General features: G+C 63.2%; 59 protein-coding genes (2 of these 59 cut by a window edge). 31 read left to right on the top strand and 28 right to left on the bottom strand.

Features of this window, described 5'->3' with window-relative positions; genetic code table 11:
* The 3 genes in view from AC2FMM_RS13940 to AC2FMM_RS13930 are tightly spaced (at most 9 nt apart) and all read right to left on the bottom strand, a layout consistent with a single transcriptional unit that may run on beyond the window.
* Positions 1 to 572, bottom strand: partial view of a class II fructose-bisphosphate aldolase gene (locus AC2FMM_RS13940; RefSeq protein ID WP_496796875.1) — the 5' portion only. Its footprint begins 268 nt before the window's first position; the window shows 572 of its 840 coding nt (coding positions 1-572); the start codon lies at positions 570 to 572; its stop codon lies off the left edge, out of view.
* Positions 569 to 1,405, bottom strand: a complete 837-nt coding sequence (locus AC2FMM_RS13935) for a 5-deoxy-glucuronate isomerase (RefSeq protein WP_496796874.1) — start codon at positions 1,403 to 1,405, stop codon at positions 569 to 571. The genes AC2FMM_RS13940 and AC2FMM_RS13935 overlap by 4 nt, the downstream gene beginning before the upstream one ends.
* A 9-nt stretch (positions 1,406 to 1,414) precedes the next feature.
* Positions 1,415 to 2,419: a PfkB family carbohydrate kinase gene (locus AC2FMM_RS13930; protein ID WP_093963700.1), complete on the bottom strand. Its 1,005-nt coding sequence runs from the start codon at positions 2,417 to 2,419 to the stop codon at positions 1,415 to 1,417.
* A gap of 96 nt (positions 2,420 to 2,515) precedes the next feature.
* Here AC2FMM_RS13930 and AC2FMM_RS13925 point away from each other — a divergent pair, with 96 nt between their 5' ends.
* On the top strand, positions 2,516 to 3,619 hold the full coding sequence (locus AC2FMM_RS13925; RefSeq protein WP_496796873.1) for a Gfo/Idh/MocA family protein: 1,104 nt from the start codon (positions 2,516 to 2,518) through the stop codon (positions 3,617 to 3,619).
* A gap of 43 nt (positions 3,620 to 3,662) precedes the next feature.
* Positions 3,663 to 4,796, top strand: a complete 1,134-nt coding sequence (locus AC2FMM_RS13920) for a Gfo/Idh/MocA family protein (RefSeq protein ID WP_496712588.1) — start codon at positions 3,663 to 3,665, stop codon at positions 4,794 to 4,796.
* Here AC2FMM_RS13920 and AC2FMM_RS13915 read toward each other — a convergent pair whose 3' ends face one another.
* Together AC2FMM_RS13915 and AC2FMM_RS13910 are read right to left on the bottom strand one after the other, a co-directional pair.
* Positions 4,797 to 5,795 carry a LacI family DNA-binding transcriptional regulator gene (locus tag AC2FMM_RS13915; protein ID WP_496680586.1) on the bottom strand — a complete coding sequence of 333 codons (999 nt, stop codon included), beginning with the start codon at positions 5,793 to 5,795 and terminating at the stop codon, positions 4,797 to 4,799.
* A gap of 47 nt (positions 5,796 to 5,842) precedes the next feature.
* Entirely contained in the window at positions 5,843 to 6,010 is a 168-nt protein-coding gene (locus AC2FMM_RS13910; RefSeq protein ID WP_496796872.1) for a hypothetical protein, read from the bottom strand.
* Between the two features lie 31 nt (positions 6,011 to 6,041).
* On the opposite strand from AC2FMM_RS13910, the gene AC2FMM_RS13905 reads away from it, so the two are divergent.
* Together AC2FMM_RS13905 and amaB are read left to right on the top strand one after the other, a co-directional pair.
* A complete protein-coding gene (locus tag AC2FMM_RS13905) occupies positions 6,042 to 7,148 on the top strand; it encodes a saccharopine dehydrogenase family protein (RefSeq protein WP_496796871.1) in 1,107 nt (368 codons plus the stop codon).
* Positions 7,149 to 7,165: 17 nt separating this feature from the next.
* Positions 7,166 to 8,665, top strand: a complete 1,500-nt coding sequence (gene amaB / locus AC2FMM_RS13900; RefSeq protein ID WP_496796888.1) for an L-piperidine-6-carboxylate dehydrogenase — start codon at positions 7,166 to 7,168, stop codon at positions 8,663 to 8,665.
* Positions 8,666 to 8,699: 34 nt separating this feature from the next.
* Here the strand turns inward: amaB and AC2FMM_RS13895 are convergent, their stop codons facing one another.
* Positions 8,700 to 10,277 (bottom strand): DUF5928 domain-containing protein, encoded by a 1,578-nt coding sequence (locus tag AC2FMM_RS13895; RefSeq protein WP_496796870.1) that lies wholly within the window; start codon positions 10,275 to 10,277, stop codon positions 8,700 to 8,702.
* 142 nt (positions 10,278 to 10,419) lie between these two features.
* On the opposite strand from AC2FMM_RS13895, the gene AC2FMM_RS13890 reads away from it, so the two are divergent.
* Positions 10,420 to 11,238: a sulfotransferase family protein gene (locus tag AC2FMM_RS13890; protein ID WP_496680551.1), complete on the top strand. Its 819-nt coding sequence runs from the start codon at positions 10,420 to 10,422 to the stop codon at positions 11,236 to 11,238.
* A gap of 199 nt (positions 11,239 to 11,437) precedes the next feature.
* Here AC2FMM_RS13890 and ilvD read toward each other — a convergent pair whose 3' ends face one another.
* On the bottom strand, positions 11,438 to 13,270 hold the full coding sequence (gene ilvD / locus AC2FMM_RS13885) for a dihydroxy-acid dehydratase (RefSeq protein ID WP_496796869.1): 1,833 nt from the start codon (positions 13,268 to 13,270) through the stop codon (positions 11,438 to 11,440).
* A 105-nt stretch (positions 13,271 to 13,375) separates the two neighbouring features.
* Here ilvD and AC2FMM_RS13880 point away from each other — a divergent pair, with 105 nt between their 5' ends.
* The 4 genes from AC2FMM_RS13880 (at position 13,376) to AC2FMM_RS13865 (ending at position 16,350) form a co-directional block, all read left to right on the top strand.
* Complete coding sequence (locus tag AC2FMM_RS13880; protein WP_496796868.1) at positions 13,376 to 13,939, top strand: helix-turn-helix domain-containing protein; 564 nt, start codon at positions 13,376 to 13,378, stop codon at positions 13,937 to 13,939.
* Between the two features lie 22 nt (positions 13,940 to 13,961).
* Positions 13,962 to 14,231, top strand: coding sequence for a CBU_0592 family membrane protein (locus tag AC2FMM_RS13875; protein ID WP_496712595.1), 270 nt, complete (start codon positions 13,962 to 13,964; stop codon positions 14,229 to 14,231).
* Positions 14,232 to 14,311: 80 nt separating this feature from the next.
* Entirely contained in the window at positions 14,312 to 15,166 is an 855-nt protein-coding gene (gene sseA, locus AC2FMM_RS13870) for a 3-mercaptopyruvate sulfurtransferase (protein ID WP_496680546.1), read from the top strand.
* A complete protein-coding gene (locus AC2FMM_RS13865; RefSeq protein ID WP_496796867.1) occupies positions 15,166 to 16,350 on the top strand; it encodes an amino acid aminotransferase in 1,185 nt (394 codons plus the stop codon). Before sseA ends, AC2FMM_RS13865 begins: the two co-directional genes overlap by 1 nt.
* Before the next feature lie 69 nt (positions 16,351 to 16,419).
* Here AC2FMM_RS13865 and AC2FMM_RS13860 read toward each other — a convergent pair whose 3' ends face one another.
* On the bottom strand, positions 16,420 to 17,748 hold the full coding sequence (locus AC2FMM_RS13860; protein WP_496712598.1) for an ammonium transporter: 1,329 nt from the start codon (positions 17,746 to 17,748) through the stop codon (positions 16,420 to 16,422).
* 33 nt (positions 17,749 to 17,781) lie between these two features.
* Positions 17,782 to 18,120: a P-II family nitrogen regulator gene (locus tag AC2FMM_RS13855; protein WP_093963790.1), complete on the bottom strand. Its 339-nt coding sequence runs from the start codon at positions 18,118 to 18,120 to the stop codon at positions 17,782 to 17,784.
* Between the two features lie 255 nt (positions 18,121 to 18,375).
* Here AC2FMM_RS13855 and AC2FMM_RS13850 point away from each other — a divergent pair, with 255 nt between their 5' ends.
* Positions 18,376 to 20,550 (top strand): transglycosylase domain-containing protein, encoded by a 2,175-nt coding sequence (locus AC2FMM_RS13850; RefSeq protein ID WP_496796866.1) that lies wholly within the window; start codon positions 18,376 to 18,378, stop codon positions 20,548 to 20,550.
* 48 nt (positions 20,551 to 20,598) lie between these two features.
* Here the strand turns inward: AC2FMM_RS13850 and leuB are convergent, their stop codons facing one another.
* The 7 genes from leuB to AC2FMM_RS13815 form a co-directional block, all read right to left on the bottom strand.
* A complete protein-coding gene (gene leuB / locus AC2FMM_RS13845; protein ID WP_496796865.1) occupies positions 20,599 to 21,702 on the bottom strand; it encodes a 3-isopropylmalate dehydrogenase in 1,104 nt (367 codons plus the stop codon).
* A 130-nt stretch (positions 21,703 to 21,832) separates the two neighbouring features.
* A complete protein-coding gene (locus AC2FMM_RS13840) occupies positions 21,833 to 22,891 on the bottom strand; it encodes an endonuclease/exonuclease/phosphatase family protein (protein ID WP_496796864.1) in 1,059 nt (352 codons plus the stop codon).
* Positions 22,888 to 23,718: a hypothetical protein gene (locus AC2FMM_RS13835; protein WP_496794952.1), complete on the bottom strand. Its 831-nt coding sequence runs from the start codon at positions 23,716 to 23,718 to the stop codon at positions 22,888 to 22,890. The genes AC2FMM_RS13840 and AC2FMM_RS13835 overlap by 4 nt, the downstream gene beginning before the upstream one ends.
* A gap of 328 nt (positions 23,719 to 24,046) precedes the next feature.
* Positions 24,047 to 24,652 (bottom strand): 3-isopropylmalate dehydratase small subunit, encoded by a 606-nt coding sequence (leuD, locus tag AC2FMM_RS13830; protein WP_496680533.1) that lies wholly within the window; start codon positions 24,650 to 24,652, stop codon positions 24,047 to 24,049.
* A 43-nt stretch (positions 24,653 to 24,695) separates the two neighbouring features.
* On the bottom strand, positions 24,696 to 25,241 hold the full coding sequence (locus tag AC2FMM_RS13825) for an HdeD family acid-resistance protein (protein ID WP_496680532.1): 546 nt from the start codon (positions 25,239 to 25,241) through the stop codon (positions 24,696 to 24,698).
* Between the two features lie 38 nt (positions 25,242 to 25,279).
* A complete protein-coding gene (leuC, locus tag AC2FMM_RS13820; protein ID WP_496687458.1) occupies positions 25,280 to 26,683 on the bottom strand; it encodes a 3-isopropylmalate dehydratase large subunit in 1,404 nt (467 codons plus the stop codon).
* Positions 26,684 to 26,734: 51 nt separating this feature from the next.
* A complete protein-coding gene (locus AC2FMM_RS13815; protein WP_496687460.1) occupies positions 26,735 to 26,833 on the bottom strand; it encodes an isopropylmalate isomerase in 99 nt (32 codons plus the stop codon).
* Positions 26,834 to 26,942: 109 nt separating this feature from the next.
* Here AC2FMM_RS13815 and AC2FMM_RS13810 point away from each other — a divergent pair, with 109 nt between their 5' ends.
* From AC2FMM_RS13810 to AC2FMM_RS13795, 4 genes are all read left to right on the top strand, one after another.
* On the top strand, positions 26,943 to 28,304 hold the full coding sequence (locus AC2FMM_RS13810; protein WP_496796863.1) for a mechanosensitive ion channel family protein: 1,362 nt from the start codon (positions 26,943 to 26,945) through the stop codon (positions 28,302 to 28,304).
* A gap of 164 nt (positions 28,305 to 28,468) precedes the next feature.
* Positions 28,469 to 28,828 (top strand): ribosome silencing factor, encoded by a 360-nt coding sequence (gene rsfS / locus AC2FMM_RS13805; RefSeq protein WP_149775947.1) that lies wholly within the window; start codon positions 28,469 to 28,471, stop codon positions 28,826 to 28,828.
* A 44-nt stretch (positions 28,829 to 28,872) separates the two neighbouring features.
* Positions 28,873 to 29,343: a 23S rRNA (pseudouridine(1915)-N(3))-methyltransferase RlmH gene (gene rlmH, locus AC2FMM_RS13800; protein ID WP_496680528.1), complete on the top strand. Its 471-nt coding sequence runs from the start codon at positions 28,873 to 28,875 to the stop codon at positions 29,341 to 29,343.
* 5 nt (positions 29,344 to 29,348) lie between these two features.
* The gene (locus tag AC2FMM_RS13795) at positions 29,349 to 29,834 is read left to right on the top strand and encodes a flavodoxin family protein (RefSeq protein ID WP_496687465.1); all 486 of its coding nucleotides are present in this window, start codon (positions 29,349 to 29,351) and stop codon (positions 29,832 to 29,834) included.
* A gap of 3 nt (positions 29,835 to 29,837) precedes the next feature.
* Here the strand turns inward: AC2FMM_RS13795 and AC2FMM_RS13790 are convergent, their stop codons facing one another.
* On the bottom strand, positions 29,838 to 30,185 hold the full coding sequence (locus tag AC2FMM_RS13790) for a hypothetical protein (RefSeq protein ID WP_496796862.1): 348 nt from the start codon (positions 30,183 to 30,185) through the stop codon (positions 29,838 to 29,840).
* A gap of 35 nt (positions 30,186 to 30,220) precedes the next feature.
* Positions 30,221 to 30,931 (bottom strand): DUF599 domain-containing protein, encoded by a 711-nt coding sequence (locus tag AC2FMM_RS13785; protein ID WP_496680525.1) that lies wholly within the window; start codon positions 30,929 to 30,931, stop codon positions 30,221 to 30,223.
* Between the two features lie 81 nt (positions 30,932 to 31,012).
* Here AC2FMM_RS13785 and AC2FMM_RS13780 point away from each other — a divergent pair, with 81 nt between their 5' ends.
* The 6 genes from AC2FMM_RS13780 (at position 31,013) to AC2FMM_RS13755 (ending at position 37,230) form a co-directional block, all read left to right on the top strand.
* Positions 31,013 to 32,461, top strand: a complete 1,449-nt coding sequence (locus tag AC2FMM_RS13780; RefSeq protein ID WP_496796861.1) for an FAD-linked oxidase C-terminal domain-containing protein — start codon at positions 31,013 to 31,015, stop codon at positions 32,459 to 32,461.
* A gap of 25 nt (positions 32,462 to 32,486) precedes the next feature.
* Complete coding sequence (locus AC2FMM_RS13775; protein WP_496796860.1) at positions 32,487 to 33,587, top strand: FAD-binding protein; 1,101 nt, start codon at positions 32,487 to 32,489, stop codon at positions 33,585 to 33,587.
* A 4-nt stretch (positions 33,588 to 33,591) separates the two neighbouring features.
* Entirely contained in the window at positions 33,592 to 34,914 is a 1,323-nt protein-coding gene (gene glcF, locus AC2FMM_RS13770) for a glycolate oxidase subunit GlcF (protein WP_496680521.1), read from the top strand.
* Positions 34,915 to 35,034: 120 nt separating this feature from the next.
* Complete coding sequence (locus AC2FMM_RS13765) at positions 35,035 to 35,826, top strand: trypsin-like serine peptidase (RefSeq protein ID WP_496796859.1); 792 nt, start codon at positions 35,035 to 35,037, stop codon at positions 35,824 to 35,826.
* Positions 35,823 to 36,641 carry a trypsin-like serine peptidase gene (locus AC2FMM_RS13760; protein WP_496796858.1) on the top strand — a complete coding sequence of 273 codons (819 nt, stop codon included), beginning with the start codon at positions 35,823 to 35,825 and terminating at the stop codon, positions 36,639 to 36,641. The genes AC2FMM_RS13765 and AC2FMM_RS13760 overlap by 4 nt, the downstream gene beginning before the upstream one ends.
* Positions 36,642 to 36,762: 121 nt before the next feature.
* Positions 36,763 to 37,230, top strand: coding sequence for an Hsp20 family protein (locus AC2FMM_RS13755; RefSeq protein WP_005979400.1), 468 nt, complete (start codon positions 36,763 to 36,765; stop codon positions 37,228 to 37,230).
* A 137-nt stretch (positions 37,231 to 37,367) separates the two neighbouring features.
* On the opposite strand, the gene AC2FMM_RS13750 is transcribed toward AC2FMM_RS13755, so the two are convergent.
* Positions 37,368 to 38,843, bottom strand: coding sequence for an NAD-dependent succinate-semialdehyde dehydrogenase (locus AC2FMM_RS13750; RefSeq protein ID WP_496796887.1), 1,476 nt, complete (start codon positions 38,841 to 38,843; stop codon positions 37,368 to 37,370).
* Positions 38,844 to 39,083: 240 nt separating this feature from the next.
* Here AC2FMM_RS13750 and AC2FMM_RS13745 point away from each other — a divergent pair, with 240 nt between their 5' ends.
* The gene (locus tag AC2FMM_RS13745; RefSeq protein WP_496680516.1) at positions 39,084 to 39,350 is read left to right on the top strand and encodes a hypothetical protein; all 267 of its coding nucleotides are present in this window, start codon (positions 39,084 to 39,086) and stop codon (positions 39,348 to 39,350) included.
* 10 nt (positions 39,351 to 39,360) lie between these two features.
* The gene (locus tag AC2FMM_RS13740) at positions 39,361 to 40,005 is read left to right on the top strand and encodes a DUF1523 family protein (protein ID WP_496712725.1); all 645 of its coding nucleotides are present in this window, start codon (positions 39,361 to 39,363) and stop codon (positions 40,003 to 40,005) included.
* 48 nt (positions 40,006 to 40,053) lie between these two features.
* Here the strand turns inward: AC2FMM_RS13740 and AC2FMM_RS13735 are convergent, their stop codons facing one another.
* From AC2FMM_RS13735 to AC2FMM_RS13710, 6 genes are all read right to left on the bottom strand, one after another.
* Positions 40,054 to 41,148, bottom strand: coding sequence for a flagellar basal body P-ring protein FlgI (locus tag AC2FMM_RS13735; RefSeq protein ID WP_496712727.1), 1,095 nt, complete (start codon positions 41,146 to 41,148; stop codon positions 40,054 to 40,056).
* Positions 41,145 to 42,152, bottom strand: a complete 1,008-nt coding sequence (locus AC2FMM_RS13730) for a flagellin (RefSeq protein WP_496796857.1) — start codon at positions 42,150 to 42,152, stop codon at positions 41,145 to 41,147. Before AC2FMM_RS13730 ends, AC2FMM_RS13735 begins: the two co-directional genes overlap by 4 nt.
* 2 nt (positions 42,153 to 42,154) lie before the next feature.
* Entirely contained in the window at positions 42,155 to 43,606 is a 1,452-nt protein-coding gene (flgK, locus tag AC2FMM_RS13725) for a flagellar hook-associated protein FlgK (protein WP_496796856.1), read from the bottom strand.
* 32 nt (positions 43,607 to 43,638) lie between these two features.
* Positions 43,639 to 44,934 carry a flagellar hook protein FlgE gene (locus AC2FMM_RS13720; protein ID WP_496796855.1) on the bottom strand — a complete coding sequence of 432 codons (1,296 nt, stop codon included), beginning with the start codon at positions 44,932 to 44,934 and terminating at the stop codon, positions 43,639 to 43,641.
* A gap of 97 nt (positions 44,935 to 45,031) precedes the next feature.
* Positions 45,032 to 45,871, bottom strand: coding sequence for a flagellar motor protein MotB (locus AC2FMM_RS13715; protein WP_496796854.1), 840 nt, complete (start codon positions 45,869 to 45,871; stop codon positions 45,032 to 45,034).
* An 85-nt stretch (positions 45,872 to 45,956) separates the two neighbouring features.
* Positions 45,957 to 47,300 carry a FliI/YscN family ATPase gene (locus AC2FMM_RS13710; protein ID WP_496712732.1) on the bottom strand — a complete coding sequence of 448 codons (1,344 nt, stop codon included), beginning with the start codon at positions 47,298 to 47,300 and terminating at the stop codon, positions 45,957 to 45,959.
* 87 nt (positions 47,301 to 47,387) lie between these two features.
* On the opposite strand from AC2FMM_RS13710, the gene AC2FMM_RS13705 reads away from it, so the two are divergent.
* Genes AC2FMM_RS13705 through AC2FMM_RS13665 form a run of 9 tightly spaced genes read left to right on the top strand, consistent with a single transcriptional unit; the run spans position 47,388 to position 51,972 of the window.
* Positions 47,388 to 47,777, top strand: a complete 390-nt coding sequence (locus AC2FMM_RS13705) for a FlgB family protein (protein WP_496680501.1) — start codon at positions 47,388 to 47,390, stop codon at positions 47,775 to 47,777.
* A 10-nt stretch (positions 47,778 to 47,787) separates the two neighbouring features.
* Positions 47,788 to 48,174, top strand: coding sequence for a flagellar basal body rod protein FlgC (gene flgC / locus AC2FMM_RS13700; RefSeq protein ID WP_496680499.1), 387 nt, complete (start codon positions 47,788 to 47,790; stop codon positions 48,172 to 48,174).
* Between the two features lie 12 nt (positions 48,175 to 48,186).
* A complete protein-coding gene (gene fliE / locus AC2FMM_RS13695; protein ID WP_149775969.1) occupies positions 48,187 to 48,477 on the top strand; it encodes a flagellar hook-basal body complex protein FliE in 291 nt (96 codons plus the stop codon).
* Positions 48,478 to 48,480: 3 nt separating this feature from the next.
* Positions 48,481 to 48,753, top strand: a complete 273-nt coding sequence (locus AC2FMM_RS13690; protein ID WP_149775970.1) for a flagellar biosynthetic protein FliQ — start codon at positions 48,481 to 48,483, stop codon at positions 48,751 to 48,753.
* Positions 48,753 to 49,463, top strand: coding sequence for a flagellar hook-basal body complex protein (locus AC2FMM_RS13685; protein WP_496796853.1), 711 nt, complete (start codon positions 48,753 to 48,755; stop codon positions 49,461 to 49,463). The genes AC2FMM_RS13690 and AC2FMM_RS13685 overlap by 1 nt, the downstream gene beginning before the upstream one ends.
* Before the next feature lie 24 nt (positions 49,464 to 49,487).
* A complete protein-coding gene (flgG, locus tag AC2FMM_RS13680) occupies positions 49,488 to 50,273 on the top strand; it encodes a flagellar basal-body rod protein FlgG (RefSeq protein WP_496687499.1) in 786 nt (261 codons plus the stop codon).
* Positions 50,273 to 50,689: a flagellar basal body P-ring formation chaperone FlgA gene (flgA, locus tag AC2FMM_RS13675; RefSeq protein WP_496741403.1), complete on the top strand. Its 417-nt coding sequence runs from the start codon at positions 50,273 to 50,275 to the stop codon at positions 50,687 to 50,689. Before flgG ends, flgA begins: the two co-directional genes overlap by 1 nt.
* 2 nt (positions 50,690 to 50,691) lie before the next feature.
* Entirely contained in the window at positions 50,692 to 51,417 is a 726-nt protein-coding gene (gene flgH, locus AC2FMM_RS13670; protein WP_496680493.1) for a flagellar basal body L-ring protein FlgH, read from the top strand.
* Between the two features lie 12 nt (positions 51,418 to 51,429).
* Entirely contained in the window at positions 51,430 to 51,972 is a 543-nt protein-coding gene (locus tag AC2FMM_RS13665) for a flagellar basal body-associated FliL family protein (RefSeq protein WP_496796852.1), read from the top strand.
* Positions 51,973 to 52,002: 30 nt separating this feature from the next.
* Here AC2FMM_RS13665 and AC2FMM_RS13660 read toward each other — a convergent pair whose 3' ends face one another.
* The 3 genes in view from AC2FMM_RS13660 to AC2FMM_RS13650 are tightly spaced (at most 32 nt apart) and all read right to left on the bottom strand, a layout consistent with a single transcriptional unit that may run on beyond the window.
* Positions 52,003 to 52,350 (bottom strand): hypothetical protein, encoded by a 348-nt coding sequence (locus AC2FMM_RS13660; RefSeq protein ID WP_496796851.1) that lies wholly within the window; start codon positions 52,348 to 52,350, stop codon positions 52,003 to 52,005.
* A gap of 32 nt (positions 52,351 to 52,382) precedes the next feature.
* On the bottom strand, positions 52,383 to 53,468 hold the full coding sequence (gene flhB / locus AC2FMM_RS13655) for a flagellar type III secretion system protein FlhB (RefSeq protein WP_496796850.1): 1,086 nt from the start codon (positions 53,466 to 53,468) through the stop codon (positions 52,383 to 52,385).
* Positions 53,465 to 54,224: the 3' portion of a flagellar biosynthetic protein FliR gene (locus AC2FMM_RS13650; protein WP_496796849.1), read on the bottom strand. The gene runs 14 nt beyond the window's last position; only the last 760 of its 774 coding nucleotides appear in the window; the start codon falls outside the window, past its right edge — the gene reads right to left on this strand; it ends in the stop codon at positions 53,465 to 53,467. The genes flhB and AC2FMM_RS13650 overlap by 4 nt, the downstream gene beginning before the upstream one ends.

Genomic DNA, 54,224 nt, shown 5'->3' with positions numbered 1-54,224 from the left:
ATCCGGCGGATGCGGTCCTCGTCCAGCCCGCCTTCCTTGTTCTGCTGCAGGTGGACGTTTCCGACCGAGATCGCCATCGCATCCACGCCGGTCTGGGCGGCGAAGGTGGCTGCCTCGTCTGGGTCGGTCCCGGCCGAGCCTTCGCCGCCGGAATAGCCGACGAATCCGATCTCGCCCTCGCACGAGATACCCGCGGCGCGGGCCATTTCGGCAATCGCGGCGGTCTCGTCGATATTCTGCTGCAGCGGCTTACGCGATCCGTCGAACATCAGTGAGGTGAACCCGCTGTCCAGCGCGATCTTGCAATCCTCGAACGTATAGCCGTGATCCAGATGCGCCACGACGGGTACCGAGGCGTTTTCGGCCAGATACCGGAACATCTTGCCCAGGATCGGCAGCGGTGTGTGCTCGCGGCAGCTGGGTCCGGCCTGCAGGATCACCGGGGCGTTCTCGGCCTCGGCCGCGGCGACATAGGCGCGCATATCCTCCCAGCCCAGCGTCACCAGGCCGCCGACGGCATAGCCCTGTTCATAGGCGGGTTGCAGGACGTTTTTGAGCGTAACGAGGGTCATTTGAACTTGGCGATCATGTCTTTGATGCCCGGGATCGTCTCGATCTGATAGGCATGGGTGGGTTGGAAATACTGTACCAGCGACCGCTGGGTCAGCCCGCCGAGGATGGTGAAGTAATACATCTCGTATCCCGGCAGCACGCAGCAGGGGTGATAGCCCTTGTCGATGCAGATCGTCGAGCCATCGACGATGTGATAGGCATCGCCCGGCGCGTTGTCCTCGCGCTGCAACATCTGCAGCCCCGAGCCCCAGTTGGGTTTGAAGCGGAAATTGTAGGTTTCGTCATGCCGGGTCTCGTCTGGCAGGCGGTTGGTGTCGTGCTTGTGGCTGGGAAAGCCCGACCAGCCGCCCTGACCCACGGTGAAAAGCTCGCTCACCAGCAGGCGGCCGACCTTGTCATGCTGCTTCTGGCCCAGAATATGCTTGATCTTGCGATGGGTCTTGGTGTCGTCGCTGCCATATTGCACCAGGTCATGCTCGCGCACGTCGAACGGGTCCAACACCTTGTCATACTTTGCGCCGGCCACGAACACCTCGGCCGTGTCCGAGACGCAGACCATCTGCGCCCTGGCCCCCGACGGGACATAGGCGCCCTCGGGCTCGCCATCCCAGACATCCTCGCCCCGGTTGCCCAGATGGGCAAAGCGCACGCCCTCGACATCCACGTCAACGCTGCCGGTGGCGGGCACGATGCAGGTCTCGTGCCCCGGGACCTGGTATTCGAAGGCTTCGCCGCGCTTCAACTTGACGATGTTGAAATAGTTCAGCGGCACGGTCGGGTCATCGACATCGACGATGGGTTTGTTCTGGTTGTCGAACGGGGGGATGTGCATCGGGCTCTCCTATCCGGCCGCGGTGGGGCCGGGGTGGGACGCCAGGAAAGCGTCCAGATCTTCGGTGGTTGGCATGGCGGGCGCGCAGCCCGGTTTGGACACGACGATCGAGGCGCAGGCCGATCCGCGCAACACCGCCTGTTCCAGCGAATGGCCCGCGGCGATCGAGGCCAGCAGCCCGGCCATGAAACTGTCGCCCGCGCCGTTGGGTTTGACGGCGGTGACCGGGTAGATGCCGGTGTGGATCTCTTGCCCATCGGTCAGGGTGACGGCGCCCTTTTCGCCCATCTTGTAGATGACGATGCGGCCGGGTTTTTCGGCCAGATCGCAGGCTTTATGGAAGCCTTTCTCGATCCCGCCGGCCATGAAGCCGAATTCTTCGTCATTGCCGACGATCATGTCGCTGGCCTCGCCCGCGCGCGACAGCACGTCGGCCGCGACCTGCGCCGAGGGCCAGCTGTAGGGCCGGTAGTCGATGTCGAAGATCACCGGCAGACCGGCCTTGCGCGCATTGTCGAAGGCGCGGAAGGTGGCGCTGCGCGACGGTTCGGCGGCAAACACGGTTCCGGCCGAGATCGCCGCGCTGAAGCGGCCATAGTCGACACGGTCCATGTCGTCTTCGGTGACCTGAAAATCGACGGCGCCGTTGCGGTAGATGACGTTCTGAAAGTCCTCGATGCAGCTTTCATAGACCGCCAAGGACATGCGGTATTCACCGCCGACGACGCGAATGAAAGAGGTGTCGACACCATAGTGATGCAACTTGTTGAGGCAGAACCGCCCTACCGCGTCATCCGAGACGGAAGTGATCAGCGACGCCTGGCTGCCCAGCTTGACCAGACCCGCGCAGATATTCGCGGACGAACCGCCCAAGTCCGCGCGGAACATGTCGGCACGTTCGCTTTTGACACCGACCGGATCGGCGAACATGTCCATGCCAGCGCGCCCGAAAACGGCAAACCGGTTTCCTTTGATGCCGTCGATCAAGTGACTCAAACTGTTCCTCCCAGGCATTTTGATCCCATCGATCCGATGGACCTTGCATTGGATCGATTCTCACGATACTGATTTTGCAACCGGTTGCAATCAGTATGTTCGGAGCCGCCCAAAATGCCAGAAATCGGAATTGGAATCGTCGGAGGCGGCTATATGGGCAAGGCTCATTCGGTGGCCATGTCCGCCGTGGGCGCCGTGTTCGACACCGCGCTCAAACCGCGGCTCGAGATGATCTGCGCCTCAAGCCCCGATAGCGCCGAACGCTACCGCGCCGCCTACGGGTTCCGCCGTGCCACAGCCGACTGGCAGGCCTTGGTCAAAGATCCGGCGGTCGAGGCCGTCGTGATCGCATCGCCCCAATCCACGCACCGGCAGATCGCCGAGGCAGCGCTGGTACTGGGCAAGCCGGTGCTGTGCGAAAAACCGCTGGGCGCGTCGCTTGAGGACAGCCGCGCCATGGTGGCGGCGGCCGAGGCCTCGGGCACCGTCAACATGGTCGGGTTCAACTATATCCGCACCCCGGCCAGCCAGTTCGCTCGCCAGCTGATCGCCGACGGCGCGATTGGCGACATCACATGGTTCCGCGGTGAACATACCGAGGATTTCTATGCCGACCCCGAGGCCCCGGCGACCTGGCGCACGACCGGTATGGCCAACGGCACCATCGGTGATCTGGCGCCGCACATGGTCAATGGCGCGCTGGCTCTGGTTGGGCCGATCGCGCAGGTTATGGCCGATGTGGAAACCGTTCACCACACCCGCCCGGGCGGCGCGGTGACCAATGACGATCAAGCCCAGATGATGTGCCGGTTTGAAAACGGCGTCATGGGGAACCTTTATTTCAGCCGCATCGCGACCGGCCGCAAGATGGGTTATGCCTACGAGATCTCGGGCACCAAGGGCGCGATCCGTTTTGACCAGGAGGATCAGAACGCCCTGTGGCTCTATCGCCGCGAAGGCCCCGAGGCCCAGCGCGGTTTCACCAAGATCCTGACCGGTCCGGCGCATCCCGATTATGAGCCCTTTTGCCAGGGTCCCGGCCACGGCACCGGATATCAGGATCAGATCATCATCGAGGCCAAGGATTTTCTGACCGCCATTCACTCCGGCCGGAACATCTGGCCGACCTTCCGGGACGGGCACGAGGTCAACCGGGTGTTGGCCGCAGCTCTGGCCTCAGCCGACAGTCGCGGCTGGCAGGACGTCAGCGCGTTCTAGGCCCGACACGTTTTCCAACATCGTTCGCAGAGAGACCAAGACCATGGCAAAGTTGAAATGGGGCATGATCGGGGGCGGAGAAGGCAGCCAGATCGGGCCCGCCCACCGTCTGGGCGCACAGGCCGACGGCCTGTTCGAATTCGCCGCCGGCGCGCTGGACCACCGGCCCGAAGAGGGACGCGCCTATGCGCAGCGGCTGGGTGTGCCCGCCGACCGGGCCTATGGCGACTGGCAGGAAATGCTGGCCGGCGAAAAGGACCGGCCCGACCGGATCGACCTTGTGACCATCGCCACCCCGAACGCGACCCATTTCGAGATCGCCAAAGCGTATCTCGAGGCCGGGTTCAACGTCCTGTGCGAAAAGCCGATGACCATGACCGTGGAAGAGGGCGAGGAGATCGTGCGCGTGGCCCGGGCTTCGGGCAAGATCTGTGCGGTCAACTACTGCTATTCGGCCTATCCGATGGTGCGACAGGCCCGCGCCATGGTCCGCGCCGGAGAGATCGGCAAGGTGCGCCTGGTCGTCACCAATTTCAGCCACGGCCATCATGGGGATGCCACCGACGCGGACAATCCGCGCGTGCGCTGGCGCTATGATCCGGCCATGGCGGGCGTGTCGGGGCAATTCGCCGATTGCGGTATCCACGCGCTGCACATGGCCAGCTTCATCTGCGATGACGAGGTCGCGACGCTGTCGGCCGACATGGCCTCGACCATTCCCAGCCGTCAGTTGGAAGACGACGCCATGGTCAATTTTCGGATGGAGGGCGGCACCGTGGGCCGGTTGTGGACCTCGTCCGTGGCGATCGGGCGGCAGCACGGGTTCGATATCCAGGTCTTCGGCGAAACCGGTGGGTTGCGCTGGGCGTCCGAACATCCCAACCAGCTGTTCTACACACCGGTCGGTGGACGCACGCAGATCATCGAAAAGGGCGAGGGCGGCCTGCATGAAGACGCGATGCGCCTGTCGCGCGTGGCGATTGCCCATCCCGAGGGCTTTCCGCTGGCCGTGGCCAATATCTATTGCGATCTGGCCGACGCGATCCGGGGTGAGCCGCGGGACGGGCTGCCCGATGCCGCCGATGGCGTCCGCTCGATTGCCGCGGTGCACGCAGCGGTGGCCTCGGCCCGGGCGGAGGGCGCCTGGCAGGACGCGCGCCCGCCGATGTTCCGCTGATCAGGGGCGGGGCCGCAACGTGCCCCGCTCGATCACCCGGCAGGGGAAGATCCGGGCTTCGGGGTAGCGATCGGGCGTCTTCAGCATCTCTTCGACCAGATCGACCGACGCGGTGATGATCTGCTTGATCGGCTGATGGATGGTCGTCAGGTTGATGTATTCCCAGCGCGACATCTCCATGTCGTTCAGGCCGATGATCCCGATATCGGTGCCGGGTTTCAGCCCGTGGTCGGCCAGCGCCGACAGCGCCCCGATCGACAGGATGTCGTCGCCGCAGAAATAGGCCTGCGCCGGCTCACCCGCCAGCAGGCGCAGCATCTCGGCCCGGCCGGACTCGAAGGAATAAGCCCCGGCGAAAGAGTGGCTGACCGGAATCTGCGGATGGTTGGCCATTTCCTCGATGAAGCCCCGTTGCCGGTCCAGCGCCGAGGTCGCATCGACTGGCCCGCCCAGGTAGCCCACGCTGGCATAGCCCCGCGCGACCAACTCGCGCGCGGCCATGCGTCCGCATTCCACATTGTCGATGCCCACCACATGCACCTCGGGCGAGGTCGCCGAGCGCCCGAAGGTGTGCACCACCGGCACCCCTGCATCGTGGAACGCCTTGGCAAAGCTGGGTGGCAGGGTCGACGAGGCGACGATTACCGCATCCACTGAATATTGCCGCAGCATGCGCACGGAATTGGCGGGCTCGGTCTCGTCGGTCAGGTTCACGATCAGGGGGCGCAGCCCGCGTTCCTGCAGGGCGCGGGTGAACTGGTCGAAAACCTCAAGGAATATCGGGTTGTGGAAGTTGTTCGAGATCAGGCCGATCAGCTTGGTCCGCCCCGTCGTCAGCGACGAGGCCAGCGCGTTGGGGCTGTAGCCCAGTTCCTTGGCGGCCTTTTCCACTTTGGCGCGGGTCTTGGCCGAGACCGAGGCGCCCGGCGTGAAGGTGCGCGACACAGCCGACCGCGACACCCCGGCCAAGGCCGCAACTTCCTTCAGCGTAACGCCCAACTGCTTGCTCTCCTCTATGCGGTCGATTGGATCTGTTGAATGTCGCATCATTGCAAAAATGGTGCAATCGGTTGCAAAGCATTTCCTCCCCTGACTTCAGGTTCCGAAGCGCTGCGGATCTCGATCTGACATTTTGATTCAATTACCGTCAGTATGACGGAAAAGCTGTCCGTTTCGTCAACTCGATTGCTGTGCTCGGACGGCGGCGCGGTCATACTGGAACCAGAGCAGAGGAGGAGGCGCGCAATGAGTTGGAACATCTGCGTCGTCGGGGCCGGGAAGATCGGACAGATGATCGCCGCCCTGTTGAAGAAATCGCACAACTACACTGTAACCGTGGCCGATCATGACCTGACGGCCCTGTCGGCGTTGAACAGGCAGGGCATCACCACCCGCCAGATCGACGCGGGCGACGAAGCCGGGCTGGCACAGGGGGTTGCAGGGTTCGATGCGGTGATCTCGGCCGCACCGTTTTTCCTGACGCCTGCCATCGCCAAGGCAGCCAAGGCCGCGGGTGCGCATTATTTCGACCTGACCGAGGATGTCGCCGCCACGAACGCCGTGCGCGAACTGGCCCGCGACAGCGGCACCGCCTTCATGCCGCAATGCGGGTTGGCACCGGGTTTCGTCGGCATTGCGGGGGCCTCTCTTGCGGCCGGGTTCGACACGCTGGACAGCCTGCACATGCGGGTGGGCGCGCTGCCGCTCTATCCGACCAATGCGCTGAAATACAATCTGACCTGGTCCACCGACGGGCTGATCAACGAATACTGCAACCCTTGCGACGCCATCGTGAATGGCGAGCGGGTCAAGACCGCGCCGCTCGAGGATTACGAGATCATTGGCCATGACGGTGTGGAATACGAATGCTTCAACACCTCGGGCGGCCTGGGCACCTTGCCCGAGACGCTGGCCGGCAAGGCGCGGGCGGTGTCCTATCGCTCGATCCGCTATCCCGGCCATCGCGACATCCTGAAGCTGCTGTTGACCGACCTGGGCCTCGGCCAGCGCCGCGACCTGTTGAAGGACATCTTTGAAACTGCGCTGCCGCGCACCGATCAGGACGTGGTTCTGGTCTATTGCACGGCCAAGGGCATGATCGACGGGGCGCTGCGCGAGAAATCCCTGATCAACAAATCCTTTGCCCGCACCATCGACGGCCAGGTCTGGAGTGCGATCCAGATCACCACCGCCGCCGGCGTTCTGGGCGTTGTCGACCTGATGCGAACCGGCGCGCTGCCCACCCGGGGTTTCGTCCGGCAAGAGCAGGTCAGGCTGGATGATTTCCTGAATACCGAATTCGGCCAGCTCTACCGCGCTGGCGAAGTGACACCCCAGAACAAGGCGGCCTGAACATGAAAGACGTAGTCATGACTGCAGAACACACACTCGAAAAACTGGGCCTGACGGCGGCCGAGCTGACCGGCGGCACGCTGGAGGTCCGCTCGCCCATCGACGGCCGCGTGCTGGCGCGGGTGCATGAAACGCCTGTTGCCGACATGGACGCGGTCTTTGCCCGCGCCACGGCGGCCTTCAAGGCTTGGCGCACCGTGCCCGCCCCGCGCCGGGGCGAGCTGATCCGCCTGCTGGGCGAGGAATTGCGCGCGGCCAAGGAGGACCTGGGCGCGCTGGTCAGCTGGGAGGCCGGCAAGATCACCTCGGAAGGTCTGGGCGAAGTGCAGGAGATGATCGACATCTGCGACTTTGCCGTGGGCCTGTCGCGGCAGCTGTATGGCCTGACCATCGCCTCGGAACGCCCCGGCCACCGGATGATGGAGACCTGGCACCCGGCCGGGCCGGTCGGCGTGATCTCGGCCTTCAACTTCCCGGTCGCGGTCTGGTCGTGGAACGCGGCGCTGGCGTTGGTCTGCGGCGATCCGGTGATCTGGAAACCGTCCGAGAAAACGCCCCTGACCGCGATGGCCTGTCAGAAGATCTTTGAAAAGGCCGTGGCCCGGTTCGGCGACGCGCCCGAGGGGCTGCTGCAACTGCTGATCGGCGGTGCCGATCTGGGCAAGGCGCTTGTGGCCAGCGAGACGGTGCCGATCATTTCGGCCACCGGCTCGACCCGGATGGGCCGCGCGGTCGCGCCGGTCGTGGCGCAGCGGTTCGGCAAGTGCATCCTGGAACTGGGCGGTAACAACGCCATGATCGTGGGCCCCTCGGCCGACCTGGAAATGGCGGTGCGGGCCATCGTGTTCTCGGCCGTGGGCACCGCGGGTCAGCGCTGTACCTCGCTGCGGCGGCTGATCGTGCACAACTCGATCCGTGCCGATCTGGTTGCGCGGCTGAAAAAAGCCTATGCCGGTCTGCCCATCGGTGATCCGCTGGCCGAAGGCACGCTGGTCGGGCCGCTGGTGGATGAGGCCTCGGGGCAGGCGATGGAGGCCGCGCTGAAGGCGGCCGAGGCCGAGGGCGGCACCGTCTTCGGCGGCAAGCGCGTCACCGACGGTGTGCCCGAGGGCGGTGTCTACATACAGCCCGCGATCGCCGAAATGCCGGGCCAGACCGAGATCGTGAAGACCGAAACCTTTGCGCCGATCCTCTATGTCATGGGCTATGACGGTTTCGACGAGGCGCTCGAGATGCAGAACGACGTGCCGCAAGGCCTGTCGTCTTGCGTGTTCACGCTGAACATGCGCGAGGCGGAGCAGTTCCTGTCGCCTGCCGGGTCCGATTGCGGCATCGCCAACGTGAATATCGGCCCCTCGGGCGCCGAGATCGGTGGCGCGTTCGGCGGTGAGAAGGAAACCGGTGGCGGACGCGAAAGCGGCTCGGACGCCTGGAAGGGCTATATGCGGCGGCAGACGAACACGATCAATTATTCGGCCGAGCTGCCCCTGGCGCAGGGCGTCAAGTTCGACATCTGACCGCCCGGTCCGGCGGCCCGGTGCGGCCGGGCCGTCAATCGGCGAACAGGTAGTCCAGCCGCAGAATGGATTGCGCGGTTTCTTCTGGCACCCCCAGAAACTTCGAGATCGCGGCGATGTTTTCCGCCGGATCTCCGGTTTCGCGCAGCCGGTGGAATCGGTCCAGCCCGGCGCTGCGCAATTGTTCGGATTCATAGGCTAGATCGCTGCGGATCGTGGGCAGCAGACGCTGGACCGTGGCGGCGGGTGAGTTCTGCCCGGCCAGCCCGACCCGGTGGGCATGCCCCACCAGGTAGTCGTCGGAATAGGTGCATTGCACCTCCAGAACATGGGTGCGGGCACGGTCCGAACAGAAATCCTGCACGATATCCAGGCTGGCCGGGTCCAGGCAGATGACCAGCTTGTCGGTGTCGAAATGATCGAACAGCAGCCGCATCACCGCGCGGCGATGGCGTGACCGCTTGACCAGCGTCGTCTCGATCCCGCCCAGATCGGGCAGGGGGGCGGCTTCTTCGTTGAACAGGTATTCGATGCAGGGCAGGTTGGTTTCAGAGGCGATCTGGTCGATCAGCCGTTTGGCCACGTGCCATTTCTTGCACACTACAAGATACAGGTCGCGATCGGGGCCGATCGTGTTGGCGACCTCCCAGAAGCGGGGGGCGAAACGGCGGCCCACACGGCCGCGGCCCGTCAGGAAACCATGCAGGTTGCGGCCCTCGTTCGAGATCTGGAACGCGACCCCTTCGCTGGCATAGAGCGCCCCCAACTTCTGTTTCAGCTGATGTGCCTCGGGGCTGATCTTGCGCGCGAACAGGTAATCCTGGCTCAGCAGCATGTCGTAGTGATCGTTGTAGAAGGTCACCGGCATGCCATAGTCGGAAAACATCAGGAACGTGAGTGTGCGGTTCTCGATCTCCGAGCGCGGGATCAGGTGCCGCACGAGGGTCTGAAAGAAGGTCTCGTCCGGAATCCAGGTCGTCGCGAAGAACCGGACCACGTCCCGGCGCTGGCGCAGAAACGCGAGGATCGCCTCGATCGTGCGGCGGCGCAGGCACCACCACTGGCTGCCGATCATGATCTGGAGATCCTCCGGGATCTCGCGAGTCAGCCCCAGGCGCTTCTGGACCTCGTAGGCGGCGTAGAACAGTTTGCTCTGGGTGCGTTCGTTGAAATAGTGGCGATAGATCAGCCGGTCTTCCTTCATGCCGGTCTTGATCCAGTCGCTGGCGAAGAAATCGTGGCTTTCGATGAAGTCCTTGTCGTTTTCATCCAGAAAGCGATGGGCGTATTCCGCAGTCTTGATCGCCATGCAGTCGCCCGACAGCATGTAGAAATGGGTGGCGCGGGGGAAGGCCTCGACCGCGGCCAGCACCGCATGCAGAGAAGCCTGCACCAACGACCATTCGCCCCAGCCGCATTTGATCCGTTTTTTGGCGAAGGCGACGTTGGGGCTGTTCTTCAATGCGTCCCGGATGCGGCTGAAATCGGCCGCCGAGGCGCTGGCGTCGAAATGAATCGCGATGTAGTCGCCGACCGCCGTCAGGCGTTGGGCCTGCGCGATGATCGCGTCGGGGTCTTTGTGACACAGCAGAACATAGGCGATTCTGGCCATTGGCGTGGTTGTTTTCCGTTACTGCCCGGTTCCGACCGTGATACTGAGGATGAACGATTGAATAAACAGAATATTTTTGCTTGTCTGGCGCCAAAAGCTGGCTCATCACCCTGAGACTCGGCTGGCAGAGGAGGCATGGCAGATGGGATTTCCCGGCACATGGATGACCGAGAGCGAAAGCATGGTCTATCGCGTGGTGCCCAAATGCGCCTGCTCGACCATCGGGCAGATCATGTATTACTCCGATCATGGCCGGTTCTTTGATGGCGATATCCACGACGCCAAAGACGGGATGCACAAATGGGCGTTTGACCACAGCCAGGATGTGATCTCGGCCAATGTGCGCGGGCACAAGTCCTTCGCCTTTACCTGCGTGCGCAACCCCTATACGCGGATCCTCAGTTCGTTCTTCGACAAGATCTGCGGCATTCAGCGCAACGGGAAACGGTACCGGGGCAATCTGGTGCCGACGCTGATCTACAATTACGGGATCGAGGTCGGGGGCGAAGACGGCAAGGGCGAATTCGACCAGATCGCCAGCTTCCGCCGGTTTCTTCTGTTTGCCCGCGACACGATCCGTTGGCGCCGGCCGATGGACCCGGACATCCACTGGTCGGCCATGTCGGGGCATGTCTCGACCTTCATCGTGAATGGCGGGCGCTATGACCGGATATTCTGGACCGAGAAGTTCAACGAGGGCATGCAGGGCGTGCTGGATCAGATCGAAACGCCCCACCCTGTGACTCTGTCCGAAATCCCGCGCTTCAATGAGTCCGAAGGCCACGGCCCCAAACGCGCGCATCCGGTCGAGGACTATTTCGACGACCTGTCGATGCATCTGGTCTACGAGATCTACAAGCAGGATTTTGAACTGTTCAAATACGATTTCGAAAATCCGGCCAACAAGATGCCGACGGGTGAAATCGATCTGGATGAGATTCACGCCAAGCTGGGTGATTGATCCCATAGGCAGGGGTGCTCCCACCCATCCTCGATGTCTCTGGCGAGACACCTCCTCTGGTTGGGCCGGGCGCCGCGCACAGCGCGGCGCCCGGCCCAAGGCTGACGGAGGCAGCGGCGCAGCCGATGGGTCCTGTCAGACGCGGGAGCCCTTTGGATTCAGGCAACGGACCGGCCCGCATAGCACGGGCCGGCAGGATTCAGACCTGGCGCACGGCGCCTTTTGCGGCGCTGGTGGCCAGCTTCGCATAGGCCTTCAACGCCGTGGACACCTTGCGTTTGCGCGGCTGGGCCGGCTCCCAGCCTTTCGCGTCCTGCGCCTTGCGGCGTTCGGCCAGTTCCTCGTCGGATACGGCCAGGTGGATCGAGCGGTTGGGGATGTCGATCTCGATCGTGTCCCCGTTCTGCACCAGACCGATCTCGCCGCCTTCGGCCGCCTCGGGCGAGACGTGGCCGATCGACAGGCCCGAGGTGCCGCCCGAGAAGCGACCGTCGGTCAGCAGCGCGCAGGCTTTGCCCAGGCCCTTGGATTTCAGGTACGAGGTCGGGTACAGCATCTCCTGCATGCCCGGCCCGCCGCGGGGGCCTTCATACCGGATCACGACCACGTCGCCTTCCTTGACCTTGCCGGTCAGGATGTCGTTCACCGCCTGGTCCTGGCTTTCGCAGACATAGGCGGTGCCGGTGAATTTCAGGATGTTCTCATCCACACCTGCGGTCTTCACGATGCAGCCGTCGCGCGCGATGTTGCCGAACAGAACGGCCAGACCGCCATCCTGGCTGAACGCATGTTCCTTGGACCGAATCACGCCGTTGGCCCGGTCTGTGTCCAGTTCCTTGTAGCGGTTCGACTGGCTGAAGGCCTGTGTCGTGCGCACACCGCCCGGCGCGGCCTTGAACAACTCCTGCGCCTTGGGGTTGTTGGTCACCTTGATGTCCCAGTTGGCGATCGCCTCGGCCATTGTGGCCGAATGCACCGTGCAGCAGTCGTCATGCAGCAGACCAGCGCGGCTCAGCTCACCCAGGATCGAGAAGATGCCGCCCGCGCGGTGCACGTCCTCCATGTGGACGTTTTCAGTGTTGGGCGCGACCTTGCACAGGCAGGGAACCTTGCGGCTGAGGCGGTCCATGTCGGACATGGTGAAATCCACCTCGCCCTCATGCGCGATGGCCAGCAGGTGCAGCACCGTGTTGGTCGAGCCGCCCATGGCGATGTCCAGGCTCATGGCGTTTTCGAAGGCCTCGAAGGTCGCAATCTCGCGCGGGAGGAAGCCTTTTTCGTTCAACTCATAGTGACGCTTGGTGATCTCGACGATGCGACGCCCGGCTTCCAGGAACAGCGCCTTGCGGTCGGAATGGGTGGCCAGGGTCGAGCCATTGCCCGGCAGCGCCAGGCCCAGCGCCTCGGCCAGGCAGTTCATCGAGTTCGCGGTGAACATGCCCGAGCACGATCCGCAGGTGGGGCAGGCGTTTTCTTCGATATGTTTGACCTGCTCGTCGGTGTATTTGTCATCGGCGGCGGCGACCATGGCATCGACCAGGTCGATCTTCTTCACATCCAGATCAGCAATGTCGATCTTGCCGGCCTCCATCGGGCCGCCCGAGACAAAGATGGCCGGGATGTTCAGTCGCATCGCCGCCATCAGCATGCCCGGGGTGATCTTGTCGCAGTTCGAGATGCAGACCATCGCATCGGCGCAATGCGCGTTGACCATGTATTCGACGCTGTCGGCGATGATCTCGCGCGAGGGCAGCGAATACAGCATCCCGTCATGGCCCATGGCGATGCCGTCATCGACGGCGATGGTGTTGAACTCTTTGGCTACACCGCCGGCGGCCTCGACCTCGCGGGCGACCATCTGACCCAGATCCTTGAGGTGGACGTGCCCCGGCACGAATTGCGTGAACGAGTTGACGATGGCGATGATCGGCTTGCCGAAATCGTCGTCTCCCATCCCGGTGGCGCGCCACAGGCCGCGGGCACCGGCCATGTTGCGGCCATGGGTCGAAGTTCTGGATCGGTACATTGGCATGATGCTGTTTCCCTTTTGCCCGGTTGCAAAACCAGGGTTGCGTGCGTTATAGCGCACGTAGCACATGTGCGTTATAACGCACAAGGTAAATCGCGGGACGTGGCCATGGAATCGGACGACATCACCCTGAAACTCAGAGACGTCCGGACGGCATCGGGGCTGAGCCTGGCCAAAGCGGCCGAATTGACCGGGGTCAGCAAGGCCATGCTGGGCCAGATCGAACGCGGAGAATCAAGCCCCACCATCGCGACGCTGTGGAAGATCGCCAAGGGGTTCCAGATGCCGCTGAGCGCGCTGATCGGCACCAGCGCCCTGCGCGACCCGGCGGATGCGGCCCGGTTCCGCACCGTGACCTTTCCGGGCAGTCTGAAGGTCAAGATCGTCTTTCCCTTCGACCCGGTTCTGGGGGCAGAGACCTTTCACGTCGAACTGGACCGCAACCAATGCCACGAATCCCCCGCCCATGCCGCCGGCGTAACCGAGGAAGTCTTTTTACTGAGCGGCGCGCTCGAGGTGCTGCGGAACGGCGAATGGGTGCCGCTGAGTGCGGGCCAGGGGCTGCGCTTTCCGGCCGACCTGCCGCATGGCTATCGCGCCGGGCCCGAGGGCGCGGCGTTTCTGAACATGCATCACTACGGACATCGGCCCGCGACCGCTGCGGCCGGTTGATACGGCGGAAGGAGATGACCCGATGACGGAATTCCTGAACGGCCTGACGCTGGCCGATGGCATCGGGTCCTTCGGGGCGCTGATCGTGGTTGCGGCCTATTTCGCCACCCAGATGCGGATGATGAATTCCGACGATCTGGCCTTTCCGGTGGTCAACCTGGTAGGGTCGGTTTTGATCGTCTATTCGCTGCTGCAGAACTTCAACCTGGCCTCGATGCTGATCGAAAGCTTCTGGATCGCCATCAGCGTGATCGGCATCATCCAGCATTTCCGCCTGCGACGGGTGCGATAGGGCCGCAGGGACCCGATCCAGCCTTGAACCCGCACCCTTGCGCGTATAGGGAAATCCTTGCGCGTATAGGGGAGGCTTTGATGCTGGACGATCCAAAAACCCTGGTTTCCACCGAATGGCTGGCCGCCCACCTAAAGGACCCGGATCTGCGGATCCTCGACGCCTCGTGGTACCTGCCGCAGCAAGGGCGCGACGCCCGGGCCGAGTACGAGGCCGGACATATTCCCGGCGCACGGTTCTTCGACATCGACGAGATTTCGGACCACCGCTCGGACCTGCCGCACATGGCCCCTCCGGTCGAGAAATTCATGTCGCGCCTGCGGGCCATGGGCGTGGGCGACGGCCATCAGGTTGTGGTCTATGACGGCGCGGGCCTGTTTTCGGCGGCGCGGGTCTGGTGGCTGTTCCGCCTGATGGGGCAAGAGAACATCGCGGTTCTGGACGGTGGCCTGCCCAAATGGGTCGCCGAAGGGCGCGAGATCGAGGATCTGCCCCCCGTCATCCGTGACCGCCACATGACCGTGCGTGTGCAGAACCACCTGGTCCGCGACGTGACCCAGGTATCGGCCGCCGCCAAGCTGGCCGATCACGAAATCATCGACGCCCGCGCGGCCGACCGTTTCGCCGGAACCCAGCCCGAACCGCGCGAAGGTTTGCGGGCAGGGCACATCCCCGGCTCGCGCAACGTGCCCTTCGGACAGTTGCTGAACCCCGATGGCACCATGAAATCGCCCGAGGACTGCCGCGCGGTGTTCGAAGCCGCAGGCGTCGATCTGTCGAAACCTGCGATCACCACCTGCGGGTCGGGCGTGACCGCCGCGATCCTCAGCCTTGCGCTCGAGCGCATGGGCAAGAAAGACCATGCACTTTATGACGGCAGCTGGGCCGAATGGGGCGCCTTCCCGACCCTGCCCGTCGCAACCGGAGACTCCTGATGTTCGAGAACCTCAAGCCGCAGCCAGCCGACAAGATCCTGGCGCTGATGCAGATGTATCGCGATGACCCGCGCGAGCAGAAGATCGACCTGGGCGTCGGCGTCTACAAGAATGCCGAGGGCGTGACGCCCGTCATGCGCGCGGTCAAGGCCGCCGAGCATCGCATCTGGGAAGAACAGCAGACCAAGGCCTATACCGGGCTGGCCGGTGACCCGGCCTATGCCGATGCGATGATCGCGCTGATACTGGGCACCAGCGTGCCGCGCGCCAATATTGCCGCCGTGGCCACCCCGGGCGGCACCGGTGCCTGCCGGCAGGCATTCGAACTGATCCGCATGGCTAACCCCTCGGCCCGGGTGTTCGTGTCGAACCCGACCTGGCCCAATCACATCTCGATCCTGAACTATCTGGGCATCGAAACCGTCGCCTATCGCTATTTCGACGAGGAAACCCGCGGCGTCGATTTCGACGGCATGATCGAGGACCTCAAGACTGCCAAGGCGGGCGATGTGGTGCTGTTGCATGGTTGCTGTCACAACCCGACCGGCGCCAACCTGAACATGGTGCAGTGGCAAGAGGTGGTGAACCTGATCAACGACCGCGGCTTGGTGGCGATGATCGACATCGCCTATCAGGGCTTTGGCGACGGTCTGAACGAGGATGCGCAGGCGACCCGGCTGGTCGCTTCTTCGGTCAAGGAATGCCTGATCGCGGCGTCTTGCTCGAAGAATTTCGGTGTCTACCGCGAGCGCACCGGCCTGCTGATGGCTGTCAGCGCCGATGCGGGACAGACCGCGCTGAACCAGGGCACGCTGGCGTTTCTGAACCGCCAGAACTATTCGTTCCCGCCGGATCACGGCGCGCGCGTGGTGACCACGATCCTGATGGATGAGGGCCTGCGCGCTGATTGGATGGCCGAACTGGAAGAGGTGCGCCTGTCGATGCTGGGCCTGCGCCGCCAACTGGCGGATGAGCTGCAGCGGCTGAGCGGATCGGACCGGTTCGGCTTCCTGGCCCAGCATCGCGGCATGTTCTCGCGCCTTGGCGCCGCGCCCGAACTGGTCGAGAAGCTGCGGGACGAACACGGCATCTACATGGTCGGCGACAGCCGCATGAACATCGCCGGGTTGAACGAGGCCACCGTGCCGATCCTCGCCAAGGCCATCATCGACGTCGGCGTCTGAGCTCAGACATTTCTCAAAAAAGAAACCCGGGCACGAATGCCCGGGTTTTTTGTTTGGTTTGAAAAGGGCTCAGCCCTTCGAGAACTCGGGATAGGCTTCCATGCCCAGCTCGCCCATGTCGAGGCCGTTGATCTCTTCTTCCTCGCCGACCCGCAGGCCGACGGTGGCCTTGAGGATCGAGAACAGGATGAAGCTCACCACGAAGACAAAGATCCCGATGGCCGCAAAGCCGATGATCTGGGTCACGAAGGATGCGTCGCCATTGGTCCAGGCCACGATGAAGGTGCCCCAGAAGCCCGCGATCAGGTGAACCGGGATGGCGCCGACCACGTCGTCGATCTTCATCTTGTCCAACAGCGGCACGGTGTAGACCACGATCACGCCACCGATACCGCCGATGATCAGTGCCTGGAACAGCGACGGTGCCAGCGGTTCCGCGGTGATCGAGACCAGCCCGGCCAGCGCGCCGTTCAGCACCATGGTCAGGTCGACCTTGCCATACAACACCTGGGTCAGGATCAGGGCAGCGACGGCGCCGGCGGCTGCGGCCATGTTGGTGTTGGCGAAGATGCGGCTGATGTCAGCCATGTCGCCGATCGTGCCCATGGCCAGCTGCGAGCCGCCATTGAAACCGAACCAGCCCAGCCACAGGATGAACGTACCCAGGGTGGCAAGCGCCAGGTTCGACCCGGGGATCGGAACGACCTTTCCGTCCTTGCTGTACTTGCCGATCCGGGGACCCAACACGATCGCACCGGCCAGTGCGGCAAAGCCACCTGCGGCATGCACAAGGGTCGAGCCTGCGAAATCGCTGAAGCCCATTTCGGACAGCCAGCCGCCGCCCCACTGCCACGAGGCTTCGATCGGGTAGATGACACCGGTCAGGACGATCACGAAGATGAAGAAGGGCCACAGCTTGACCCGCTCGGCCATGGTGCCCGACACGATCGAGGCGGTGGTGGCGCAGAACATCAGCTGGAAGAAGAAGTCCGAACCGACCGACGCATAGGACAGATCGGTTTCGACGCCTTCAAGGCCGACCGGTTCCAACGAGGTGGGCGAGAAGGCACCCAGAATGCCGGTGATGGTCCAGCCGTCGCCCGGATACATCAGGTTGAAGCCGACCAGCCAGTACATGATGGCTGCAAAAGAAAACAGGCCAATGTTCTTGACCAACTGCATGGCCACGTTTTTGGAGCGCACCAGACCGGCCTCGAGCATGGCAAAGCCCGCGGCCATCCAGAACACTAGGAAGCCGCCCATCAGGAACAGCAGCGAAGTCAGGATATATTGCGTATGCTGCGCGGTTTCGCCGGTTGCGGCGGTCTCCTGCGCCAGGCCCATCTGCGGCAGCGCGACGATCGCGGCGGCAGGGATGAGTGATTTCATCAGGTTCATGTTCAGTCCTCGAATGATTGTCGGTGGCGGCGCTCAGAGCGCCTCTTCGTTGAGTTCCCCGGTCCGCACGCGCAGGGCCTGCTCGACATCGAGGACAAAAATCTTGCCGTCGCCGATCTTGCCGGTCTTGGCGGTTTTGGTGATGGTCTCGACGATCTGGTCTGTCATCGCGGCAGGCACCACGATTTCCAGCTTGATCTTGGGCACGAAGTTCACCGCGTATTCGGCACCCCGATAGATTTCGGTGTGACCGGATTGCGAGCCGAAGCCCTTGATCTCAGTCACCATCATGCCGCGCACGCCCGCCTCGGTCAGTGCCTCGCGCACCTCCTCGAGCTTGAACGGCTTGATTGTCGCAATGATCAGTTTCACGTCTTTCCCCTCTTCTGTTCCGGTGGGTCCGGCTTTGCACCTGCAGAAAAAGAGCCCGACATGGCCGCTCAAGGAACGATTTCGGCAAAAAGACGCTGGGGAAGAGGGTCAAAGTTGCACATTTTTTGCACAAAATATGTGAAGTGATCAAAAAACAGGCAAATTTGAGAGGGAAATTGCTGCTATTTCACACCTCTACATGGGCGCGACAGCACGGTATGGTGCCACAAAAGCAAAAACGGGCAGAGTTTGAGCATGACTGAGTCCAAGCGTCGAAAACCGCTGGTGGCGGACAAACGGTATCCGTCCGGAGGCCGCAAGACCGCGTCTACCAAGCGGTCGGCGAAACCGGCGGGCAAGAAGGCGACGGCGCGCAAGACCACAACGCGCAAAACCCGGCGCAAGCGTTCGGGTGGCGGGCAAGGCGGTTTCTTTCGCCGGCTGTTCCGATGGATCGGACGGCTGATCTGGGGCCTGACCTGGCGCGTGGGGGCGGTGGTGGCGCTGTTGATTGCGCTGGCGGTCGGCGTCGTCTACAGCACGTTGCCCGAGGTCGATGCCCTGCTGGACGGGCGCGCGCGTGGGTCGGTCACCCTGCTGGACCGCGACGGCAAGGTCTTCGCTTGGCGGGGTGATCAGTTCGGCGGCGTCATCACCGCCGATACCGTGTCACCCCATCTGAAGAACGCGGTCATCGCCACCGAGGACAAGCGGTTCTATCGTCACTTCGGCATCAGCCCGCGCGGCATCGCCAGCGCGGTTAGGATCAACCTGTCGGAAGGGCGCGGGCCGCTGTCGGGGCATGGTGGGTCCACCATCACCCAGCAAACGGCCAAGCTGCTGTGTCTGGGTGTCCCGTATGATCCGAGCCAGTGGGAGTCGGAAGCGGCGTATGAGGCTGACTGCCGCCAGGGGTCGCTGTGGCGCAAGGCTAAGGAAGCGATCTACGCGATGGCGATGGAGGTCAAGTATTCCAAGGACGAGATCCTGACCATCTATCTGAACCGGGCATTTCTTGGGGCCGGCGCACGCGGGTTCGAGGCGGCCAGCCAGCGCTATTTTGGCAAGTCCGCGGCCGAGGTCGACGCGGCCGAGGCGGCGATGCTGGCGGGGCTGTTGGTGGCGCCCACGCGCTATGCGCCCACCAACAACCTGCAGCGCTCGCAGGACCGGGCCAAGGTGGTGATCAGCCTGATGGAGGATCAGGGTTACCTGACCACGTCACAGGCAACCGCGGCGCGCAACAACCCGGCCGAGCTGTCCGAGGCCGCCGCCGCGCGCGCTGGCGGTTATTTTGCCGACTGGGTCATGGCCAGCGGCCCCGAGTTCTTTACCCGCAACACCACCGAGGACGTGGTGATCAAAACCACGCTGGACCAGCGGATCCAGCAGGCGGCCGAGGCGGCGCTGAAACAGGTGTTCGACGAAAAGGTCAGCGAAGGGTCGAAGGCGCAGGCCGCGATCGTGGTGATGTCGGCCGATGGTGCGGTCCGGGCCATGGTGGGCGGGCGCAAGACCAAGGTGTCGGGCGCGTTCAACCGCGCGACGCAGGCGCTGCGCCAGACCGGGTCCTCGTTCAAACCCTTCGTCTATGCCACCGCGCTGGAGCTTGGCTACTCACCGCTGGCCACGGTGGTGGACGAGCCCTATTGCATCGACATCCCGGGGTCCGGCCAGTGGTGCCCCAAGAACTATACCAACAAGTTCTACGGTCGCGTTACGCTGGCGGATGCGCTCAAGAACTCGCTGAACATTCCGGCCGTCAAGGTGGCCGAGGTGGCCGGGCTGGACAATGTGCGCACGGTGGCCAGTGGCTTCGGCATCCAAAGCGATCTGGCGGCGGGTCCTGCGCTGGCGCTGGGCGCGTCGGAAAGCACGCTGATCGAGATGACCGGCGCCTATGCGGGTATCCTGAACGGGGGCTCGGCGGTGGAACCCTATGGCCTGACCGAGCTGAAGCTGCTGGGCGATGACACGCCGGTGATGGTGACGACGACCGGGATCGGCGAACGGGTGATCCGCGACGAGGCCGCCAAACAGCTGATCTGGATGATGGAGCGGGTGGTGTCCGAAGGCACCGGTCAGCGGGCCAAGCTGCCCGGATGGCAGGTGGCGGGCAAAACGGGTACGACCCAGGCCGCGCGGGATGCGTGGTTCATCGGCTTCACTGCCGATTACGTGGCCGGCGTCTGGATGGGCTATGACGACAACACGCCCCTGAAAGGGGTCACCGGCGGCGGGCTGCCGGCCGAGATCTGGCGGGAAACCATGCTGCGCGTGACCGAGGGCATGACCCCCACGCCCCTGCCGATGCTGGCGCCGGCGGCTCCGGTTCAGACCACGCAGCAATCCCAGCCCCGCCGCAGACAGCAGGGCAGTTTCGCGCGGGCGGTCGACAATCTGTTGAAGGATATCTTCGGCGGCAACTAGGCCGCGGATGATCGGACGGGCGGCGCGCGGCGCCGCCCGGATCAAAGCTCAAAGGCTGGCCTCCAGCGCGGCGACGATCGCGTCGCCCATCTCGGTGGTCGACACCGGCTGCACGCCCTCTTCGGCCAGCAGATCGGCGGTACGGGCACCATCGGCCAGCACCTTCTCGATGGCGGCTTCCAGACGGTCGGCCTCGGCCCCCTGATCGAAGGAATAGCGCAGCGCCATGGCAAAGCTCAGGATGCAGGCGATCGGGTTGGCCTTGCCCTGCCCGGCAATGTCGGGGGCCGAGCCGTGGACGGGCTCGTACAACGCCTTGGGCCGGCCGTTGGCCATGGGCGCCCCCAGCGAGGCCGAAGGCAGCATGCCCAGCGACCCGGTCAGCATCGCCGCGCAGTCCGAAAGGATGTCGCCGAACAGGTTGTCGGTCAGGATCACGTCGAACTGCTTGGGCGCGCGCACCAGCTGCATGGCGCCGTTGTCGGCATACATGTGGCTCAGCTCGACCTCGGGGTAATCCTTGCCCACGCGGATCACCACCTCGCGCCACAGGATGCCCGATTCCATCACGTTGGCCTTTTCCATCGAGCACAGCTTCTTGTTGCGGCGCATCGCCAGCTCAAAAGCCGAACGCGCGACCCGCTCGATCTCGGATTCGGTGTAGCGCTGGGTGTTGATGCCCACGCGTTCATTGCCTTCCTCGAAGATGCCGCGCGGCTCGCCGAAATAGACGCCCGAGGTCAACTCGCGCACGATCATGATGTCGAGGCCGGCGACCACGTCCTTTTTCAGCGACGAGAAATCGGCCAGCGCTTCAAAGCACTGGGCCGGGCGCAGGTTCGAGTACAGGTCCATCTCCTTGCGCAGGCGCAGCAGGCCGCGCTCGGGCTTCACGCTGAAATCCAGATCGTCGTATTTCGGGCCGCCTACGGCGCCCAGCAGAACCGCGTCGACCTCTTGCGCCTTGGCCATCGTCTCATCCGCCAGAGGAACGCCGTGCTTGTCATAGGCGGCACCGCCGACCAGATCCTCGCTCACGTCGAATTTCAGATCGCGCCTGGCGCCGAACCAGTCGATGATCTTGCGCACTTCGGTCATCACTTCGGGGCCGATTCCGTCTCCGGGCAGGATGAGGAGCGAGGGGTTGGACATGAGCGGTCTCCTTGCGTTTTTCAGAACCGGGCCTAGCGTTTGCGGGGCATATGGTCAATGAGGCGTTCCGACCGTTTTGCCCGGGTATCACGCGTCATGCGGGCGCAGGTCGGCAAGGGTGGGCGGCACGTCAGTCGGTACCGGCCTGCCGGCCCTGCGCGCCCGATCCGGTCAGGTCGACCCAGACCAGCCGGTGCCGGCTTGCCGCTCGGGCCGCGGGATGGGGCTGACCGTCCGCTCCGGTCCAGAACACGCCGGCATCTTCGACCACCCAATCCGCCGATGGCAGCACATAGTCGACGCGGCGGTCTCCGACGGTTTTCCAGGTGACGGTGGTGTCTGCGCCGGTTGCATCTGTCGGTCGCGGATCCTGAACCAACGGGTTGGTCAGCAGGGCACGCAGGGCCTCGGTGTGGCCTTCTCCGCGCTCGGGGTCCAGATTGGCATCTCCGGCGATTACGAAGCGGCGGGTCGGCGCCGGCCCCAGATCGCCCCGCAGAAGAACGGACCAGAACCGGATTTCATCGCGGTTGCGCAGGCCGTTGCGGTCCTCGGGGCCGTCAAAGACAGGCGGGGTGGCGTGGAAGGTCAAGAGGGTCAACCGGCCCTGCGGCGTATCGATCGGAACGACCCAATGCGCGGTCGAGGAGAGCCGTTGGACCGACTGCGCCTGCTGCGAGGGAAACGGGGCGCCGTCCCGGCTGGGAAGCGTTGCGTCCGGCAGATCCTTCCACAGCAGGGCCGAGTAGTCTGCGATCTGACTTTCGATGATCGGATACCGGGACAGGACGGCAATTCCCCCATTGCCGGTGAAACGCCCCCAGCCCTGCGCGTCGCCCGGCCCGCCAAGCCTGCTGTCTCCGTCCAGGTCGAGGTTGGACATCAGCCCCGAATTGGGCTGACGGGCGAACCGATAGGGATAATCCAGACCCGCAGCCGCCAGCAGATCGGTCAGCGCCGACAGGGCCAGGTTGTCGTGGTCCCAGTCCACCCCCTGCAGGGCGACGATATCCGGCGCCGTGGCTAGCAAAACATCGACGACGGCGCGGACCTGCGGTGTCTCCTTGCGGATGTCTCGCAGCATCAACCCCGGCCCATCGCGCTGCAACTCGGTGTTGAAGCTGGCCACGCGCAGGGGGTCGGCCTGGGCCGCAAAAGGCAGCAGCGCCAGAACCAGAATGCGGATCATGCGGTCTGGGTGGCCTCGGAGGTGGAATAGGCGCGCCGCTTTTCGACGATCAGCCCGGCGATTCGCAGCGTGGCGATGCCGCGCATGATTATGCTGGCGGGCAGGAAGGCCCAAGCGCTCATGGTCCAGATCAGGGTCTGCGGGTTCGCTAGCGTCAGCGGATCGATGACATTGGTCAGCAGCTTGATCAGCGCAGGGATAAGGAACGGCAGCAGGATGCCGATCGAAATGTTCAGGCGCCCGTCGCGCTGCAGGCGGGTCACCACGTCTCCGCCCTTGGTCGGGTCGAACAGGGGCAGATTGGTCCAGACGTTGAAGGCCCCGTTCCCCGTGGGCCATCCCCGGACCTTGACCGCATAGACGAAGCTGGCGATCGTCACCAGCGCCGCGACATAGGCGACGCTTGCGGTGATGCGGACCAGTTCGGTCAGCATTGCGCTGGCCTCGGTCGGCAGCATCAGGACCACCAGGCGGACCGGTGAATAGGGAAAGTCGACGACATTGGCCACGGCCAGGCCCACGGAATAGGCGGCGCTGGTCAGATCCGTTGGCGTGTAGACGTTCTTGCAGATCAGGGTCAGGACCGACACCATCGACATCAGCCCGACGAACCTCAGCCGGTTGACGGGCGGCGCGTCGCGGAACTCGATGAAGCTGGGGAAGGCCGAGTTGTATTCGGCAAAGGTCAGGATGAATGCCAGGATGGCGACAAAGACGACAACTTCGGTACCGTTGGTGGCCGAGACCGGCAGATACAGCGCGGGGGTCAGCACCAGAAGCGCTACTAAAATCCCACGAACTGCCGCCCCTGTTGTGCGTGCAATCACTATCCGAACCCTTTCCAAACCGGACCCGTCGTTTCTTTGCCGACTCAATTCCAACTTGTGCCCGCCCATTCCCAAGTGGCGGATGCCGATTGGCGCCATCATCAGCGACAAGCGGCATTTTGCTCAAGCCGATGGGCAGGAAACAGGTGATTTCAGGCAAAATGATGGCGAAACTGGTGCGGCTTTGCATCAATTGCGCCGCAGAATCGTCGCTGGCTCGTCGGGTGCGACTACATGTTGTGGTTGCTTGGCCGTCAACCCCTAAGACGCGAACGGGGCCGCCGCGGCGACCCCGTCTGGTTGAGTATCGACAGATTCGCCGCCCGCGTCACGTCCAGGGGCGGGCCTGGCTGACCTGGGATTCAAACTGGTCGATGTGGTGCGCCTTCTCCATCGTCAGGCCGATATCGTCCAAGCCGTTCAGCAGGCAGTGCTTGCGGTGCGGGTCGATGTCGAAGGTGATCTCGACCCCGTCCGAGGTGACGATCTTCTGCTCTTCGAGGTCCACGGTCATGCGGGCGTTTTCGCCCTTGTGGGCATCTTCCATCAGGATGGCATGATGCTCGTCCTCGACCACGATCGGCAAGATGCCGTTCTTGAAGCAGTTGTTAAAGAAGATGTCGGCGAAGCTGGTCGAGATGATGACCTTGATGCCGAAATCCTTGATCGCCCAAGGCGCGTGTTCGCGCGACGAGCCGCAGCCGAAATTGTCGCCGGCCACCAGGATCTCGGCGTTGCGATAGGCGGGTTTGTTCAGAACGAACTCTTCGTTCTCTCGCCCGTCATCGTGATAGCGCATCTCGTCGAACAGCACGACGCCCAGGCCCGAACGTTTGATTGTTTTCAAGTGCACTTTGGGGATGATCATATCGGTGTCGATATTGATCAGGGGCATGGGGGCGGCCACGCCGTGGACTTTTTCAAACTTTTCCATGTTCACACTCCTGCGGGAGAGGCCCGGCCCCATGCCCCGCGTTTCAAGCTTGTTTCGCTTCCGTCGTTTCGTTGCCGGCGTTCTTGACGAAGAACGCCATGAAGATCAGGCCGAACCCGTTGAACAGCATCTCGATGCCCAAAAGGATTCCCAGCAGGCTGAGCGCCAGTCCGACCGAGGCATTGGCCATGATGTAGGCGGCCAGCGCCAGGGACAGCAGGCCGGAAATGAGCGTGGGCCAGAAATACTGCGTGCCGCGCATCTGGAACGACAGGATGATCCGGGCGAGACCGCCGGCGATGAACAGGATCATCACCACCGTGGCCAGCGTCAGCACGCCCTGCAGCGGATGGGCCAGGAAGGACCAGCCCAGAAATAGCATCACGGCGCCCATGATGAAGGCCAGGATCTTGTTTCCGGTGCCTTCCACCGAGAACCCGCCCACGACCTGGAGCACGCCCGAGATCAGCAGCAGTGCGCCGGTGACCACGGTCACCGCCACCGATGCCACGATGGGCGCACCCAGAACGAATATGCCGAACACAATCGACAGCAGCCCCATCAGGAGCCATTTGACCCAATCACTCATTTCATTCTCTCCCTCAAAAAATCAATGATGAGGGAAGCTTACATCAATTCGCGCACATCTGTCAGCTTTCCAGTGATTGCTGCGGCGGCAGCCATGGCCGGGCTGAGAAGATGGGTGCGTCCGCCGCGGCCTTGACGGCCTTCGAAGTTGCGGTTCGAGGTTGCGGCGCAACGCTCACCCGGGCTCAGCTGGTCGGGGTTCATCGCCAGGCACATCGAGCAGCCCGCAAGGCGCCATTCAAAGCCGGCCTGTTTGAAGATCTCGGCAATGCCTTCCTCTTCGGCCTGCGCGCGGACGAGGCCCGAGCCGGGTACGACCATGGCGCGGATGCCGTCCTTGATCTTCTTGCCTTTCAGGATCTCGGCGGCGGCGCGCAGGTCTTCGATCCGGCCGTTGGTGCAGGAACCGATGAAGACCGTGTCGATCTCGATGTCGCTCAGCTTCTGGCCCGGCTTGAGGCCCATGTATTCGATCGAGCGGCGCGCGGCCTCGACCTTGCCGCCCTCGAAATCCTCGGGGTTGGGTACTGTGGCGGTGATCGGCAGAACGTCTTCGGGGCTGGTGCCCCAGGTGACCACGGGGGCGATGTCCTCGCCGCGAATGGTGACGACCTTGTCCCAATGGGCGTCGTCATCGGAATAGAGCGTCTTCCACCAGGCCAGAGCGGCCTCCCACTGCGCGCCCTTCGGGGCGTGCGGGCGGCCTTTGACGTATTCGAATGTCTTTTCGTCCGGCGCGATCAGGCCGGCCCGTGCGCCACCCTCGATTGCCATGTTGCAGACGGTCATACGGCCTTCCATCGACAGGTCGCGGATCGCCTCGCCGCAATATTCGATCACATAGCCGGTGCCGCCGGCGGTGCCGGTTTCGCCGATCACAGCCAGGGTGATGTCCTTGGCGGTCACGCCCGGCTGCAGTTTGCCGGTAATCTCGACCTTCATGTTCTTGGATTTCTTCTGGATCAGCGTCTGAGTGGCCAGAACATGCTCGACCTCGGACGTGCCGATGCCGTGGGCCAGCGCGCCGAACGCGCCGTGGGTGGCGGTGTGGCTGTCGCCGCAGACAACGGTCATGCCCGGCAGGGTCCAGCCCTGTTCGGGGCCCACGATGTGAACGATGCCCTGACGAATGTCATTCACCGGGTAGTAGTGAATGCCGAAATCGCGGGCGTTCTTGTCCAGCGCTTCGACCTGGATGCGCGATTCGGGGTTTTCGATCCCGTTCACGCGATCGGGTGTGGTGGGCACGTTATGGTCCGGCACGGCGATCGTTTTTTCCGGCGCACGCACCTTGCGGCCTGCCATGCGCAGGCCTTCGAAGGCCTGAGGGCTGGTCACTTCGTGCACCAGGTGGCGGTCGATATAAAGAAGGCAGGTACCATCGTCGGCTTCGTGCACGACATGGGCATCCCAGATCTTGTCATAGAGTGTTTTGGGGGACATCGGTCCTCTCCCGTCTGTATTGAGAAATGCTGGCGAGTGGCTGGGCGCCGATTATAGGCGGGCCAGAACCGTGCGGGCGGCCCCGAAGAACCGTTCACGCAGGCGCGCGCGGTCTTGCAGGTTGGGAGCAGGGGCCTGATTGAATCTCATGCGATCCAGATATATCGCGAGCGCCTGTCAATCAAGGTTCAATCCAGTGGCCGCCAATTGCCTTGCATACCGGCGCATAGCTGGTCAATCTGGCAGGCAGGAGGCGCGATTGGACAACGACTTGATCCCCCGCTCGATTTCCGAGCTGTTCGATACAATGGTCGAGGCATTCCTGCTTCAGTTCGGAGCACTGATCGAGCTGATCGTGACCCCGGGATGGCGTCAGTATCAATTGTTGATCGTGCTGCTTCTGGTGGCCGCATCCTTTGTTCTGAAGGCCGCCACACTTGGCAGATGGGAAACATGGGCAAGGGCGCGAAGCGGCTGGCCCAAATGGCGGCTACGGACTCTCGTCCAGTTCATGCGGCGCCTGACATTGGTCTATTTCGTGCTTCTGTCCTGGAGCGTCTACCTGGTGATGCAGCAGGTCACATGGCCGTCGCGAAGCTATATCATCGGCGTTCTGGCAACGCTGGCAACCGCGTGGCTGGTCATTGCGCTGCTGTCGCGTCTTGTACGCAACCGCACGATCCGGCGCATCTTTCGCTGGTCGATGTGGGTCTATGCTACGCTGGTGGCACTGAGCCTGACCGACGACGTGGCCGAGTTTCTGGACGGGGTCGCGATCACGATCGGAGAGATGCACATCTCGGTTCTCGGGATCCTCAAGGCAATCTTGCTGATTGGCACGTTGCTGGTTCTGGCTCGACTGGGCACCCGGGCGGCTGAACGGGGGCTGAAAAGCAACGACGACATCTCGCCCTCGATGCAGGTTCTGCTGGCCAAGGGCATCCAGGTGGCTCTGTACGGGCTGGTCTTTCTGGTCGGGATCCGCACGCTGGGCTTCGACCTGACCGGGATCGCGCTGCTGTCCGGCGCGGTGGGCGTGGGCATCGGTTTCGGCTTGCAGAAGGTGGTGTCGAACCTGATCTCGGGGATCATCATCCTGATGGACCGGTCGATCAAGCCGGGCGACGTGATCTCGCTGGGCGACACGTTCGGCTGGATCAACGCGCTGGGCGCTCGCTATGTCTCGGTCGTCACCCGCGACGGGCGCGAATACCTGATCCCGAACGAGGATCTGATTACCGGACAGGTGGTGAACTGGTCCCATTCCGACGAGTTCGTCCGGCTGGATCTGACCTTCGGCACCAGCTATGGCGACGATCCGCACACGGTGCGCGAGACCGCCGTGCGGACGGTGAAAACGGTCAAGCGCGTGCTGAGCGGTGGCAAGCACGAACCGGTCTGCCACATCACCGGATTCGGCGACAGCAGCGTCGACTACGTGTTGCGGTTCTGGATCCGCGACCCGACCGCCGGCCTGACCAACATCCGCGGCAATGTCTATCTGGCGTTGTGGGACGCGTTCAAGGCCGAGGGCATCTCGATCCCCTTCCCGCAGCGCGAGGTGCGCCTTCTGGGCCAGGGGCAGACCGGCGTGGTTGCGCAACAAATCGACACGGAGTGATCACGCCTGTACGCACACGGCCCGCGATTCATTGAATTGTTGCAATCGGCTTGCTACCTTATTACTACCCCGGCGCCGGGGTTTGGCGGCGCTTTATCAAGGAGGACCATGTCCTGTCTCTGCATACTCAGGCGGGTTTGCCCGCCGACGATGGGGCCACGGTGATGGCCCAGTCTCAGCCAATCAGCGAAAAGCTGCTTGAGCGCGTTCTTTCCTCTCTTTCCGACGACAAGGCCGAAGACGTCGTGCAGATCGATCTGCGCGGAAAATCCTCGGTTGCCGACTACATGGTCATCGCGTCGGGCCGGTCGACTCGACAGGTGTCGGCGATGTCGGAAAAGCTGACGGATCGCATCAAGCAGGAATTCGGGTTCACCTCGAAGGTCGAAGGCAAGGATGCCGGCGACTGGGTACTGATCGATACGGGCGATGTGATCGTCCATATCTTCCGCCCCGAAGTGCGCGAATTCTACCAGCTGGAAAAGATGTGGCTGCCTCAGGGCGGTAGCGCCTCGGCCAACTGAGGCGCCATCCCGACCCGTATTGAAGGGCCGGCGGCGAGAGCGACATGCGTATCAGCATTTGTGCGGTCGGGCGATTGCGCGCCGGACCGGAAAAAACCCTGCTTGACGACTATCTGACCCGTTTCGACCGGACCGGCCGCGGCCTGGGTTTGGGGCCTGCGCGCGTGATCGAGGTCGAAGACAAGAAGAACGCCGGTATGGGCGCCGAGGCCGCCTTGCTGCGCAAGGCGCTGCCCGGCGGGGCGGTGATCTGCACATTGGACGAGCGAGGAAAGGTGATGTCGTCACCCGATTTCGCGCAGAAGCTGGCCGGGTGGCGTGACATGGGCCGGCAGGATCTGGCCTTTGTCATCGGCGGCGCCGACGGGATCGACCCGGAGCTACGGGCCGAAGCCGATTTCTCGATCTCCTTCGGCGCGATGGTCTGGCCGCATATGCTGGTCCGGGTGATGCTGTCCGAACAACTCTATCGTGCCGCGACGATCCTGTCGGGCGGCCCGTATCATCGGGCCTGACCGCTGTGGCCCGTCTACTGATCGTCTACCATTCGCGCACCGGCGGCAGCCGACAGATGGCCGAGGCGGCCGCACAGGCGGCCAGCGCCGAGGCCGAGGTCAGCCTGAAGCCCGCCGCGCAGGCGGGGTCCGACGATCTGTTGGCGGCCGACGGATACGTCTTTTGCGCGCCCGAGAACCTGGCGGCGCTGTCAGGCGTCATGAAGGATTTCTTCGACCGCTGCTACTACCCGGTTCTGGGCAGGATCGAGGGGCGGCCCTATGCGCAGATGATCTGCGCCGGGTCCGACGGTCAGAACGCGGCGCGGCAACTGGCGCGCATCACCACCGGTTGGCGCCTGAAAGAGGTGCAGCCGCCCCTCATTGTCTGCACCCATGCCCAGACGCCCGAGGCGATATTGGCGGAAAAGACCATCCCCGAGGATGAACTGGACAAATGCCGCGAGATCGGCGCCGCGCTTGGCGCCGGGTTGTCGCTGGGCGTGTTCTGACGATTATTCCAACATCACAAGCGTGGTGTCCGCGTTCCAGCCATCGACACTGCACCGGGCCTGCACCTGAACCTGGCTCGCGCCTTCGGGGATCGCGACTCCGCCCAGCGACCGGGTAAAGGGCTGCTCGGTCTCGTGCGGGTGATGCAGCACTCGCATCCCCAACTCGGTCCCGTCCATTGCCAGAACGCGCCAGCCATCGGCATAGTGGTCCCACCCGGTATCGGGATGGCGGATAGTCACGTCGAATCGCCAGGTCTCGCCCGTGCGCGTCGCGGTGACATTTTCGACCGTCGGCGGGTCGGCGAGGGCCGGGGCGGCCAGAAACAGGCAGAGGATCAGGTGTCGCATCTCGCCAGTCTAGGGTCTGATCGGGCGGGGCGCGATCACGTCTGCGTGTCCGGCGGCAGGCTCAGCAGGATCGCGCGGGAATGCGAGGCAAACTCGCGCCGGTACAGGACTCCCAGCGTCAGAAGCGTGCCGATGATCAGCGCGATCGGGCCCAGGATCCAGGCCAGCGAAGCCAGCGCGAAATAGGTGGCGCGCAGGGCGCGGTTGAAGCTGCGCGCGGCGGTCACGCAGATCTCGGCCGCCTGCGCCGCGCGGGGATAGGCCTGCGGATCCTCGGGGTCGTTCGGCACCGCCGCCATCAGCACCGCGCAGTAGCCGAACAGCCGGTGCGCCCAGACGTATTTCAGAAAGGCATTCGACAAAAACAGCAGCACGGTCAGGATCTTGACCTCCCACACCATGGCCGGTGCGCTGCCTATCGCCAGATCCTTGGCGACGCCCGACAGCCGCTCGGTATTGCCCAGAAGGGCCAGCCCGCCCCCGATGGCGATCATTGTGGTCGAGGCAAAGAACGTGCTGCCCTGACGCATCGTGCCCACGACCTGGGCGTCGAACATGCGGGGCTGGCGGGTCACCATTTCGCGCATCCAGCAGCGGCGGAATTCGTCCATCATCACCGCGACCGAGCGTTTGCCGGGCGCGGGGTTCTCGATCCGCCAGCCGATCCATTGCCACGCGATCAGCAACAACAGGACGGCGGCATAGTCCAGGGGCGAAAACAGCAGGGCGCGGTCGGTCAATGTCATGGCGCGACAGTACGTCCGACGAAGGCAACTTGCCAGATGCGGAAATTGGTAATATTATTTTACCAAACTGGAGGACCCGCCATGGACATGCCAAAGCCCAACCTCGACGTTCTGGCCCGCAAGGCTAACGTGCTTGCCCGTCTGCGGCAGGTCCTGCCCGAAGACGCCATCATCGCGGACCCGGCCGAAACCCGCGCCTATGAGTGCGACGCCCTGACCGCCTACAAATGCGCGCCGATGATCGCGGTTCTGCCGTCCTCGACGCAGGAGGTCTCGGACATTCTGCGCATCTGCCATGACGAAGGCGTGCCGGTCGTGCCGCGCGGGGCCGGGACCTCGCTGGCCGGTGGGGCGCTGCCCACCGCCGATTGCGTGATCCTGGGCGTGGCCCGCATGAACGAGGTGCTCGAGGTCGACTATGACAACCGCTTCATCCGCGTGCAGACCGGCCGCACCAATCTGAGCGTCACCGGCGCGGTCGAAGAGGAGGATTTCTTCTATGCGCCCGATCCGTCGTCGCAGCTGGCCTGCGCCATCGCGGGTAATATCGCGATGAACTCGGGCGGCGCGCATTGCCTGAAATACGGCGTGACCACCAACAACCTGCTGGGCGTGACCATGGTCCTGATGGATGGCCGCGTGGTCGAGATCGGCGGCGCGCATCTGGATTGCGGCGGGCTGGACCTGTTGGGCGTGATCTGCGGCTCGGAAGGGCAGCTGGGGGTCGTCACCGAGGCGACGCTGCGCATCCTGCGCAAGCCCGAGGGCGCGTGCCCGGTCCTGATGGGTTTTGATGACAATGCGGTGGCGGGCGAATGCGTTTCGGACATTATCAAGTCGGGTATCCTGCCCGTGGCGATCGAGTTCATGGACCGGCTGTGCATCGAGGCCTGCGAGAACTTTGCCCATGCCGGCTATCCGAACTGCGAGGCGCTGCTGATCGTCGAGGTCGAAGGCTCGGACGCCGAGATTGACAGCCAGTTGGCCAAGATCATCGAGATCGCCAAACGCCACAACCCGGTCGAGCTGCGCGAAAGCCAGTCGGCCGAGGAAAGCGCCCGCATCTGGCTGGGCCGGAAATCGGCCTTTGGCGCGATGGGGCAGATCAACGACTATATGTGCCTGGACGGCACGATCCCGGTGTCGGCCCTGCCGGACGTGCTGCGCCGCATCGGTGAACTGAGCAATGAGTTTGGCCTACCCGTGGGCAATGTTTTCCATGCCGGCGACGGCAACATGCACCCGTTGATCCTGTTCGATGCGAACAAGCCCGGCGATCTGGAAAAATGCGAGGCCTTCGGGGCCGAGATCCTGAAACTGTGCGTGGATGCCGGCGGCTGCCTGACCGGCGAGCATGGGGTGGGCATCGAGAAGCGCGACCTGATGCATCATCAATACGCGCCTCAGGACCTTGAGGCGCAAATGGCCGTCAAGGACGTGTTCGACCCGAAATGGCTGCTGAACCCCGCCAAGGTGTTCCCGCTGGATGCCAGCGCGGCCCGACGCGTCGTGCCGATGGCGGCGGAATGAATACCAAGACAGAACGGACCCCGCAATGAGACCTGAATCAGAGTCTGAACTGGCCGAAATCGTGACCGGCCTGAACGAACCGATACGCGTTCTCGGTGGCGGCACGCGCGGTGTGACCAGCCCCGACCGGGTGCTGGGCACCGAGGGGCTGCGCGGGATCACCCTGTACGAGCCCGGGGCGCTGACGCTTGTGGCGAAGGCCGGAACGCCGCTGGCCGAGATCGAGGCGGCATTGGAGGCCGAAGGCCAGCAGCTGGCTTTCGAGCCGATGGACCATCGCGGCCTGCTGGGGTCCTCGGGCGCGCCCACGATCGGCGGTGTCGTGGCCGCCAACGTCTCGGGGTCGCGCCGGATCCAGGCCGGGGCTTGCCGCGATTTCCTGTTGGGCGTCCGCTTTGTCGACGGGCGAGGGCAGATCATCAAGAATGGCGGCCGGGTGATGAAGAACGTCACCGGCTATGACCTGGTCAAGCTGATGGCCGGGTCCTGGGGCACGCTGGGCGTGCTGACCGAGGTGTCGCTGAAGGTGCTGCCCAAACACGAGGCCAGCGCGACGCTGGCTGTACCCGCTAAGGACGCCGCGACTGCGGTTCGCATCCTGTCTGAGGCGCTGAAATCACCCTTTGAGGTCACCGGAGCAGCCTATGATCCGCAGCAGCAGCGCGCCTTGATCCGGATCGAGGGGTTTGCGGAATCGGTCTCGTATCGCACCGGGCGCCTGCAGGACCTGCTGGGCCAGTTCGGCGCGGTTGATTTGGTCGAGCCATCGGCTGAGCTGTGGCAGAGGATCCGCGATGCGGTCGATTTTGCCGACACGCCAGGCGATGTCTGGCGGATCTCGGTCAAACCCGGGGATGCGCCCGAAATCGCCGCGCGGGCCGAGGCCGACCGGACCTTGTTCGACTGGGGCGGGGGGCTGATCTGGGCGCTGGTGCCCGCAGGCACCGACCTGCGCGCGCGCATCGGCGCGTTTTCCGGCCACGCCACGCTGGTGCGGGCCGGGGCCGATACTTTTGCCCGGCTAGGCCGGTTTCAGCCGGAACCGCAGGGCATTGCGGCTCTGACACAGGGGATTCGACAGAAATTCGACCCGCGCGGCGTGTTCAACCCCGGGCTGATGGGATAGGGCGATGCAGACCACATTCACCGAAGACCAGTTGAAAGACCCCGGCACCCGTCGCGCAAACGAGATTTTGCGCAACTGCGTGCATTGCGGGTTCTGCACCGCCACCTGCCCGACCTATCAGGTGTTGGGCGACGAATTGGACAGCCCCCGCGGGCGCATCTACCTGATCAAGGACATGCTGGAAAACGAGCGTGTGCCGGATGAAAAGACCGTCAAGCATATCGATCGCTGCCTGTCCTGCCTGGCCTGCATGACGACCTGCCCGTCGGGCGTGCATTACATGCATCTGGTCGATCACGCCCGCGAATATATCGAAAACCGGTACAAGCGACCCTTCTCGGACCGGGCGTTGCGGTGGGTTCTGGCACGGATCCTGCCCTATCCGATGCGGTTTCGATGGGCGCTGATCGGGGCCAAGCTAGGGCGGCCGTTCCGCTTTCTGATGCCCGACGCGCGCCTGAAGGCGATGCTGGACATGGCGCCGAAACACATCCCGCCGGTCAGCCGCAATGACGACCCCCAAAGCTTTGCGCCCAAGGGGCAGGCGATCAAACGCGTGGCTCTGATGACGGGCTGTGCGCAAAAGGCGCTGAACACCGACATCAACGATGCCACGATCCGCCTGCTGACCCGGCTGGGCTGTGAGGTCGTTGTGGCCGAGGGTGCCGGCTGCTGCGGGGCGTTGACCCATCACATGGGCAAGACCCGCGAAAGCCATGACACCGCCGCCGCCAATATCCGCGCCTGGACGCGCGAGATGGATGGCAAGGGATTGGATGCGATCGTCATCAACACCTCGGGCTGCGGCACCACCGTCAAGGATTACGGGCACATGTTCCGCAACGACCCGCTGGCCGAGGACGCGGCGCGGGTGTCGGGCATTGCCATGGATGTCAGCGAAATCCTGATGCAGCTGGACTTGCCGCAGGGCGACGACAAGGGGCTGACGGTGGCCTATCACGCGGCCTGCTCGCTGCAACACGGGCAGCAGATCAAAACCTATCCCAAGGATCTGCTGAAAAAGGCGGGGTTCACGGTGGTCGAACCCGCCGACAGCCACCTGTGCTGTGGCAGCGCGGGCACCTACAACCTGATGCAGCCCGAGATCTCGGCCAAGCTGAAACAGCGCAAGGTGCGCACGTTGGAGGCCAAGAACCCCGATCTGATCGCGGCCGGGAACATCGGTTGCATGATGCAGATCGGGTCGGGCACCCGACTGCCCATCGTGCACACGGTCGAGCTGTTGGACTGGGCCACGGGCGGGCCTCGGCCTCCCGCGCTGAACCGGGCCGGACAGCCTGCGGATACGGTGCCGATCCTGCGGTGAGCGGGCCTGGTGCGTCGGCGCATCAGTCGATGGAGGAATCGCCGTGGCTCGGCCCTGCCCTATTTTCGCCAAACGCGGCGCGTACCACCATGGCCCGAAACCAAACAGCCGGAGAACCGCGTGCGCAGATGGATAAGGGCGATTGCGCTGTGTGTCTTGCCGATGGCGGCCATGGCGCAGGATACCGGGCTGCAAAGCCTCGAGACCTCGGAGGCGGGGCGCGACTGGATGGCGGTCGGGCGGCTGGACATCGACGGCACCGGGTTCTGCACCGGTGCGCTGATTTCCCCGACTCTTGTCCTGACTGCGGCGCATTGCCTGTTCGACAAGGCCACGCGCCAACGTATCGACCCGTCGCGAATCGAGTTTCTGGCCGGTTGGCGGCGGGGACGGGCCTCGGCCTATCGTGCGGCGCGGCAGGCGGTAATCCACCCCGATTATGACTATGACGGCAGGGCCACCGTCACCCGTGTGCGCCATGACATCGCGCTGATCGAGCTGTGGCAGCCCATCCGCAACACCGCTGTCATTCCGTTCGAGACCGGCTATCGCCCGTCGCGCGGCGAGGACGTCGGTGTCGTGTCCTATGCGCATGACCGGGCCGAGGCCCCCTCGCTGCAGGAGGTCTGCTCGGTCATGGCGCGGCAATCCGGGGTTCTGGTGATGTCCTGCGATGTGGATTTCGGCGCCTCGGGGGCGCCGATCTTTTCCTTCTCGGGCGATCACCCACGCATCGTGTCGGTCGTTTCAGCCAAGGCCGAACTGGAAGGAAAGCGCGTGGCGCTGGGCACGGCGTTGGAAGAATCGCTCGAGGTATTGCAGGCCGAACTGTCCGCAGGGCGGGGCTTTGGCCTGTCAGGCAGCGCGTCGGGTGCGGGCAAGAACCTGGGCGCAAGGTTCGTGCGGCCATGATCGGGGCGATTTTCAGGGCAGCGCTTTGCCTGGGTGTCCTGGCAGGCGCCGCGCTGGCCCAGGACAGCGGCAAACGCCGCCTGACCGACCGCGACGACCTGTACGGCTGGGAGGCGATCGGGCGACTGGATATCGGAACCCGGTCGTTCTGCACCGGAACCTTGATCGCGCAGGATCTGGTGCTGACCGCAGCCCACTGCGCGATGGACCGAACCACCGGACAGCCCTATGCGCCGGGCGAGGTCACGTTTCGCGCGGGCCTCAGCAATGGCCACGCGCTGGCCGAACGCAAGGTGGTGCAGATCGCCGCGCATCCCGATTACGACCCCAAGGCGGGCCTGTCGCCGGAAAGCGTGCGCGCCGACGTGGCCCTGATGCGGCTGGAAGAGCCCATCCCCTATGGCATCGCCAACCCCTTTGCCCTGCACAGCGGCCGGGTGGCCGGAAACGAGATCAGCATCGCATCCTATGGCCGGGGCCGGTCCGAGGCGATCACGCGCGAGCGGTTCTGCCGGATCCTCGAGCGGCGGCAGGGCCTGATCACCTTCAACTGCGACATCACCTTCGGATCGTCCGGGTCGGCCATTCTGGCCCGCAACGGGCCGCGCTGGCAGATCCTGTCGGTCGTTTCGGCCGTGGGCAACGACGGTCGAGGCAAGGTCGGCTTTGGAATGGAGTTGTCGGGGATCGTGACGGACCTGAAGGCGATCCTGCGGCGTGATGCGCCGCAGCCCAAGGCATCGATCAAGCGGCTGCAGGTCGGCTCGGGCAAATCCGACTCGGGCGCGAAATTCATCCGCCCGGGCGGGTCTTGAACCGCGCCGAACCGCTTCCCATCTCATGTCTGGCGGGCCGCCATATCGGGGCCCGTTGAACATCACCGCCCGTCCGGATGGAGGGCAAATCGTAGATCGCTCTGACATGAGGATGACGACAATGCGCAGTTTTGATTTTGCACCGTTGCATCGTGCAACCATCGGCTTTGATCAGATCGCCGATATCATGGACCGGGTTCTGACCAGCGAAGTGTCACAACCCAGCTATCCCCCCTACAACATCGAAAAGACCGATGCCGACACCTATCGCATCTCGCTGGCCGTCGCCGGTTTTGGCGAAGATGACCTATCGGTCGAAGTGAAGGAAAACGCGTTGGTCGTGGCCGGCAAGAAGGCCGCTGACGACAAGGAGCGTACCTATCTGCACCGTGGCATCGCCACCCGTGCCTTCGAACGCCGTTTCGCCTTGGCCGATCATGTCCGCGTAACCGGCGCCAGCCTGGAAAACGGCATGCTGCATATCGACCTGAAACGCGAGGTGCCGGAGGCGCTGAAGCCGCGCCGGATCGCGATCACCTCGGCCAAGGCCATCGAAAAGGACGTGGTCGACGCCAAGCCCGTGAACTGAGGCGGCAACCGACCGATCCGATAATCGCTTCCTCCCTCGATTATCGCCAGCCCCGCGTTCCTTCGGAGCGTGGGGTTTTTCGATTGTCGGAAGAAAAAGGGCGCCGCCGGGCGCCCTTCGTGTCATGGCCGGTTCGGTCAGACCGCCATGCAGATATATTTCATCTCGAGATATTCGTCGATGCCGTGATGGCTGCCTTCACGGCCCAGGCCGGATTGCTTGACGCCGCCGAACGGCCCCAGTTCCGAGCTGATGATACCGGTGTTGATGCCGACGATGCCGTATTCCAGCGCCTCGGCCACCTTGTACACGCGGCTCAGATCCTTGGCGTAGAAATACGAGGCGAGGCCGAAGATCGTGTCATTGGCCATCGCGATCACCTCGTCCTCGTCCTCGAATTTGAACAGGGGCGCCAGCGGGCCAAAGGTCTCTTCCTGCGCGACCTTCATGTCCTGGGTCACGTTGGTGATGATCGTGGGCTGAAAGAAGGTGCCGCCCAGATCGTGCGGCAGGCCACCGGTCAGGATCGCGCCGCCATTGGCCTTGGCGTCGGCGATGTGCTCCTGCACCTTTGCCACCGCCTCGTCGCTGATCAGCGGACCGGTCGTTGTTCCTTCGGACAGGCCGTCGCCGATTTTCAATGCCTCGACCGCGGCCTTGAGCTTGGCGGCAAAGGCGTCATAGACACCGGCCTGCACATAGATGCGGTTGGCGCAGACGCAGGTCTGGCCGTTGTTGCGGAACTTGCATAGCATCGCGCCTTCGACGGCGGCATCCAGATCGGCGTCGTCGAACACGATGAACGGTGCGTTGCCGCCCAGTTCCATCGAGCATTTCATGACCTGGTCCGCGGCCTGGCGCAGCAGGATCCGGCCCACCTCGGTCGAGCCGGTAAAGGTCAGCTTGCGCACACCGGGGTTCTCGCAGAACTCCTTGCCGATCTCGCTGGCCTGCGTCGAGGGGACCACGTTGAACACGCCCGCCGGAATGCCGGCCTGTTCGGCCAGCAGCGCCAGCACCAGCGCCGACAGGGGCGTTTCGGTGGCTGGGCGCGCGACAAAGGCGCAGCCGGCGGCCAGTGCCGGGCCTGCCTTGCGTGTTATCATCGCGTTGGGGAAGTTCCACGGCGTGATCGAGGCCGCCACCCCGATCGGCTGTTTCAGCACCATGATCCGTTTGTCGCGCTGATGGCCGGGGATGGTCTCGCCATAGACCCGCTTGGCCTCTTCGCCGAAGAATTCGATGAAAGAAGCGCCATAGGCGATCTCGCCCACCGCCTCGGCCAGAGGTTTGCCCTGTTCGGCGGTCAGGATCTTGCCAAGGTCCTCGGCGTTTTCCATCATCAGGTCGAACCACCGGCGCAGGATCGCGGCGCGTTCCTTGCCGGTCAGCTTGGCCCATTCCTTCTGTGCCGCCTCGGCCTGGGCGATTGCGCCAGCCACTTGGGCGCGGCTGACATCCGCGACTTCGGCGATCACGTCGCCGCGGGCAGGGTTGGTGACAACAAAGGTACCGTGGTCACCATCGACCCATTGACCGCCGATATAGGCCTTGGTGACCAGAAGGTCGGGGTTCTTCAACAGCGATTTCAGGTCGGTCGTGGTGTCCAGCATGGGGCGGTCTCCGGCGCAGGTATAGGGTTTGCGCATACCCAAACAGGTGGCGCTGGTCATGTCTAGCGCCACCGGCACGAGTCGATCAATCCAGATTTGATCAAAAATACGAATTCAGTGCGGCGTGCGGAACCGCGAAATGCGGTGGACAATTCCGGATCGGGTGCTGCACAGTTCTTTCGGGAACCGAGGGGACAGGCGGCCTGGTGTCGGCACGGTTTGCGGGCGGGAAAGGGTGAAATGATCGGAGCTTTGCGCCTGTTTGTCGGTCTACTCGTGGTACAGACGATTGCTTATACGGTGCTGTCGCTATATGCGCGACGGGCCCGTCGACGCAAGCTTGAGGAAAGGTGGGACGAAAAGGGAAAGACGGGCGGCAAGGAGGCTTTCGTCGAACGTGGACTGAGGGCCTATGACAGGTCTTTCCGCCGCAAATTGATCCTCGGCGTCTATATTGTACCCTGGGTCGCCATCGCTGCCGTAATCTATGTCGTGAACTACTTGTGAGGTCTTGGGAATGGTCTATGCCAAATGGGCAATCATCGTGGTTTTTTGGGCCACTGTCGGCGCCATTCTTCACTATGCCCTGCCGCAGCATGACATCGTGCGCATCGTGAACACCTATGAAGAGCGGCAGGATCTGAACGATTGGACACGCATGTTCTGGTCCGAGCCAGAGGATCAATCTACCAACCTCTCGAGCAGGGATGTCCAGTTCATTCAGGCCGTGCGGGCGAACGGCAGGCCGATCGTCTACCGAAATGAGGACACCGGGTGGGGGTGGCCGCCCTATTTCAAGTTCGATACCGCGAACCTGTATACCGAAGCCAATGATGCGATTTCTTCAAAGGACGATCCGGAATGGGTCGTCGTGACCCACTACGGATGGCGGAACGAGTTTCTTACGATCTTTCCGAATGCCATCTCGATCAAAGATGTCGAAGGCCCCGACGTGCGGATCATCCCCTGGTTCAACATTGTCTTCCTGACAGTCTTCTTTGGCCTCGTTTGGGCAATCTGGGTACGCTGGCGGCGGTTCCGCGAAGCGCGGATAGACCCTTTGCTTGAGCAAGCCGAGGATGGGCTTTACGCCGTGGGCGACGCAATCGAGGAACGGCGTTCCGGCCTGCGTCGCTGGTGGGAGGGACGGAAATCGAAATAGGGTTCGATCAGTCCAGCGGTGTCGGCGCGACAGGAAAACCGACAGAGTTCATCTGACGACGAATTCGGCATGGAGCGCGCCCGCGGCCTTGATCGTTTTCAGAATGTCGATCATGTCGCGCGGTGAAACGCCCAGTGCATTGAGGCCCGCGACCACCTCGGACAGGGTCGTGGCCTCTGGTATCTCGGCCAAGCTAGTGCCTTCCTCTTCCTCAAGCCCGGCAACGGTGCGCGGAACCACGACCGTCTGACCCTCGGCGAAGGGGTTGGGTTGAACGACAATCGGGGCCTCCTCGACCCGCAAGGTCAGGTTGCCCTGCGAGACGGCAACACGTGAAATGCGGACATCCTGCCCCATAACGATGGTTCCCGAACGCTGGTCCACGACAACCCGGGCCTTGGACTCGGGCTCGATCAGGATGTTTTCGATCTGACCGATCGCATGGGCAGTCGATGCCGCCCGTGTTTCGGCGATGCTCAGCTCGACGGTGCCGGAATCGCGCATGATCGCGACCGGGCGGTTGAACTCGCGGTTGATCGCCGCCTCGATGCGGCCGGCGGTCGTGAAGTCCGGCTCGCGAAGAGCAAGGCGCAGTTGCGTCAGGCCCGAGAGCTGGAAGTCGATTTCGCGTTCGACCCGGGCACCCGAGGGTATCACACCCGACGTCGGCACTCCCCGGGTGACGGATGCGGCCTCGCCCTCGGCCACGGCCCCACCGGCCAGCACCGTCCCCTGGGCCACCGCGTAGATCTGTCCGTCGGCGGCGTTCAGCGGGGTCATCACAAGGGTCCCGCCCAAAAGGCTTTTGGAATCGCCAATGGCCGAAACCGTGACATCGATCTGGCTTCCGACTCGCGAAAACGGGGGCAGTGTCGCGGTCACCAGAACCGCGGCCACGTTCTTTGGCCGAAAATCCTCGCCATTTACGTTGACGCCCAACCGTTCGAGAATGTTTGACATGATCTCTTCGGTGAACGGGGAATTGCGCAACCCGTCACCGGTGCCGTTCAGCCCGACGACCAGGCCGTACCCCACCAGATCGTTGCCGCGCACTCCATCGAAATCGACCAGATCCTTGAGGCGCACGGCACCCGAGAATGCAACGGAAGGAAGCAGCATCAAAACAAAAGCCAGGATTCTCATCTCAGGAAGTTCACCAGTGAAAGGTTTGAATTGCGGACGGTGACCGAATAGAGGCTCTCGAGCTGGAACTGGACGGTCTGCAACTTGGCGGCAGTTTCGTAAGGGTCCGCCGCCACGATTTCGTTTCTGGCGTACTCGAAACTGGTCTTGGCGGCCGAGTTGCGCGTCGCGGCTTGTTCGATCCGGGCCTCGACCGCGCCGACCTGGGCACGCATCGTCGTCGTATCGTCTTTTGCGTTGGCCAGATCGACCCCAAGTTCAGTGAACAAGGCGGTCTGCAGGGTCGGTGGCCAACCCAGGCTGGGATCCGAGGCCAACGCTGCCACCGCAACATCGCGCAAGGCATCGCGCATGGCTGGATCGTTTGCCGTAAACGGCAATTCGACCCTCTCGGTTTCCGAGACCTGCATCGGCGCCAATGTCGCATTCGACCCGCGGTACATGACCGCTTCGAAGCCGACTGGATCGTTGAACCAGGTCTGGGCGGCCTGGCGAATGTCGGCCAGAGTTGTCAAGCCGGCCAGTTGCGTGCGCAGCGCGCTCAGAAGGGTTTCGGCTGATTCCAGCGGCGTCGCGTCCGTGGCGGTGCCGGCGAACAGGCTGCGCCCCCCGGCCCGCGTATTTAGCGCCGAGATCATGCTGTCCAGCTCATTGCGCGCCTGATCCGCGGCCTGGGCATGCGTCACGGCTTGGTTCGACGTGCCGAACGCCAGAAGAGACCCGGATACTTCGCCCAGCGAATCGCTGAATGTCGATAGGCTCTGCTGCATTGCGTCCGAGAACAGGCGGGCCTCGGAGGTGGCAATCGAGAAAGCGCCCAGCTGCGCGATCTTCCGGTCCAGATCCAGAAGGTGAGAATAGTCTCCGCCGAGCCGGCCGGAAACATCCGCCACTTGGCCGGTAGACATTTCATAAGACAGCGTTTCAATCTGCGACTTGATCTCGGTGCTGCGGGTCCTTAGGGTCAGGCCGCGCGCCAGATCGCCGATGGCATTCAATGTCATGTTCACATCCTCAGCAGCATTTCCATCAGTTCATCGACGACCGAGATGATCCGGGCGTTGGCGGCATAGGCCTGTTCGATCTGCATCATCCGCTGCAACTCGGCGTCGCTGTCCACGCCTTGTTCCGCGACCAACTGTTCCATCTGCTGGTGTAAGCTGGCCGCATAGGTCTGACGGGACTGGGCCGTTTGCGCATTCGTGCCGGCCTTGGACAGTAGCGCCTCGGACAGTTCGGCCGCGCGCAGATTGCCGGTGCCGAAATCCGGCATGGAGACCGGGCGCGCCTGGTTCAGCGCTGCGCTGAAGGCCTGCAGTTGCGTGGCGTCGCCGGGATTGTTCGGGGCGGCGGCACCCAGACCCGCTCGCAGCTTCCAACTGTTCCCCCCTGCATCTGGATCGACCGCGGCGTTCAATTCAAGGCGCGAGGCCAATCCTGCGGGCGCGGTTGCGGAGTACCGGGCCCCGTCGTCAGTAAACAGGCCAGGATCGGTTGCTAGGGCCGTCGGGTCCAGGCCTGGCGTTTCGAAGCGTTCAATCAAGTCCTGAGCAACGGCGTCGAGTTGGGCCTGCGCTTCGATCGAAAGCTCGTCCCGGATCTGGAACTGAGCCATCAGGGCGCCGCCCCGAATCTGCGCGGTTTCGCCGCTGGTGCGGACCGGTTGCCCGTTCATCTCAAGGCCGGACAACAGCCCGTTACCGATCGTCATGTGCGGTTTGGTGTCGCCCGTCATCGTGAACGTGAACTCGGCTGCGCGCCCTTCCAGAAGGATCAGGCCACCGTCCGAGTACAAGGACACGCGGTTGTTGTCCCGTGCCACCACGTTCACGGGAATCAGCTCGTTGACCTGGTCGATCAGAACCTGCCGTCGGTCCAGAAGGCCATTGATGTCGCCGCCGGCGTTCTGAACGGCCGGAATACGGGCATTCAGGTCTTCGATGTCCTTCAGAGTGGCGTTCAGCGTATCGACATAGCTTCCGATCTTGCGGTCTGCATCGGATCGCATGTCCCGCAGCCCCTCTGACGCAGCGTTCAGAGCCCGGGCCAGATCGTCGCCGGCGCGCGCGACCTGATCCAACCGCTCGGCCGAGCCGGGATTGCTGGCCGCAGTGATCAGGCTGTTTTCGAAGCCGACCAGCCGCGCCGATACCGAGGCCGCGTCGCCGGGTTTGCCGACCAGCGTTTCAAAAGCAGCGTGAAAATCGGCGATGGCCGAATTCAGTGCCAGATCGGCATCCGCTGCCCTAAGATTGGCGGCCAGAACCGGGTCGTGGTGCCGGGTGACACCGACAACCTGCACCCCGTTTCCCGAGAATTGACTTGTGGCCAATTCCAGCGTTCGCTTGGCATAGCCGGGGGTCAGCGCGTTGGCGATATTGCCGGATACGACGGCGGCGCCACGGCTGGCCGCGCTCAGCCCGCCCAGGGCGTTGTTCAATGCCGTTGACATGCTCATGGGACCGCTCCTTTCAGGTGCTCAGGTCAGGCTCAGCGTTTGATGTTCGTGGTTTCCTGAAGCATCTCGTCCACGGTCTGGATCACCTTGGCGCTGGACGAATAGGCGCGTTGCGTCTGGATCATCGATGTCAGTTCGGTGGCGACATCGGTTGTCGATTCTTCACGGGCAAAGGAAATCAGTTCACCGGTCGGGCCCTCGCCCGCGTTCCAAAGGAAATAGGTGCCGCTTTCGCGCGAGGGGGCATAGGTCTGGCTGTCCAGCGCGGTCAGGCCGTTGGGGTTTGGAACATCCGCCAGCGGGATCTGGTACATCCGCCGCGTCACTCCTGTATCGTACAGCGCATAGACATAACCATTTTCGTCAACCTGCACGCTCGACATCGTGCCGACGGCGGAACCGTCGCGCGTGATCGAGACCGGGGCGAACGTGTCGGACAATTGCGTGATGCCGTCAGGGTCGCCGATCAGCCCGACATTGACCTCCATCGGCCCGCCCGCGACGTTGACCACGAAGCTTCCGGTCGCGGGGTCATAGGCCCCACCCGAAACCGCCGTGACGCTGGCCAGGGTTCCGCCTGCGGTGCGGCTGTCGGTGAAGGTCAGAACGTATTCTCCGATGATCGCCCCGCCCGAAGCCGAATCCCGCAGGGTCATCGTCCATTGGTTGCTGGAGCCAGTGGTCGGGACGGTCGGCACAAGCTCGATATCCACGGTCTCGGGCTTGCCGAGGTTGTCGAAATATTCGACCGACAGGGGCTGTGGATCGCCGGGCGCACCAGCATCGGTGGCCGTTGCTGGCAGGTTCATGCGCAGGTTCATTTCGGTCGTTGGCGAGCCCGACAGCTGATTGACGCTCAGTTGCACCGGCTCCAGCGCGGCGGGCGTGTCGCGCGAGACGTTGGGGATCGAACCGTCGGGATTGGCCCGCCAGCCCAGCAGTACCAGCCCCGATTCGGTAACAAGGTAACCTTCGGCATTGGTCCGGAACGATCCGGTCGTGGTCAGCAGCATCTCGTTTGACGATGTGCCGATCTGAGAGCTGGACCGAACTGGCAGCATGCCGCGGCCCCGCACGGCCAGATCGGTGGAATTGTTGGTGGTCACGAGCGACCCGCGCTGGTCGATCAGGCGCTGGCTGGTCGTGCGCACGCCGCCGGCGGAATAGCTGCCGCCCTGTCCGGACGTGACCATGGAATGAAAATCCGTTTCAACCCGCTTGTATCCGTAGGTCGAGGAGTTGGCGATGTTGTCCGAAATGGTCGCAAGCCGGTTGGCATTGGCCTTCAATGCGGCCACGCCGGCATTCAGCGAAGAAGAAATTGTCATCGGCACGCCCTTTTGTTGCGTCTAATCTTTCCGCAACAGCTAACGCGCCGGGCCTTAACAGCGCGCTAACAGGTAAAATGCCACGCATCATTTCCGGTCATGGGTCGCGCAGGAACACGATCTCGATCCGGTCGTTTCGCGGGGCCATCGGGTTTTCGACGGCCAGTTCCCGGTCGGCATGGCCGGTCACGCGGTCCAGCCTGCGGGCATCGACACCATCGTCCTGCAGCAATTTGCGGACCGCCTGCGCGCGGGACGTGGAAAGATCCCACGCAGGATCCTGGGCCAGAACCACCGGAGCAGATCGGACATGGCCGTCCACCGCAATCGCATTGGTCACAAGATCCGAGGACCGCGCGACCAGCAGGATCAACGCGCGCATCATCTGCGTCGGCGTGTCGGTACCCGGTTCGAACAGTGGTTCGGACTCGGTCGCGAAAAGTTCGACAACCAGGCCTTGATCGGTGACCCGCGTCACGATGTGTTTGAGAGCCTTCTTCGAGACCAGGCTCTCACCGGCCCGGCCCAACAACTGCGCTTCGAGCGTCGAAAAATCCTCGAAGGCGCCGCGCCCGTCGCCAAGGGAATCGACCCCGGTCGATCCGCGGGCTCGTTTCGCTTCGGTCGGATTCTTGTTCGTTGCGCCGGAGCCATCCATCACCATGGTCTTCTCCGAAAACATGTTCTCGCCCCCGAAGGCGCCGTCGCCACCGCCCGACACCGGGTGCACCGGAATCGTCGGTGAGAAATAGTCCGCCAGTCCCTTGCGTTGTTTTTCGGTCGTTGCGTTCAGCAGCCACATCAACATGAAGAAGGCCATCATCGCCGTGACAAAGTCGGCATATGCGACTTTCCAGGCACCGCCATGGTGGCCATCGCCACCTGATGCGCGCTTCTTCTTGATGATGATCGGCGGCGCATTCGTTTGCGCACCCATCTCCACCACCCTTTTTCACCCGGTGTTCAGAACTATCGGAAAGGGCTTAAGGTCCTCTTAACAATTAAAATTCTAAGAAACGGTCTCAGTGCTGGAGCGCAGTTCCGGCCTTGGCGCGGCGCAGGATGACGGCCAGGCGGTCAAAGCTGTTCTGGATCCCGTCGGGGTCCGGCTTGGCGAAGAATCCATCCAGCTCGTCATGGGCGCGCACCGCCTGATCCAGCAGGGGATCGGTGCCCGGCGTGTACAGCCCGGCCTTGATCATAACCTCGGACTGTTCATAGCTGCCCACCAGGCTGCGGGTCTCGGCGATCATCCGGTTCTCCTCGTCCGTGGCGGCGTTCGGCAGTGACCGCGACACCGAGCGGCTGAGATCTATGGCCGGGAAACGTCCACGTTCCGCGATTTCGCGGCTCAGGACGATGTGTCCGTCCAGAACCCCGCGCAGGATGTCGGCCACCGGCTCGTCCATGTCTGACCCGGCCACCAGCACGCTGAAAACGGCGGTGATGTCCCCCTGTTTCGCGGTGCCGGGGCCGGCCCGTTCGCACAGGCCAGCGATCAGTGGTGTGGTCGAGGGCGGGAAACCGCGCAACGATGGCGCCTCGCCCATGGCGGCGGCGATCTCGCGGTGGGCTTCGGCAAAACGGGTGACGGAATCCGCCAGAAACAGAACGTTCAACCCCTGATCGCGCAGATATTCGGCAACGGTCATGGCCGACCAGGCGCAGCGGCGCCGGGCCAGGGCCGACTGGTCCGATGTCGCGGCCACGACGACCGATCTCTTCAGCCCGTCCGCCCCAAGGGCCTCCTCGACGAACGCGTTGACCTCGCGACCCCGCTCGCCGACCAGGGCCACGACCACCGCGTCGGCCTGCATCGATCTGGCCATGGTGGCAAGCAAAGTCGATTTGCCGACACCGGATCCCGCGAACAAGCCGATGCGCTGCCCGCGTACGATGGGCAGAACCGTGTTCAGAACGGCCAGCCCGGTTGCCATGCGTTCACCCAGCGGCTTGCGATCGACCGCCGGCGGGGGCGCGGCCATGATGTCGCGTGGGGTCGTGCCCGGCAGCAGCGGTTTGCCGTCCAGCGGCTGCCCGAACGGGTCCACGACCCGGCCCAGCCAGTGCATACCGGGGGCAAAGACCGGGGTCGGCTCGAGAAACACGCGATCGCCCAGGCGGACGCCATCGGGCGCGCCGGCGGGGAGCATGTGAACGACGCCGCTTTCGACCCGCAGCACTTCACCCGCCAGATCCGGACCGGATTGCCGCTGCAAGGTGAGGTGGTCACCGATTCGGGCCGCGTTCTCCAGACCCTCGATTTCGATCACTCCGCGGGTGACACCGTTGACGAGACCCATGCGCCGCGCCGGTGAAAGCCGGTCGAACAGGGGCTTCAGGATCGACGGATCGAGGTCTGACATGGTGTTGGCTCCAACTGGTTTCTGAAAACGGTTTCTAAAGGAATCGGGGTTAAGCCTTGATTGAAATTGATCGAGGGAGAAGCCCCGATGTTCTCGGACCTGAACGTCTTTAAAGTTGCGTACGCCATGGCAACCCATGCCGGTCAGCGGCAGGCCGTGGTCTCGCGCAACATGGCCAACGCGGATACGCCCGGCTATCGGGCCCGCGATATCGAGCCGTTTTCCAAAGCATTCGAAAACACGTCATCCACGCCGGCGATGGTCGCCACACGGCCTGGCCACCTGAACGGCGTGGGTATGGATGGCAGGCTGTGGGCCGAACAGGTCCGCGCGGGGGCCGTCGACCCCAACGGCAACGGCGTCTCGCTTGAGGAGGAGATGCTGAAGGCCGTCGAGGTCAAGCGCCAGCATGACCGGGCTCTGGCCATCTACAAATCGTCGATCGGCATCCTGCGCACCAGCCTGGGCAAAGCATGAGGAGCGGGACATGAGTGATTTTTCGGATTCCCTCAAAGTGACGGCCAGCGCATTGCGGGCCCAGTCGGCGCGGCTGCGGCATGTGTCCGAGAACATCTCGAACGCGGACACGCCGGGCTATCGTCGCAAGACCGTCTCGTTCGAGGCGGTGAACGACGAAGGTGTCGATCTGGTCCGAACCGGGCGCGTCCAGCTGGACCAGAAAGCGCTGTCGCAGATCTATGACCCCAGCCATCCGCTGGCGGATGCAAGCGGCCACTATCAGGGGTCGAACGTGGATCTGATGATCGAGATCGCTGACGCGCGCGAAGCGCAGCGCAGTTACGAGGCCAACCTGAAGATGTTCGACCAAGCGCGACAGATGTCATCCAGCCTGATGGAATTGCTGAGAAAATAAGGGACGACCAGAATGGATATCCGAACGATCAACGCCGCACAGAACTATGCTCACGCCCGTCCGGCCACACAGGCCGACCCGGAGCGGTCCGGCGCCGCACAAGGGTTGCGGGCCACCTTCCAGGATTTTGCCGCGACGCTGAAACACAGCGAAAGCGTGGCGAAGGACGCGATGGTCGGCCAGGCGGATCCACATGCGCTGGTGCAGGCTTTGGCCCAGACCGAACTTGCCGTGGAAACGGCGGTCGTCGTGCGCAACAAGGTGGTCGAGGCCTACCAGGAAATTCTTCGGATGCCGGTCTGAGCCATGCTGAGCGAAGGTTTGTTCTATGACATCGTGCGCCAGGCCTTGTGGATCGCGGTGATCACCTCGGTTCCGATCCTGACGGTGGCGCTGGTCACCGGCCTGGCGGTTGGCCTGTTCCAGGCGCTGACCTCGATCCAGGAAATGACACTGACCTTCGTTCCGAAGCTGGTGGCCATCGTGATCGTCTTCTGGATTTCGATGGGGTTCATGACCCAGACGCTGGTCACCTTCTTCACCTCGACACTGGTTCCGCTGATTGCAGGAGGCCGCTGATGGATACCGCCTATGTTACTTTGTCCCGGCAGTCGGGGTTGATGAGCGAAATGCGCATCGTGGCGAACAACGTCGCCAACGCCAATACCACCGGCTATCGCCAGCAAGGGCTGGTGTTCTCCGAGTTCGTTCGGGATATGTCGGGCGGCCCGTCGCTGTCCATGAGTCGCGCGCAGGTGCGCAACACTTCGTTCCAGCAGGGGATTCTGACGGAAACTGGCGGTCAGTTCGACTTTGCCATCGAGGGTGACGGTTTCTTCCTGATCGAGACTCCGTCCGGCAACCGTCTGACCCGCGCGGGCAGCTTTGCGCCCGACGCCAACGGAGATCTGGTCACCCCCGACGGATATCGGGTTCTGGACAGCAACGGGGCGCCTGTCTTCATTCCGCCCGACGCAGCGACGATCGATGTCGGGGGCGATGGAACGCTCAGCATCGATGGGCAGCTGTTGGGCCAGATCGGGGTCTACCGCCCCACGGACGGGACGCGGCTGGTGCGCGAAGCCAGTACACTGTTTCGGCCTGAAGGCGAAGTCGAGCCGGTGGAGGAACCAGTGGTGCTGAACCGGTTTCTCGAAGGGTCGAATGTCAATGCGATCGACCAGGTCACCAAGCTCATCGAGATTCAGCGTGCCTACGAACTGGGCCAGAGTTTTCTCGAGGCCGAGGACGACCGAGTCCGCGGCGCACTTAAAACCTTGATGCGCTGATCTCAAGCAGCAGGAGAATGTGAAATGCAAGCTCTCAAGATTGCCGCGACCGGAATGTCGGCCCAGCAGATGCGGGTTGAGACGATCTCGAACAACCTGGCGAACATGAACACCACCGGCTACAACGCGCGGCGCGCCGAGTTCGCGGATCTGCACTATCAACAGATGGCGCGGGCCGGAACGGTCAACGCCTCGGACGGAACTGTTTTGCCGACGGGAATCCAATTGGGTTTGGGGGTTCGTCCGGCGGCGGTCACCGTGCAACTGGCCCAGGGTGCGCTCTCGGCGACGGGCAGCGATTTGGACATCGCTATCGAAGGGCGTGGATATCTGGAAGTGACGCTGCCCAACGGGCAATCGGCCTACACCCGCGATGGCAGCCTCAAGCGTTCGGCCGAAGGGTTGATCGTCACGTCGGACGGGTTCGCCGTCGCACCGGAAATCACCATTCCGGACGATGCCCGGTCAATCTCGATCAACGCCGCCGGCGAGGTCTATGCCTATTTCGACGACACCGCCGAAGGGCAGTTATTGGGCGAGTTCACGCTGGCGAGTTTTTCGAATGCCAAAGGGCTCGAAGCGATCGGCAGCAACCTGTTCAAGGAAACCGAAGCCTCGGGTGCGCCGATCGTGGGAACACCGGGCGAAGATGGTCTGGGTACGCTTCGGCAGGGCTATCTGGAAGACAGTTCGGTGGATGCGGTGCGCGAAGTGACCGAACTGATCGAAGCACAGCGTGGATACGAAATGAACGCCAAGGTGATCTCGGCCGTCGATCAGATGATGGGCGCGACGACGCAGGTGCGCTGATGAAGGTGGTGATTCTTTCCCTGTGTTTGCTCAGCCCGCTTTCCGCGTTCGCCGATATCGTCGTGCCGACCCGAACGATCCGGCCCAAGGAAATCATCGCGGAAACGGATCTGCAGACCAAGCCGGGCGATGTGGCCGGTGCGGCCCGGTCCTTGGAACAGTTGGTCGGGAAAGAGGCAAGAACAGCGCTCTATCCGGGTCGTCCGATTCGCCCATCTGACGTTGGCCCGCCGGCAATCGTGGACCGAAATGACCTGGTGACGCTGAAGTTTTCCCGGAACGGCCTGACCATTGCCGCGGAGGGCCGAGCTTTGGGTCGGGGGGCCGCCGGCGAGCGGATCAGGGTCATGAACCTGTCATCCCGCACGACGGTGTCGGGCGAAATCCAGCCGGATGGCCAAATCGAGGTGAACTGATCATGAAAGTCTCAACACTGCTTCTTGCCATCCTGGCATTGGCCGCCTGCGGGCGTCTGGACCATCTGGGCAAGCCGCCAAGCCTGTCGCCCAACACGGAATCGCCTGAACATGTCGCCATGCTGTGGCCCGGCCTGCCTCTGCACACGCAACCGCAGCGCGCGGTCGATCGTGCGTCGCTATGGAGCGGTGGTCAGCAATCATTGCTGGGTGACCAACGTGCGATGAAAAAGGGCGATATCCTCACGGTTGTGATCGAATTGGACGAAAAAGCAGAAATTTCGAATGACACTAGCCGCTCGCGCAGCGGGTCGGACGAGCTGAAGATACCGGGCCTGTTCGGCCTGCCGCAGCGGGCGGCCGGTCACTTGCCCGAGGGCGCATCTCTGGATGAGGCCGTTTCCATCGACTCGGCATCCTCAAGCAAGGGGAAGGGATCGGTCAAGCGAAAGGAAAAGCTGACGCTGCGCGTGGCTGCAACCGTCGTGGATGTGCTGCCCAACGGCGTTCTGTCGATCTCCGGGTCACAGGAGTTGCGGGTGAACTTCGAACTGCGGGAACTTCTGGTTTCGGGCTATGTGCGACCGCAGGATATCTCGCGCCAGAACGAGATCACCTACGACAAGATCGCCTCGGCCCGCGTATCCTACGGTGGCCGCGGCCAGATCACCGATGTCCAGCAGCCCAGGTACGGGCAGCAGGTTCTGGACGCCCTGTTGCCGTTTTGAAAGTGACGCGAGATGAAAAAACTGTTGCCCATCATGTTTTTGGTCGTGGGGCTGGGCGCGGGCGCCGCAGCCGGCCTTTTCCTTGCGTCGAACAAGTCGGCTGAAGACCAGGGAAATGGAGAGAGCGCAAAGAAGGCCCCCCCCCAAGCCGAAGAGGAAATACCACAGACCCAAACTGCGCCGGCGGGTTCTCATGATGACAGTGCGCATGGGAAGAAAGGCGAGGAAGCGAGCTATGAGTACCTCAAGCTGACGAAGCAGTTCGTTGTGCCGTTGGTGGAGGATGACAGGATTTCCGCCCTGGTCACTGTGTCGCTCAGCCTCGAAGCCCAGCCCGGCAACGAAGATACGTTCTACAAGCTCGAACCGAAGTTACGTGACGCGTTCCTTCAGGTGTTGTTCGACCATGCGAACATGGGGGGGTTTGACGGGGCGTTCACCCATTCGGACAACATGGAAACCTTGCGCCGATCTCTTTTGGAGGCCGCCAGGAAAGACCTTGGGGATGAAGTCAACCGCGTATTGATCGTCAGCATGAGCCGTCAGGATACCTGACGGCTCCTCTCCAGTCGTGGCGGTGTCGCCTCAATCGGTTTTTCGCAGGTGTGCGCGCCGCAGCGCGGTCGCTTGCCGTTCCACGAGATTTTCCAATGCTTGTTTCCGCCCGAAGGCCTGACGCAACCCGTCCATCATCGCAAGCTTCTGCGACCGGATCCGAGCCAGCTCGGCGTTCAGTTGCCTGCGTGTTGATGCCTCCCAGCCGTACCAAATGACGTCGGCGCCGGCCATTCTGTAGCCCGTCGCGTCGGCGGCCGTCGAACGGACCTGTGCCAGCTGTGCGTCCAGTTGCGAGATCCGGTTTCGAACACGGGCCTCCTGTTCGGGGATCGGGCGCAGCTTTTGATGTTCCTTTTCAAAGGCGGCAGCGGTCACCGCAACAAGGTCCGAGAGCTTGTCTGCCTTCATCAGATACCTTTCCTGGCGCGTTTGCGCATGGCTTCGGCAAAGCGGATGGCCGCGGCGACGGGGCGATAGTAGTTTTCAGGGATTTCCTGACCGATTTCGACCGTCGCATGCAGCGCGCGCGCCGTCGGCGGGTCGGAATGGATGGGAACGCCGGCCTCGATCGCGGTTTTTCGGATCGTCGCCGCAACTTCATCGACCCCCTTGGCCACGCAGGCGGGCGCCGTTCCGGGCGCGCGCGACCATTTCAGTGCAACGGCATAATGCGTAGGGTTGACGATGACCACGTCGGCCTTTGGTACGTCCGCCATCATTTGCGTGGTCGCGATTTCCTGTGCGCGCTGTCTGCGATGCTGCTTCAGGTGGGGGTCGCCTTCGGACTCTTTGGTTTCGTCCTGCAATTCCTTTCGCGACATCCGGTTCTTTCGCATGTGTTCGCCGTATTGCCAAAGATAATCGATGGCGCCGATCGCGAGCGTCACGGCAACCACGATGAAGAGAAAGCGCAGCAGCAGGTTCATCAGAAAAATGATCGACGCCTTGGGCGGCGCCGCTGCGGCCGACAGGATCTGGGACAGGTTTGCGTGCAGAAATAATGCCAGGCAGACGCTGTAGATGACCAGCTTTGCAAAGCTTTTGGCAAACTCGAACAAACCTCCGCGGCCGAACTTGTTTTTTGCGTTTGACGGGATGGAAACGCGTGACAGTTTCGGCTTCAGTTTGCTGGGGGCAAAGACCAGCGCCCTTTGCGCCAGAAGACTCAGAAGTACCACGATGGCGGGCACGGCCAGCAGCGCACCGGCCGAGCTTGCAACGACCGCCATCAATCCTCCCACCGGCCCGCTGAACGATCCGGTGACCAGCAGCGGGCCGAGGGCGAAAGACTGGCCGATCAAAACTACGAAGGCCGAGCCCAAGTGCTCTGCAGAGTAGTGGCCGACAACGATCAGTGCGATCGTCAGCCCGGCATAGGCCGCCACGGCGGACAGGTCATTGGACTTGACCACCTCGCCTTTTTCGCGTGCCTTCCGAAGCTTCTGCGGTGTGGCTTCGAACGACTTATCGGTGTCGTCGTCCTGGCTGCTCATGGGCTGGCTCCGACCGGGTCGTTGAGAAACGCGAGCATGGCGTCGCTCCAGGTGGACAGGATGATGGGCGTTCCGGCAAACAGAAGAAACAGGCCGGCGAAGGTAATCGCGGGCGCTCCCACGAAGGCAACCATCAACTGGGGCATGGCCCGGTTGATGACACCCAGGGCCAGGTTGTAGATCAGCGAGGCGATGACGAATGGGGCTGCCAGCCCGACGGCCAGGGAAAAGCTGCGGGAAATCTGGGCCACGCCCCATTGCGACAGATCTGATGCTGCGGGTGCGCTGCCGATCGGAAACAGCGCGTAGCTGTAGATCAGGAATTGCGCCGCGCGGATGTGGAGGCCCATCACCGTCGCCAATGCCAGCCCCGCCAGTGTCATCAGATACCCCATGGCGGGCACCGGCTCGGCCGCAGCGCCCCCCAGGATCTGGGAAAGCGAGGTTGCCTGGGCCGCGATCGAACCGGCGGTTTGCAGCGCCAGCACGAACAACCGCAGGCCAAAACCCAGGACCAGCCCGATCAGAGTCTCCGATAGGATTGCATTCACCAGTGGCAGCAGGCCCGCAGAAACTTCCGGCCCCGGTACCATTGGAGCGATCAGCAGGGTGAAGGCGATGGCCGCGCCCAGTTTGACTCGGGTGGGAATGCTGCGCTCGCCGAAGGCGGGCAGCAGAGACACAAAGGCCGAAACGCGCAGAAACACGACGAAAGCCAGCCAAAGCCCGGCTCCCAACTGGTCGAGCAGCGCCGGA

This window comes from Ruegeria sp. BHSC043 (genome assembly GCF_059612985.1).
Note: the sequence above shows the minus strand (reverse complement) of the source record. Positions and strands in the feature narration are given on the sequence as shown.

What these genes read in the sequence shown, in the direction of transcription:
- AC2FMM_RS13935 (WP_496796874.1), bottom strand. Translation starts at nt 1,405, where the DNA reads ATGCACATCCCCCCGTTCGACAACCAGAACAAACCCATCGTCGATGTC.
- amaB (WP_496796888.1), top strand. Translation starts at nt 7,166, where the DNA reads ATGACTGCAGAACACACACTCGAAAAACTGGGCCTGACGGCGGCCGAG.
- flgH (WP_496680493.1), top strand. Translation starts at nt 50,692, where the DNA reads ATGAAAGTCTCAACACTGCTTCTTGCCATCCTGGCATTGGCCGCCTGC.
- AC2FMM_RS13860 (WP_496712598.1), bottom strand. Translation starts at nt 17,748, where the DNA reads ATGAACCTGATGAAATCACTCATCCCTGCCGCCGCGATCGTCGCGCTG.
- AC2FMM_RS13815 (WP_496687460.1), bottom strand. Translation starts at nt 26,833, where the DNA reads ATGAGATTCAATCAGGCCCCTGCTCCCAACCTGCAAGACCGCGCGCGC.
- AC2FMM_RS13850 (WP_496796866.1), top strand. Translation starts at nt 18,376, where the DNA reads ATGACTGAGTCCAAGCGTCGAAAACCGCTGGTGGCGGACAAACGGTAT.
- AC2FMM_RS13705 (WP_496680501.1), top strand. Translation starts at nt 47,388, where the DNA reads ATGTTCTCGGACCTGAACGTCTTTAAAGTTGCGTACGCCATGGCAACC.
- AC2FMM_RS13790 (WP_496796862.1), bottom strand. Translation starts at nt 30,185, where the DNA reads ATGCGACACCTGATCCTCTGCCTGTTTCTGGCCGCCCCGGCCCTCGCC.
- AC2FMM_RS13740 (WP_496712725.1), top strand. Translation starts at nt 39,361, where the DNA reads ATGGTCTATGCCAAATGGGCAATCATCGTGGTTTTTTGGGCCACTGTC.
- flhB (WP_496796850.1), bottom strand. Translation starts at nt 53,468, where the DNA reads ATGAGCAGCCAGGACGACGACACCGATAAGTCGTTCGAAGCCACACCG.
- AC2FMM_RS13730 (WP_496796857.1), bottom strand. Translation starts at nt 42,152, where the DNA reads ATGACATTGAATGCCATCGGCGATCTGGCGCGCGGCCTGACCCTAAGG.
- flgG (WP_496687499.1), top strand. Translation starts at nt 49,488, where the DNA reads ATGCAAGCTCTCAAGATTGCCGCGACCGGAATGTCGGCCCAGCAGATG.
- AC2FMM_RS13895 (WP_496796870.1), bottom strand. Translation starts at nt 10,277, where the DNA reads ATGGCCAGAATCGCCTATGTTCTGCTGTGTCACAAAGACCCCGACGCG.
- AC2FMM_RS13760 (WP_496796858.1), top strand. Translation starts at nt 35,823, where the DNA reads ATGATCGGGGCGATTTTCAGGGCAGCGCTTTGCCTGGGTGTCCTGGCA.
- AC2FMM_RS13715 (WP_496796854.1), bottom strand. Translation starts at nt 45,871, where the DNA reads ATGGGTGCGCAAACGAATGCGCCGCCGATCATCATCAAGAAGAAGCGC.
- AC2FMM_RS13775 (WP_496796860.1), top strand. Translation starts at nt 32,487, where the DNA reads ATGAGACCTGAATCAGAGTCTGAACTGGCCGAAATCGTGACCGGCCTG.
- rsfS (WP_149775947.1), top strand. Translation starts at nt 28,469, where the DNA reads ATGGCCCAGTCTCAGCCAATCAGCGAAAAGCTGCTTGAGCGCGTTCTT.
- AC2FMM_RS13930 (WP_093963700.1), bottom strand. Translation starts at nt 2,419, where the DNA reads ATGCCTGGGAGGAACAGTTTGAGTCACTTGATCGACGGCATCAAAGGA.
- AC2FMM_RS13685 (WP_496796853.1), top strand. Translation starts at nt 48,753, where the DNA reads ATGGATACCGCCTATGTTACTTTGTCCCGGCAGTCGGGGTTGATGAGC.
- AC2FMM_RS13925 (WP_496796873.1), top strand. Translation starts at nt 2,516, where the DNA reads ATGCCAGAAATCGGAATTGGAATCGTCGGAGGCGGCTATATGGGCAAG.
- sseA (WP_496680546.1), top strand. Translation starts at nt 14,312, where the DNA reads ATGCTGGACGATCCAAAAACCCTGGTTTCCACCGAATGGCTGGCCGCC.
- AC2FMM_RS13665 (WP_496796852.1), top strand. Translation starts at nt 51,430, where the DNA reads ATGAAAAAACTGTTGCCCATCATGTTTTTGGTCGTGGGGCTGGGCGCG.
- leuC (WP_496687458.1), bottom strand. Translation starts at nt 26,683, where the DNA reads ATGTCCCCCAAAACACTCTATGACAAGATCTGGGATGCCCATGTCGTG.
- fliE (WP_149775969.1), top strand. Translation starts at nt 48,187, where the DNA reads ATGGATATCCGAACGATCAACGCCGCACAGAACTATGCTCACGCCCGT.
- AC2FMM_RS13880 (WP_496796868.1), top strand. Translation starts at nt 13,376, where the DNA reads ATGGAATCGGACGACATCACCCTGAAACTCAGAGACGTCCGGACGGCA.
- AC2FMM_RS13745 (WP_496680516.1), top strand. Translation starts at nt 39,084, where the DNA reads ATGATCGGAGCTTTGCGCCTGTTTGTCGGTCTACTCGTGGTACAGACG.
- AC2FMM_RS13905 (WP_496796871.1), top strand. Translation starts at nt 6,042, where the DNA reads ATGAGTTGGAACATCTGCGTCGTCGGGGCCGGGAAGATCGGACAGATG.
- AC2FMM_RS13690 (WP_149775970.1), top strand. Translation starts at nt 48,481, where the DNA reads ATGCTGAGCGAAGGTTTGTTCTATGACATCGTGCGCCAGGCCTTGTGG.
- rlmH (WP_496680528.1), top strand. Translation starts at nt 28,873, where the DNA reads ATGCGTATCAGCATTTGTGCGGTCGGGCGATTGCGCGCCGGACCGGAA.
- AC2FMM_RS13840 (WP_496796864.1), bottom strand. Translation starts at nt 22,891, where the DNA reads ATGATCCGCATTCTGGTTCTGGCGCTGCTGCCTTTTGCGGCCCAGGCC.
- AC2FMM_RS13825 (WP_496680532.1), bottom strand. Translation starts at nt 25,241, where the DNA reads ATGAGTGATTGGGTCAAATGGCTCCTGATGGGGCTGCTGTCGATTGTG.
- AC2FMM_RS13920 (WP_496712588.1), top strand. Translation starts at nt 3,663, where the DNA reads ATGGCAAAGTTGAAATGGGGCATGATCGGGGGCGGAGAAGGCAGCCAG.
- leuD (WP_496680533.1), bottom strand. Translation starts at nt 24,652, where the DNA reads ATGGAAAAGTTTGAAAAAGTCCACGGCGTGGCCGCCCCCATGCCCCTG.
- AC2FMM_RS13910 (WP_496796872.1), bottom strand. Translation starts at nt 6,010, where the DNA reads ATGACCGCGCCGCCGTCCGAGCACAGCAATCGAGTTGACGAAACGGAC.
- flgA (WP_496741403.1), top strand. Translation starts at nt 50,273, where the DNA reads ATGAAGGTGGTGATTCTTTCCCTGTGTTTGCTCAGCCCGCTTTCCGCG.
- glcF (WP_496680521.1), top strand. Translation starts at nt 33,592, where the DNA reads ATGCAGACCACATTCACCGAAGACCAGTTGAAAGACCCCGGCACCCGT.
- AC2FMM_RS13720 (WP_496796855.1), bottom strand. Translation starts at nt 44,934, where the DNA reads ATGACAATTTCTTCTTCGCTGAATGCCGGCGTGGCCGCATTGAAGGCC.
- AC2FMM_RS13875 (WP_496712595.1), top strand. Translation starts at nt 13,962, where the DNA reads ATGACGGAATTCCTGAACGGCCTGACGCTGGCCGATGGCATCGGGTCC.
- ilvD (WP_496796869.1), bottom strand. Translation starts at nt 13,270, where the DNA reads ATGCCAATGTACCGATCCAGAACTTCGACCCATGGCCGCAACATGGCC.
- AC2FMM_RS13865 (WP_496796867.1), top strand. Translation starts at nt 15,166, where the DNA reads ATGTTCGAGAACCTCAAGCCGCAGCCAGCCGACAAGATCCTGGCGCTG.
- AC2FMM_RS13750 (WP_496796887.1), bottom strand. Translation starts at nt 38,843, where the DNA reads ATGCTGGACACCACGACCGACCTGAAATCGCTGTTGAAGAACCCCGAC.
- AC2FMM_RS13710 (WP_496712732.1), bottom strand. Translation starts at nt 47,300, where the DNA reads ATGTCAGACCTCGATCCGTCGATCCTGAAGCCCCTGTTCGACCGGCTT.
- AC2FMM_RS13755 (WP_005979400.1), top strand. Translation starts at nt 36,763, where the DNA reads ATGCGCAGTTTTGATTTTGCACCGTTGCATCGTGCAACCATCGGCTTT.
- flgC (WP_496680499.1), top strand. Translation starts at nt 47,788, where the DNA reads ATGAGTGATTTTTCGGATTCCCTCAAAGTGACGGCCAGCGCATTGCGG.
- leuB (WP_496796865.1), bottom strand. Translation starts at nt 21,702, where the DNA reads ATGTCCAACCCCTCGCTCCTCATCCTGCCCGGAGACGGAATCGGCCCC.
- AC2FMM_RS13785 (WP_496680525.1), bottom strand. Translation starts at nt 30,931, where the DNA reads ATGACATTGACCGACCGCGCCCTGCTGTTTTCGCCCCTGGACTATGCC.
- AC2FMM_RS13780 (WP_496796861.1), top strand. Translation starts at nt 31,013, where the DNA reads ATGGACATGCCAAAGCCCAACCTCGACGTTCTGGCCCGCAAGGCTAAC.
- AC2FMM_RS13890 (WP_496680551.1), top strand. Translation starts at nt 10,420, where the DNA reads ATGGGATTTCCCGGCACATGGATGACCGAGAGCGAAAGCATGGTCTAT.
- AC2FMM_RS13735 (WP_496712727.1), bottom strand. Translation starts at nt 41,148, where the DNA reads ATGAGAATCCTGGCTTTTGTTTTGATGCTGCTTCCTTCCGTTGCATTC.
- flgK (WP_496796856.1), bottom strand. Translation starts at nt 43,606, where the DNA reads ATGAGCATGTCAACGGCATTGAACAACGCCCTGGGCGGGCTGAGCGCG.